Origin of the sequence: Cupriavidus sp. Met-2 (assembly GCF_049843575.1) — a bacterium.
Taxonomy (GTDB): Bacteria; Pseudomonadota; Gammaproteobacteria; order Burkholderiales; family Burkholderiaceae; genus Cupriavidus; species Cupriavidus metallidurans.
This window is the reverse complement of sequence record NZ_JBBHZL010000001.1, coordinates 509,989-567,659: the sequence shown is the minus strand read 5'-3', so window position 1 is coordinate 567,659 and position 57,671 is coordinate 509,989. Positions and strand designations below refer to the sequence as shown.

General features: G+C 65.1%; 45 protein-coding genes and 3 pseudogenes (2 of these 48 only partly in view). 32 read left to right on the top strand and 16 right to left on the bottom strand.

Annotation, left to right across the window (positions count from 1 at the left end):
• On the bottom strand, window positions 1-718 hold the 5' portion of the coding sequence (gene dapA / locus WD006_RS02625; RefSeq protein WP_286879671.1) for a 4-hydroxy-tetrahydrodipicolinate synthase. It extends 191 nt beyond the left edge of the window; only the first 718 of its 909 coding nucleotides appear in the window; the start codon lies at window positions 716-718; the stop codon falls past the left edge of the window.
• Between the two features lie 399 nt (window positions 719-1,117).
• On the opposite strand from dapA, the gene WD006_RS02620 reads away from it, so the two are divergent.
• The 3 genes from WD006_RS02620 to WD006_RS02610 are packed head-to-tail and all read left to right on the top strand — an operon-like array spanning window position 1,118 to window position 3,114.
• Complete coding sequence (locus WD006_RS02620; protein ID WP_008644868.1) at window positions 1,118-1,720, top strand: LemA family protein; 603 nt, start codon at window positions 1,118-1,120, stop codon at window positions 1,718-1,720.
• Between the two features lie 13 nt (window positions 1,721-1,733).
• A complete protein-coding gene (locus WD006_RS02615) occupies window positions 1,734-2,564 on the top strand; it encodes a TPM domain-containing protein (protein ID WP_008644866.1) in 831 nt (276 codons plus the stop codon).
• Window positions 2,565-2,577: 13 nt separating this feature from the next.
• A complete protein-coding gene (locus WD006_RS02610; RefSeq protein ID WP_011515520.1) occupies window positions 2,578-3,114 on the top strand; it encodes a TPM domain-containing protein in 537 nt (178 codons plus the stop codon).
• A 45-nt stretch (window positions 3,115-3,159) separates the two neighbouring features.
• Here WD006_RS02610 and WD006_RS02605 read toward each other — a convergent pair whose 3' ends face one another.
• Together WD006_RS02605 and WD006_RS02600 are read right to left on the bottom strand one after the other, a co-directional pair.
• Window positions 3,160-3,948 (bottom strand): MHYT domain-containing protein, encoded by a 789-nt coding sequence (locus WD006_RS02605; protein WP_008644862.1) that lies wholly within the window; start codon window positions 3,946-3,948, stop codon window positions 3,160-3,162.
• A gap of 322 nt (window positions 3,949-4,270) precedes the next feature.
• Complete coding sequence (locus WD006_RS02600; RefSeq protein ID WP_035881473.1) at window positions 4,271-5,527, bottom strand: MFS transporter; 1,257 nt, start codon at window positions 5,525-5,527, stop codon at window positions 4,271-4,273.
• A 77-nt stretch (window positions 5,528-5,604) separates the two neighbouring features.
• On the opposite strand from WD006_RS02600, the gene WD006_RS02595 reads away from it, so the two are divergent.
• The 4 genes from WD006_RS02595 to WD006_RS02580 all read left to right on the top strand — a co-directional run bounded on the left by WD006_RS02595 (window position 5,605) and on the right by WD006_RS02580 (window position 10,736).
• The gene (locus tag WD006_RS02595) at window positions 5,605-6,546 is read left to right on the top strand and encodes a LysR substrate-binding domain-containing protein (RefSeq protein WP_286879668.1); all 942 of its coding nucleotides are present in this window, start codon (window positions 5,605-5,607) and stop codon (window positions 6,544-6,546) included.
• A gap of 1,030 nt (window positions 6,547-7,576) precedes the next feature.
• Window positions 7,577-8,953 carry a sigma-54 dependent transcriptional regulator gene (locus WD006_RS02590; protein WP_008644856.1) on the top strand — a complete coding sequence of 459 codons (1,377 nt, stop codon included), beginning with the start codon at window positions 7,577-7,579 and terminating at the stop codon, window positions 8,951-8,953.
• A gap of 34 nt (window positions 8,954-8,987) precedes the next feature.
• Window positions 8,988-9,434: a GtrA family protein gene (locus WD006_RS02585; protein ID WP_186426337.1), complete on the top strand. Its 447-nt coding sequence runs from the start codon at window positions 8,988-8,990 to the stop codon at window positions 9,432-9,434.
• A gap of 75 nt (window positions 9,435-9,509) precedes the next feature.
• Complete coding sequence (locus WD006_RS02580) at window positions 9,510-10,736, top strand: glycosyltransferase family 87 protein (RefSeq protein ID WP_186426336.1); 1,227 nt, start codon at window positions 9,510-9,512, stop codon at window positions 10,734-10,736.
• A 24-nt stretch (window positions 10,737-10,760) separates the two neighbouring features.
• Here WD006_RS02580 and WD006_RS02575 read toward each other — a convergent pair whose 3' ends face one another.
• The 3 genes from WD006_RS02575 to WD006_RS02565 are packed head-to-tail and all read right to left on the bottom strand — an operon-like array spanning window position 10,761 to window position 14,315.
• Window positions 10,761-11,777 carry a glycosyltransferase family 2 protein gene (locus tag WD006_RS02575; RefSeq protein ID WP_024570737.1) on the bottom strand — a complete coding sequence of 339 codons (1,017 nt, stop codon included), beginning with the start codon at window positions 11,775-11,777 and terminating at the stop codon, window positions 10,761-10,763.
• Between the two features lie 41 nt (window positions 11,778-11,818).
• The gene (locus tag WD006_RS02570) at window positions 11,819-13,057 is read right to left on the bottom strand and encodes a glycosyltransferase family 87 protein (RefSeq protein ID WP_286879667.1); all 1,239 of its coding nucleotides are present in this window, start codon (window positions 13,055-13,057) and stop codon (window positions 11,819-11,821) included.
• Between the two features lies 1 nt (window position 13,058).
• Complete coding sequence (locus WD006_RS02565) at window positions 13,059-14,315, bottom strand: glycosyltransferase family 87 protein (protein WP_286879666.1); 1,257 nt, start codon at window positions 14,313-14,315, stop codon at window positions 13,059-13,061.
• Between the two features lie 1,093 nt (window positions 14,316-15,408).
• Between WD006_RS02565 and WD006_RS02560 the strand changes: the two genes are divergently transcribed.
• From WD006_RS02560 to WD006_RS02485, 16 genes are all read left to right on the top strand, one after another.
• Window positions 15,409-15,582 carry a Flp family type IVb pilin gene (locus WD006_RS02560; RefSeq protein ID WP_008644847.1) on the top strand — a complete coding sequence of 58 codons (174 nt, stop codon included), beginning with the start codon at window positions 15,409-15,411 and terminating at the stop codon, window positions 15,580-15,582.
• A gap of 91 nt (window positions 15,583-15,673) precedes the next feature.
• Window positions 15,674-15,847: a Flp family type IVb pilin gene (locus WD006_RS02555; protein WP_008644846.1), complete on the top strand. Its 174-nt coding sequence runs from the start codon at window positions 15,674-15,676 to the stop codon at window positions 15,845-15,847.
• A gap of 40 nt (window positions 15,848-15,887) precedes the next feature.
• The gene (locus WD006_RS02550) at window positions 15,888-16,061 is read left to right on the top strand and encodes a Flp family type IVb pilin (RefSeq protein WP_008644845.1); all 174 of its coding nucleotides are present in this window, start codon (window positions 15,888-15,890) and stop codon (window positions 16,059-16,061) included.
• A gap of 37 nt (window positions 16,062-16,098) precedes the next feature.
• Complete coding sequence (locus tag WD006_RS02545; protein ID WP_008644844.1) at window positions 16,099-16,602, top strand: A24 family peptidase; 504 nt, start codon at window positions 16,099-16,101, stop codon at window positions 16,600-16,602.
• Between the two features lie 43 nt (window positions 16,603-16,645).
• The gene (locus WD006_RS02540) at window positions 16,646-18,058 is read left to right on the top strand and encodes an ATP-binding protein (protein ID WP_286879665.1); all 1,413 of its coding nucleotides are present in this window, start codon (window positions 16,646-16,648) and stop codon (window positions 18,056-18,058) included.
• 49 nt (window positions 18,059-18,107) lie between these two features.
• Window positions 18,108-18,953, top strand: coding sequence for a Flp pilus assembly protein CpaB (gene cpaB / locus WD006_RS02535; protein ID WP_286879664.1), 846 nt, complete (start codon window positions 18,108-18,110; stop codon window positions 18,951-18,953).
• Between the two features lie 87 nt (window positions 18,954-19,040).
• Entirely contained in the window at window positions 19,041-20,909 is a 1,869-nt protein-coding gene (locus WD006_RS02530; protein WP_286879663.1) for a type II and III secretion system protein family protein, read from the top strand.
• 35 nt (window positions 20,910-20,944) lie between these two features.
• Complete coding sequence (locus tag WD006_RS02525) at window positions 20,945-21,292, top strand: hypothetical protein (protein ID WP_286879662.1); 348 nt, start codon at window positions 20,945-20,947, stop codon at window positions 21,290-21,292.
• Between the two features lie 46 nt (window positions 21,293-21,338).
• Complete coding sequence (locus tag WD006_RS02520; RefSeq protein ID WP_286962321.1) at window positions 21,339-22,619, top strand: pilus assembly protein TadG-related protein; 1,281 nt, start codon at window positions 21,339-21,341, stop codon at window positions 22,617-22,619.
• Window positions 22,620-22,640: 21 nt separating this feature from the next.
• Window positions 22,641-23,171, top strand: coding sequence for a TadE/TadG family type IV pilus assembly protein (locus tag WD006_RS02515; protein ID WP_008644461.1), 531 nt, complete (start codon window positions 22,641-22,643; stop codon window positions 23,169-23,171).
• Window positions 23,168-23,626, top strand: coding sequence for a TadE/TadG family type IV pilus assembly protein (locus WD006_RS02510; RefSeq protein WP_008644462.1), 459 nt, complete (start codon window positions 23,168-23,170; stop codon window positions 23,624-23,626). The genes WD006_RS02515 and WD006_RS02510 overlap by 4 nt, the downstream gene beginning before the upstream one ends.
• A gap of 50 nt (window positions 23,627-23,676) precedes the next feature.
• Window positions 23,677-24,870, top strand: a complete 1,194-nt coding sequence (locus WD006_RS02505) for an AAA family ATPase (protein ID WP_035881463.1) — start codon at window positions 23,677-23,679, stop codon at window positions 24,868-24,870.
• A gap of 89 nt (window positions 24,871-24,959) precedes the next feature.
• Entirely contained in the window at window positions 24,960-26,330 is a 1,371-nt protein-coding gene (locus tag WD006_RS02500; protein ID WP_186426333.1) for a CpaF family protein, read from the top strand.
• A gap of 42 nt (window positions 26,331-26,372) precedes the next feature.
• Window positions 26,373-27,350 carry a type II secretion system F family protein gene (locus tag WD006_RS02495; protein WP_008644465.1) on the top strand — a complete coding sequence of 326 codons (978 nt, stop codon included), beginning with the start codon at window positions 26,373-26,375 and terminating at the stop codon, window positions 27,348-27,350.
• A 51-nt stretch (window positions 27,351-27,401) separates the two neighbouring features.
• Complete coding sequence (locus tag WD006_RS02490) at window positions 27,402-28,373, top strand: type II secretion system F family protein (protein ID WP_008644466.1); 972 nt, start codon at window positions 27,402-27,404, stop codon at window positions 28,371-28,373.
• A gap of 232 nt (window positions 28,374-28,605) precedes the next feature.
• Window positions 28,606-29,394 (top strand): metallophosphoesterase, encoded by a 789-nt coding sequence (locus tag WD006_RS02485; protein ID WP_286879660.1) that lies wholly within the window; start codon window positions 28,606-28,608, stop codon window positions 29,392-29,394.
• 133 nt (window positions 29,395-29,527) lie between these two features.
• Here WD006_RS02485 and tssJ read toward each other — a convergent pair whose 3' ends face one another.
• From tssJ to tssA, 4 genes and pseudogenes are all read right to left on the bottom strand, one after another.
• Window positions 29,528-30,097, bottom strand: coding sequence for a type VI secretion system lipoprotein TssJ (gene tssJ / locus WD006_RS02480; protein WP_286879986.1), 570 nt, complete (start codon window positions 30,095-30,097; stop codon window positions 29,528-29,530).
• A 36-nt stretch (window positions 30,098-30,133) separates the two neighbouring features.
• On the bottom strand, window positions 30,134-31,216 hold the full coding sequence (gene tssG / locus WD006_RS02475) for a type VI secretion system baseplate subunit TssG (RefSeq protein ID WP_286879659.1): 1,083 nt from the start codon (window positions 31,214-31,216) through the stop codon (window positions 30,134-30,136).
• Window positions 31,217-31,233: 17 nt separating this feature from the next.
• Window positions 31,234-33,054 carry a type VI secretion system baseplate subunit TssF gene (tssF, locus tag WD006_RS02470; RefSeq protein ID WP_008644471.1) on the bottom strand — a complete coding sequence of 607 codons (1,821 nt, stop codon included), beginning with the start codon at window positions 33,052-33,054 and terminating at the stop codon, window positions 31,234-31,236.
• 21 nt (window positions 33,055-33,075) lie between these two features.
• Window positions 33,076-34,020: pseudogene (tssA, locus tag WD006_RS02465) on the bottom strand (type VI secretion system protein TssA); the annotation flags it as partial.
• A 50-nt stretch (window positions 34,021-34,070) separates the two neighbouring features.
• On the opposite strand from tssA, the pseudogene WD006_RS02460 reads away from it, so the two are divergent.
• Window positions 34,071-35,141: pseudogene (locus tag WD006_RS02460) on the top strand (AAA family ATPase); the annotation flags it as partial.
• On the top strand, window positions 35,138-35,572 hold the full coding sequence (gene tssE / locus WD006_RS02455) for a type VI secretion system baseplate subunit TssE (RefSeq protein WP_286879658.1): 435 nt from the start codon (window positions 35,138-35,140) through the stop codon (window positions 35,570-35,572). The pseudogene WD006_RS02460 and the gene tssE, both read left to right, overlap by 4 nt.
• A gap of 292 nt (window positions 35,573-35,864) precedes the next feature.
• Here the strand turns inward: tssE and groL are convergent, their stop codons facing one another.
• A complete protein-coding gene (gene groL, locus WD006_RS02450) occupies window positions 35,865-37,508 on the bottom strand; it encodes a chaperonin GroEL (RefSeq protein WP_008644493.1) in 1,644 nt (547 codons plus the stop codon).
• Window positions 37,509-37,592: 84 nt separating this feature from the next.
• The gene (groES, locus tag WD006_RS02445; RefSeq protein ID WP_008644494.1) at window positions 37,593-37,883 is read right to left on the bottom strand and encodes a co-chaperone GroES; all 291 of its coding nucleotides are present in this window, start codon (window positions 37,881-37,883) and stop codon (window positions 37,593-37,595) included.
• A 361-nt stretch (window positions 37,884-38,244) separates the two neighbouring features.
• Here groES and WD006_RS02440 point away from each other — a divergent pair, with 361 nt between their 5' ends.
• Window positions 38,245-42,855: an autotransporter outer membrane beta-barrel domain-containing protein gene (locus WD006_RS02440; RefSeq protein ID WP_375198926.1), complete on the top strand. Its 4,611-nt coding sequence runs from the start codon at window positions 38,245-38,247 to the stop codon at window positions 42,853-42,855.
• 27 nt (window positions 42,856-42,882) lie between these two features.
• Here WD006_RS02440 and WD006_RS02435 read toward each other — a convergent pair.
• The 3 genes and pseudogenes from WD006_RS02435 to WD006_RS02425 all read right to left on the bottom strand — a co-directional run.
• Window positions 42,883-44,388, bottom strand: a pseudogene (locus WD006_RS02435) (sensor histidine kinase); the annotation flags it as partial.
• Window positions 44,389-44,678: 290 nt separating this feature from the next.
• On the bottom strand, window positions 44,679-45,386 hold the full coding sequence (locus WD006_RS02430) for a response regulator (protein ID WP_008644506.1): 708 nt from the start codon (window positions 45,384-45,386) through the stop codon (window positions 44,679-44,681).
• 159 nt (window positions 45,387-45,545) lie between these two features.
• Complete coding sequence (locus tag WD006_RS02425) at window positions 45,546-46,292, bottom strand: TetR/AcrR family transcriptional regulator (protein WP_008644507.1); 747 nt, start codon at window positions 46,290-46,292, stop codon at window positions 45,546-45,548.
• Window positions 46,293-46,537: 245 nt separating this feature from the next.
• On the opposite strand from WD006_RS02425, the gene WD006_RS02420 reads away from it, so the two are divergent.
• The 6 genes from WD006_RS02420 (at window position 46,538) to WD006_RS02395 (ending at window position 57,342) form a co-directional block, all read left to right on the top strand.
• Window positions 46,538-48,250 carry an AMP-binding protein gene (locus WD006_RS02420; protein WP_286879654.1) on the top strand — a complete coding sequence of 571 codons (1,713 nt, stop codon included), beginning with the start codon at window positions 46,538-46,540 and terminating at the stop codon, window positions 48,248-48,250.
• Between the two features lie 4 nt (window positions 48,251-48,254).
• Entirely contained in the window at window positions 48,255-49,862 is a 1,608-nt protein-coding gene (locus tag WD006_RS02415) for a carboxyl transferase domain-containing protein (protein WP_186426018.1), read from the top strand.
• 13 nt (window positions 49,863-49,875) lie between these two features.
• Complete coding sequence (locus WD006_RS02410) at window positions 49,876-51,915, top strand: acetyl/propionyl/methylcrotonyl-CoA carboxylase subunit alpha (RefSeq protein WP_008644510.1); 2,040 nt, start codon at window positions 49,876-49,878, stop codon at window positions 51,913-51,915.
• A gap of 201 nt (window positions 51,916-52,116) precedes the next feature.
• Window positions 52,117-53,049 carry a hydroxymethylglutaryl-CoA lyase gene (locus tag WD006_RS02405; RefSeq protein ID WP_017512305.1) on the top strand — a complete coding sequence of 311 codons (933 nt, stop codon included), beginning with the start codon at window positions 52,117-52,119 and terminating at the stop codon, window positions 53,047-53,049.
• A gap of 83 nt (window positions 53,050-53,132) precedes the next feature.
• Window positions 53,133-54,920: a SulP family inorganic anion transporter gene (locus tag WD006_RS02400; RefSeq protein WP_186426016.1), complete on the top strand. Its 1,788-nt coding sequence runs from the start codon at window positions 53,133-53,135 to the stop codon at window positions 54,918-54,920.
• A gap of 118 nt (window positions 54,921-55,038) precedes the next feature.
• Window positions 55,039-57,342 (top strand): patatin-like phospholipase family protein, encoded by a 2,304-nt coding sequence (locus WD006_RS02395; protein WP_186426015.1) that lies wholly within the window; start codon window positions 55,039-55,041, stop codon window positions 57,340-57,342.
• Here the strand turns inward: WD006_RS02395 and WD006_RS02390 are convergent.
• Window positions 57,339-57,671, bottom strand: partial view of an alpha/beta fold hydrolase gene (locus WD006_RS02390; protein ID WP_286879653.1) — the 3' end only. 891 nt of this gene lie beyond the right edge of the window; 333 of the gene's 1,224 nt are visible here — the last part of the coding sequence; its start codon lies beyond the right edge, outside the window; the stop codon is at window positions 57,339-57,341. The two genes, WD006_RS02395 and WD006_RS02390, sit on opposite strands and share 4 nt — an antisense overlap.

Sequence of the window (57,671 nt, the reverse complement as noted above, 5' to 3'; positions counted from 1 at the left end):
ATGCGTAGAACAAGCGGCGCGCCTCGTCCAGCCGACCCTCGGACACGGCGCGCCAGATCGCCACGAACCGCTCCGGATGGAAGTGCGCGCAAGCGATGATCGCGCCCTGCCCGCCCAACGCCAGCGTGCCAAGAAGCTGGTGATCCTCTCCCGCCAACACCGCCAGCCTGCCATCGGCGATCAGCGCCTGCGTGTTCAGGGCATTGCCGCCGCAATCCTTGATCGCGCCGATATTGCCGTGATCAGCCAGCGTCAGCAGCGTCTCCAGCGTCAGCGTCGTGCCGGTTCGGTACGGAATGTCATAGAGCACGAGCGGGGCGCGCGAGGCATCTGCCAGTCGCCGGAAGTAGTCGCGCAATCCGTCCTGCGACGGACGGATGTAGTACGGCGCGGGGGCCAGCACGCCCGCCAGCGGCCGTTCGTTGCAGCGGCCCAGGCGTGCCAGCACATGGCCCAGATGGTTGCCAGCCAGACCCATGATCACCGGTAGCCCGTTGGCGCATTCGAGCACCGTGTCGAGCACAGCCAGTTGCTCGGGCTCCTCCAGCGCAGCCGCCTCGCCAGTGCTGCCGCATACGACGAAGCCGGTGATGCCCGTTACGCTGAAGTGGCCAACCAGACGCTGCAAGGCGTCGAAATCGACTTCGCCACGATGAAAAGGGGTCACGAGCGGCAGCCAGATGCCGCGAAAACCAGGATGGGACTGCGTGTTCTGCATGAAAGGACTCCGGATCGACCGATTCGGAAACCGTCAGAGCGCGACGCGGCAGGACACGGGGAATGCAAACGCGGGCAGATCGCCCCTTCGACCGGTACTGTTCCGTCGCCCATCTGACGGAACAGTGCGCTCCGGTCAGACGAGCGACTGTTTTTTGGCTTTGGCGCGCGCGGCCTGACCCACGCCCTGGAGGGCGATGCGAGTCGTGGAGGCATTGGATACGCGCGGCATGGGGGAGAATCTAGCCGGCACGGCGGGCGTGGTCAAGTGCCCGGATACCAATCCAGCGCCCTGCCCGCTTGCCGGAGCGTGGCGCCTTGACAGCTTTTGACAATGTACGGCAATCACCCTGCGCTACACTTCAACGTTATCGACCCCTGACATTTGCCGGAGCCCTAGATGCGCGCTGCCTCTTCCACCGCCCTGTTCCGCTGGCTGGCGATCGCCATGCTGGCAAGCCTGCTCTCCGCCTGTGGCTACAACGACTTCCAGGCCAAGGACGAAGCCGTCAAGGCGGCATGGGGCGAGGTCATTAACCAGTACCAGCGCCGCGCTGACCTGATTCCGAACCTGGTCGCCACGGTCAAGGGCTACGCCACACACGAACGCGAGACGCTTGAAGCCGTCACCAAGGCACGCGCCGAGGCCACCAGCATCAAGGTCACGCCCGAGACCCTCAACGATCCCGAGGCTTTCGCGCGGTTCCAGCAGGCCCAGGGACAACTGACCAGCGCGCTGTCGCGCCTGCTGGCCGTCTCCGAGAACTACCCGCAGCTGAAGGCCGACGCCTCGTTCCGCGACCTGCAATCGCAACTCGAAGGCACCGAGAACCGCATCACGGTGGCGCGCCAGCGCTACATCGCAGCCGTGCAGGATTACAACGTGCTGGCACGCAGCTTCCCGACCAACCTCACGGCGATGATCTTCAAGTACCCGGTCAAGCCGTCGTTCACCGTGGAGAACGAGAAGGCCATCTCCACGCCGCCCGCCGTGAAGTTCTGATACCACGACCATCATGATGCGCAAGGCCGTCGTTTTCTGGTTCCTGGCGCTGATGCTGGCGCTCCCGGCATGGGCAGCGGACGGCTTCGTCGCCGTCCCCGCGCTCACGCAACGCGTGACCGATCTGACCGGGACGCTGAGCGCCGATCAGCGCAGCTCGCTCGAAAACGTGCTGGCCGAATACGAGCAGCAGCGCGGCAGCCAGATCTTCGTGCTGATGGTGCCGACCACCGCGCCGGAGACGATCGACGCCTACAGCATCCGCGTGGCGGACGCTTGGCGCGCGGGCCGCAAGGGCGTCGACGATGGCGTGATCGTGCTGATCGCCAAGGACAATCCGCCCGGACTGCGGCGGATGCGCATCGAAGTGGGCCGTGGCGTGCAGGGGTCGCTGACCGATGCCATGTCGAATCGCGTCCTTCAGGACGTGATGGCTCCCCATTTCCGGCAAAACGATTTCTACGGCGGACTCTCCGCCGGCATTTCCGCCATCCAGGCATTGATCGACAAGGAAGGACTGGCCGCGCCCAACCGCGCGCGCCAGACGCCCACCGAGAACGTGGCCAACTGGCTGCCGGTGCTCTTCCCGCTGGCGATCATCGTGTTCTTCTTCCTGTCCGCCATCCTGCGCAGTAGCCGCGGCCCGCATGTCGTCACCGGCCGGCGCGGCTGGCCCGACGTCACCGCCGGCGGGCTCGGCGGCATGACCGGTTACGAAATCGGCCGCCGTTGGGGCGGTGGAGGTGGCGGTGGCGGTGGCTTCGGCGGAGGCGACTCCGGCGGTGGCTTCAGTGGCGGTGGCGGCGGCGGCTTCGACGGCGGCGGCTCATCCGGCAACTGGTAACGGAGAGACCATCATGAAAAAGGCCAGCCATCCGCGTCCGCCGTTTCATCAGTCGCTCAAGCGCGCGCTGCGGCATATCGGCACGGGTCACAGCGTCGCGCGCAGGGCGTTTCCCGACGAGGCACGGCACCAGCTCCAGGTGGCCGTGCACACGGGCGAGCAGCATCATCGCGGCGAGGTGCGCGTCGTCATCGAGGCCAATCTGCCCCTCTCGCTGGCCTGGCGCGGCGTGACGCCGCGCGCCCGCGCCCGCACGCTGTTCGGCGCACTCGAAGTGTGGAACACCGAGGACCATACCGGCGTGCTGCTGTACATCAACCTGGCCGACCATGCGGTGGAACTGCTGGCCGATCGCGGCATCGACGCACGCGTGAAGCCCGAGGCCTGGCATGACATCTGCGCCCATCTGGCGCAAGGCCTGGCGCGAAACGTGTCGGTGGAGCCGGTGCTCGAAGCCATCGCGCAGATTCACACGCTGCTGACGCGCCATTTCCCGGCCAGTGGTGGCAACAATCCCAACGAACTCGACGATCGACCGATCGTGCTCTGACCTGTCACGCAACCGGGCGGAGCCATGCCCCGCCCGCGTTGCGCATCAGCGGCGGCCGCTGGCCGACACCACCGAAACCGATTGCGACCCACTGCGCGTCGCCTCGATCACCAGAATGAAAATCAGCACCACAGCTGTCAGCGCGAAGACCGCATAACCCATGTTGTCGCCTTCCAGCGCGAGCAGCGTCGGCGAGTAGGTGCGGCCGGTGCAGATCATGGTGCCCGCCGTCATGCCCGTGTAGTGCATCCCGCAGACCGCCACGGCCATCACCAGCGCGGCGCCGATCTGCTGCGCCACGGTCTTCACGTTGGTGGCCAGCCACAGGCCGACCGCGGACACGACAATGGCGATCAAGGCGGACAGCGCCACGATGAACAGATCCCACTCGAACACGCTGTTGGTGTGAATCGCGGCCATGCCGGTGTAGTGCATCACCACCACGCCGGTGCCCGTCAGCACGCCGCCCTTGATCGTATTGGTCAGGGGATTACCCGTGGGACTCGATGCCTTCGCCAGACCGGCGGCGGCAAACACCATCACGGCCAACAGCGAAGCCAGCGTGACCAGCAGGCTAAATTCCATATGGGTCGGCGTCTGATACGCGACCATGCCGATAAAGTGCATCGCCCAGACCGCGCCACCGCCGAGCGCGACGCTCGCGCACATCAGGCGATCCACATCCAGGCGGCCGTTCGGTTTTCGGATACCCCGGCACCATCGCAACGCCACGTAGGCCCCGCACGCGGAGATCAGGAAGGACAGGCCCACCATGAGCCAGTTGTACGAATACGGCACGACTGCGCCGGGGACGGCTGCAAATCCGTTAAACATGTAGACCCCTCGTAGGACACCGACTGTTTTCCGCCTTCGGGCGAAGGCGTCGTTGTTACGGCAAAGACATCTTGGGAATGCAATGCGTCGACAGCAGGTGATGCGGCGGATGCGCGCGAGGATAAGGACTGCAGTGGCCCTTTCTTAATGATTTCTTACTGCGGATGCCCCCGCGCGGACGCTCCGTCCGGGGGAGTATGGCGGGCGTGCGGGAGCACGCCAATAACCCATTTCGAGTAATTCCGGACGCCAGAAAAACCGCTGCGGCCGGAGGTTTCGAGGCGCCAACGGGGCGTTAAGATCGGCGCCTCCCGGAGAACGCTCAGGAGCGTTTTTCCATCAAGTACCAGATGGCAGCAAGCACCTGGATCACCACCAGCCCGGCCCACACCATCAGGTGCGCCGACGCCGGGTAACGGTCGCCATTCAATGGGAAGAAATCGAGCACGAAGCCGATGCCCACCTGGAACACGAAGGTGGCCAGGAACACGGTCAGCGTCATGGCAGTGGTGGCCCGGCCAATCAGTGCGTCGGGAAAGCGTCGCGCCAGCAGCGCGTACGTCAGGATGCCGGTGGAGCCGAACACACCGTACAGCGCCCACAGCAGCCCCAGCGGCAGGAATGGCAGCCGGGCCATCAGCAGCAACTGGATCACGATGAAGCCGATCATGCCGGAGCCGGCCAGCGCATACAGGCTGATGCCACGGCGCTCCAGGTGACGCGCGGCCCAGCCCGCGCCGATGCAACCGGCCATCATCGCAAACCCGATCACCGACACCAGACGCGCGCTCTCGCCGGGCCCCAGATCCTGCACATCGCGCATGAACGCGGTGACCCAAAGCGTCTGCACCGCCAGGAAAATGCCCTGGTTCAGCAGCGTCAACGGCACCACGCGCCAGAAGCGCTCGCTGCTCAGGATCTGCCGCGTGCCACGCAACTGTTCGGCAAAGCTCTCCTTGCCCTGGCGCTTCACGTCGGGCACGCCAAACCAGAGCAGCGCGGCCATGCCGAACGATATGACGGCCATGCCGGCGCTGATGGTGCGCCAGTCGGTCCATGACAGCAGCCACGACAGCGGCGCACCCACGACCACCGCACCCAGCCCGCCGATGGCCATGACCAGCCCGTTCAGCAATGGCATGCGCGACAGCGGAAACCACATCGACAGCGCCTGGATCGCGGCGCCCAGGCAGACCGATACGCCCACGCCGATCATCGCCCGCCCGGCAGCAAGCCCCACCATCCCCGGCGCCCAGGCAAACACGAGCGAGCCCGCCACGGCCAACATCAGCATGACGGCCTCGGTACGGCGCGGGCCGAAGCGGTCGAGCAGGATGCCGGCCGGCAACTGGGCGCAGGCAAACCCGAGGAAATAGAAGCTCGTGAGCAGCCCGAGATCGCCTGCGGTAAGTCCCAGTTCGCGCGTCAGATAGGGCGCGAAACCGAGATTGACACCCCGGAACACATAAGAGACCAGGAAGCCGAGCGAGAAGAACGCCAGCACGCGCCAGCGCGCGCCAGACGCATGGTTAGGCTGGGAGGCCATGTCAGTGGCCGGATTGGTAGTGGATGCAGTCATGCATGCATTGTCGTCACCGGCATGGTGCAAGACCAGCGAAAGATACCTGCGGCAATTGTGAGTAGAATTTGACGACCATGACCGATTCGCGCCCCCCGCGTCACTCGCGCTCCCCCCATCTGCCCCCGCTTCAGGCGCTTCGCGCACTGGAGGCGGCCACGCGCCACCGCAGCTTCACCCGCGCAGCCGAGGAGTTGGCCCTGACGCATAGCGCCATCAGCCACCACATCCGCGCGCTCGAGAGCAACCTTGGCACCAAGCTATTCCAGCGCACTGGCCTCAACATGACGCCGACCAGCGCCGGCACGCGCCTGGCCGAACAGGTGCGCGGCGCGCTTGACCAGCTTGAATCGGCCCTGCGGGAAGCCGGCAGCGTGTCAGGCCCACCCGTGGTGCAACTGCAGGTCAGTGTGATGGCAGACCTTGCCAACGCCTGGCTGATCCGCCGGCTGCCGAGCCTGCACGCACAGGCGCCCGAGCTCGATCTGCATCTGCGGCTGCATGCGGAGATTTCGCCGCCCGACCCCTACGCGGTAGACGTCGGCATCTGGCACCAGCGCGTGGACCTTCCCGGCTTCGAATGCCACAACCTCCTCGAGGACTACGTGATCGCCGTGGCCAGCCCTGCGCTGCTGGCGCGGTATCCGGGCTTCACTGTGGCGGACCTGCCCAGGCTGCCGATGCTGCGTTTCGCGCTCCGGCCATGGCGCGACTGGCTGCTGCTGGCCGGCCTGCCGCCCGACGAACCCGTGCGGGGGCCGATCTTCCAGGATGCCGGCCTGATGCTGCAATCGGCCGTGGCCGGCCTGGGCGTGGCCACCGCTCGCGCGCAGCTCGCGCACGACTACATCGCCAGCGGACAACTCGTGCAGATCGGCACCACGCGGATTCCATCGAGCCTGCATTACTGGGTGACCTGGCGCGAAGGCAATCCGCGCGAAAAGGCGATCCTGCGCTTTCATGCCTGGCTCAAGGAGCAGATTGCCGGCATTGCGCCGGAAAATGACTCTCAATTGTGAAACAGGTTGCGCATTTAGTTGGATAGCCAGTTTCAGAATTGCAACCATCTGACTCCGAAACTGGCAAATGCGTCCCTTACCCCTCCGAACTCATCCGTAAAGGCGAGGGCAAGTGAGAAAAATAGACCAAACGATGGACTGGAGCCGATATTTTCCCGATGAAATGGGCTCGGCATCGAGAATGAGTTTCAGCAACTTCCGGATTCTCCCTGGCGCAGGTCCCAGGCCAAGACTTATCTCAAGGCAAGTCGTCCAGAAAAGTATCAGAAGAGAGACATCAGTCCCATGAAATTTTTCTACAGAATGACTTCCAGAGAAACGTGCTGATCGTATTAAACACCCCCGTCGAGGGGTAAAAACATGCAATGGCGAGCATATGGGCTAATCAATTATGGGGACTAGCCCCTGGGCGAACGCCGTGCGCCTGCCGATCATCAATCGCGCCAAGGTTTCATCAACGAAACACTTTTTGCGACGCCATCCTGCAATTTCCACGCACAAAAATGAAAATCCTTAAAAATCATGTGCTTAGCGAGATTGAGAGATCCACGACTATATTCCCGTCAAAGGGCTGATTCCAGGGACGGGTCAGTCGTGCGGCGCCGGAGTGCTCCCAGGCAATTCGATCCGCAAATAAGCGATGGACCGACGCAGTGATGCGCGGATCCAATCCGCGTGGTGGCATCTGGCGCAACAGCCGGGTGCCACCACGACGTCATAGTCCCGGGGTTTCTTTTCGTAGTTTGCGGCCTATTGGGGTAAGCAGTCAGTCCGGAAGGCCGGCCGGGAAAATGCTTGCGGGAAAACGGGAATCGGCGAATCCAACAGCCGGAATCCGGGGGTTAGTCACGATCACTACCAGGCGGCATGGGTTGCGCTTTGGTTCGTGACGTGCAGCCGGGCGCAGTCGCGCCGGGCAGGCTTGCCTCCAGCGTTCCAGCATCCCCCTTCTCCCTTGAGCAACGTGGCCGAAGGCGTCCATGGCGCCTCGCCGCGCAGCGGGAAAAACAAAAAAAGGCTGGGGGAAAAAATGAGTCACTATGTCAACCGCCCGTTGCTGTATGTCTCCAGGCATCACGACGCGTCGTTGTGCCGTTATCTATCGCAGCACGGCTGGAAGCTGGTGTTCGCGAACAGCCTCGAGGATCTGGCCGCGCTGCCGCTCGACGGACCATTCTCGGCGGGCCTGCTCGACTTCCAGAGCGGCTTCAGCGATGCCGATCTCGAACTGATGGAGCCTTGGCTGGCGACGCGCCAGATCGGCTGGATTGGCGCGATCAGCTGCGCCGACGAGCTGACGGACACCGCGCGCAAGCTGCTCGGCCTGTACTTCATTGACTACTACACGGCGCCGTTCGACATGGCCGAGCTGAGCCGGACGCTCGGACACGCGGTTGGCATGGCAGCCCTGCGGCCGGGCCGCGAGCAGCCAGCCGTGCCGCTGACGCGCCCGCACGGGATCATCGGCGAATGCAATGCCATGCAGGCGCTGTTCCGCAGCATCGAGAAGGTGTCGCGGTGGGACACGCCGGTACTGATCTCCGGTGAATCCGGCACCGGCAAGGAACTCGCCGCGCAGGCCATCCATCGCGCCTCGCGCCGGGCCAACCAGCCGTTCGTCGCAGTCAACTGTGCGGCCATCCCGCCCACCTTGCTGATGTCCGAACTGTTCGGCTACGAGCGTGGCGCCTTCACGGGCGCGACCAAGCGCAAGCCGGGCCGGATCGAGATCGCGCAAGGCGGCACGCTGTTCCTGGATGAAATCGGCGACATGCCGCTCGAGAGCCAGACCAGTCTGCTGCGCTTCCTGGAAACAGGCCGGATTGAACGGCTGGGTGGTACCGAATCCGTCGCCGTCGATGTCCGGGTCATCTCGGCCACGCACGTCGACCTCGAAGCCGCCGTGGCGACCGAACGGTTCCGTGGCGACCTCTTTCACCGCCTGTGCGTGCTGCGCGTCAAGCAGCCACCGCTGCGCGAACGCGGCTCCGATGTGCTGCTGCTGGCCGAACATATCCTGGATTCCGTCCGCAAGGACTCGCCCGAGCACATCCGTGGCTTTTCGCCCATGGCCCTGCGCGCCATCACCACCCATGTCTGGCCAGGCAACGTGCGCGAGCTGCTCAACCGGATCCGCCTTGCCGCGGCGATGTGCGAGAACGGGGTCATCCAGCCCTCCGACCTCGAACTCGACACACCCGTGGAAAGCAAGCCGCCGACGCTGGCCGCGATTCGCGAAGCGGCCGAGCAGGCCGCGATCCTCGAAGCCCTGCAACGCCACCACGAACGTCTGATCGACGTGGCGGCCGAGCTTGGCATCTCGCGAGTCACGTTGTTCCGGCTCATGCGCGACTACAAGCTGCAAGTGCGGAAGGGCAACGTGGGACTGGTCTGCGTGCAGAACTGAAGGCTGGTGTCGATCCACGACGCGGAGTTCGAACATGCTGCAAGTCCAGTCCCGCTCCCGAGACGAGCCAGGCGAGCCCGCCGGTCATGCCATCTGGCATCGCCTGCCCGCGCGGGACACACTGGTCCGGCTCTTTCGATTCGGTGTATCCGGCGTCATCGCCACCGGCATCCACGTGGCGGTGGCCACCCCGTTGATCTACCTGCTCCATGCCTCGCAGGTGGGCGCCAACGGCGTGGCGTTCGTCGTCGCCAATATCGCGTCGTATCTGCTCAATACGCTGTGGAGCTTCGGCGCTATCCCCACGCGTGACAGCTACGTGCGCTTTCTGATCGTATCGCTGCTGGGTCTGGGCCTGACGCTTGGTATCTCTGCCGGCGCGCAGGCGCTTGGCCTTGGCTATTGGGCCGGTCTCGCCGCGATCCTGTCGGTGGTGCCGGCGGTCACGTTCGTGCTGCACCGGACCTGGACGTATCGCTGACCGCGCAGCCACACCATGCCACCGGGCGGGCGTGCCTGGCCCGGCCGGCCATCCGCATCACCTCGAGGAGCCCCCATGCCAGCCGCCACCGACACGCCCAAGACGGCTTCGCTCGACAGCGCCACCCCTGTCCGCTGGCTCACGCCGGGACGCATCTGCCTGTATGCCGCCACCTTGCTGGTGCTCGAATGCGTCGTGGTCACGGCGTGGTGGTACGGCCACTCGGTCATTGCCAATCCGACTGTGCCGCGTCTGGGTTGGGATTTCGTCGTCTACTGGTGCGCCTCGGGACTCGCGCAGATGCATGGCGCGGTCGCTGCCTACGATTGGGAACTGCTGCGCGTGGCGAAGACACCGCTACTGCCGAACACATTCGGTCCGTTCGCCTATCCCCCCACGTTCCTGCTGATGATCTACCCGCTTGCCGCGCTGCCTTTCAGCATGGCGCTTGTCCTGTTCGCGCTGACGGGCATCGCGCTGTATCTGGGCTATCTGCGCGCCGTGGTCGGCCATCTGCACCGTTACTGGTTCGTTCCCGCGCTCGCATTCCCAGGAGTCTGGACCACGCTGATTTCGGGTCAGAACTCGCTGTACACCCTGGCAGCCGCGGGTGGCGCGCTTTGGCTCATGCGTCGTCACCCGGTGGCTGCGGGGGCCTGCATTGCGCTGCTTTGCGTCAAGCCGCAGCTCGGCGTGCTGTTTCCCCTGATGCTCCTCTGCGAGCGGCGCTGGACCACAATGGCTGCGGCGGCGGGATGCTCTGCGTTGTTCGTCGGCCTGACTGTCATGGCCTTCGGCGTCGACATCTACCCGGCGTTCCTGCACAGCCTGGCGATGTTCCGGGAAACAGTGGCCGTGAACATCGACACGTTGCGCGGCGCGCCGACGGTCTTTGGTGTGCTGTACGTGGCCGGTGCCAGCATTCCGCTGGCTAACAGCGTGCATGCCGCCGTGGCGCTCTGCGCGATCGCGGCATGCGTGTGGGTATGGTGCACCAGGCCTCGGCTCGCGCTGAGCGCTTCCACGCTCGTGGTTGGTACCCTGCTCACGCAGCCCTATCTGATCTACTACGACCTTGCGTGGCTGGCCATTCCCGTGGCCCTGCTCTGCGTCGACATGATCCGCTTTGGCAGCCGTGGATGGGAGCGCCTGCTGCTGATCGTCACCTGGTTCGCGCCGATGCAGGGCCTCAGCCCCTTCTTCATCGACCACGTCCCGCAACTCACGCCCCTCGTGCTGGTGTGCCTCCTTGGCCTGATCGTCCTGCGTCATCAAGCCGCGAGAAGCACCGCCCAATCCTGAACGGAAGGGCAGCTTCAAAAGCTCTCAGTGCCGCTTGGCCGCCGCCGCGATCGGGATGACGCGGCCATTGCCCACAGCGCGGCCTTGCGGACGGCGCTCCTGGTAGCGGCGCTTGACCAGATAGATCGGGCGGCCCTTCGATTCGTCGTAGATGCGGCCGATATACTCGCCCAGCACGCCCAGCCCGATGAGCTGGATGCCACCGAAGAACAGCAGCAGCGACAGCACGGAGGCATAACCCGGCACGTCGACCCCCAGGATCAGCGTGCGCGCCACGATGAACGTGCCGTAGCAGAAGGCGATCATGGCGATGAACGACCCGACGTACGTCCAGCTTCGCAGCGGCAACGTGCTGAAGCTGGTGATGCCTTCGAGCGCCAGGTTCCAGAGCCGCCAGCCTGAGAACTTCGATTCCCCGGCGCAGCGCGGCGCGCGCTCGTACTGGACGACTACCGTATTGAAGCCAACCCAGGCGAACAGCCCTTTCATGAAACGGTGCCGCTCGGGCAACTGCTTCAGCGCGTTGACAACGGCGCGGTCCATCAGCCGGAAATCCCCGACGTTCTCCGGAATCTTCAGGTCCGACAGCCAGTTATGCACGCGATAGTAGGCCGTCGCGGTGACACGCTTCAGGAACGAATCGCTGGCGCGGCTGGCACGCTGCGCCAGCACCACTTCGGCGCCCTGCCGCCATTTCTCGACGAGGGTGGGAATCAGCTCCGGCGGGTCCTGCAAATCGGCGTCGATCGGGATTACCGCGTCACCGAATGCTTCGTCGATGCCCGCGGTCAATGCCGCCTCCTTGCCGAAGTTGCGCGTAAGGTCGATCACACGGATGCGGCCATCGCGCCGCGAGATGTCGACGAGCCGCGCGAGCGTGTCGTCGGCACTGCCATCATTGACGCAGACGATCTCGAAACGCGTCGCTGGCACCGACTCAAGGATCGGCACCACGCGGTCGAAGAACGTCTGCAGCGCAGTGCCCTCGTTGTAGAACGGCACCACCAGCGACAGGAGCTGGATGTTGTCATAGTCGGCCATGATCTCTTTCCTCCCGGCACGCGTTGCCGCGCGCTCCGTCATCAGGCATTGAACGATGCCTTGTCCATCCTTTCCAGCCGGATTCGCCAGACGCCCAGCGCCAACGCGAGCATAAGCCCGAGCGGCAACGGCTGGAATCCGATCTCCGGACCTGTCACACGGCTCCACAGCGGCATCAGCCACAGCAGCACCAGCAACTCCCGCTCGCCCCGCAACCAGCCGGCGCGATGGCCGTGCGCGCCGAGCCAGGCAATTGCCAGCCCGAGGAACACGAGGTCGTAGTCATACAGGTAGGCCGGCACCAGCAACCCAGCCACCACAAGTACGGCGGCACGCAGCGCGAAGCTGCAGGGCCGGGACCACGCATACACCACCGACGCCAGCGCTGCCGCTGCCACCAGACCGTGTATCGCGTAAGGCAACAGCAAGCCGCCACTGATCAGCTTCATTGAGGCAAACACCGTTGGCATCCGCGCCATCAGTGCGGAGCCCTGCTCCACCGACTCGCGCGCCATGGCGGCGTTGCGCAGGAATGCGGCGAAGGGCTCCGAGCCGAACACCAGCAGCGACGCCACCGTCAGCACCAGCGTCGTGCAAGCCATGGCGCCCAGCGCACGCCAAGCGCGCGCGCAAAGCAGCGCCACCGGGACCATCAGCGCGAGCTGTGGCTTCATCGCCACCACGCCCAGCAGCACCCCGGCCAGCAACGGACGCGAGCGCAGGCACGTCAGTGCCAGGCCGGCGCAGCCCGCAAGCCACAGCGAGTTCTGTCCGGTGGCCAGCACCACCACGATGCCGGGAAACGCAATCGCCGCCAGCCGGGCATCGCGCCATGGCAACGTGCGACATAGCGCCCACGCAAACCAGGCAACGCCACCCACCAGAAACACGAACGTGGCCAGTCCATAGGGCACCAGCCCGAACGGCAGTACGAACCACAACGACATGGGCGGATACAGCCAGGGCAGCACACCATCGCCGATGGCAAGCCCGGGCACCGCGGAGAGTTCCACATGCCGCAGCGCGCCCAGATCGTAGGGCGCGGCCGCCCCACTGGATAGCGCCAGCTTCGCCGTGCTCCAGAACACGACGAAATCGCCACCCGGTGCGAATACGCCCGGTACCTTCAGCACGCAGGCGCGGAACAGCCAGATCCCGAAGTACAGCGCGTAACAAGCAATCGCCACGCACGAATAGAGCCGCAACCGGCTGGCATCGAGCCAATGCGAGCGTGACGCATCGTCCCGTGCCCGGCGCGCGGCAGCCTGCAGCGTGGCCATGTCAGGTTCCCACCGGCGCCGGCACCGACGCGGACGCAGTGCGGGCCATGGTCCGACGAACGGCCACGATCACAAGCAATGCCGAGATAACGGGGCCGATCTGCGGCATTCCGAGCTTGGGGTTCATCTGTTCGAAGATCGGCAACCACCACGCCACCAGGAACAAGAGGCGCTCGCGGTTGGACAGGCCATGACGAATGCCATCGCCGACGAGACCCGCGACCGCGATCCCCAGCCACGTCAGTTCGTAGTGACGGACATACGGCGTGGCCAGCAACGCGGCGGCGGCGAGCACGGCGGCGCACAGTGGCGCCTCGCGCGTGCGGGACCATACATAGACGACGGCGGCCGCGGCGGCGAGCGCTGCCAGCCCTTGCACGGCGTAGGCCGAAGCGCGGTTCAACCCTGACAGCTGCGCGGCGGCCAGCACCGATGGCATGCCGTACCACCCTTCCGGCGTGCCTTCCACAAGATTTGCGCGGGCCCACGCGACACTGTTCAGGAATGCCGGAATCGTCTCCCAGCCGCAGATCACGACGCTGACCGCCGCGAAGATCGCCGCCGTGGCGGCGGCGCTCGCCAAAGTACGAAAATGGCGACCCGCGATCAGCGCCACCGGAATCAGCAATGCCAGCTGCGGCTTGATGGCCAGCAGCCCGATCAGGACGCCGGCCAGAACCGGCCGCTTGCCCAGCAGGCAGATCGCCCCACCGACCAGCGACGCCGTCAGCAGCGAGTTCTGCCCGAGGATGACCGAGACCAGGACGGCCGGCGACGCCACCACCGGCAGCCACAAGCCGCGCCGCAGCATGGAGCCGGCTCCGACCAGCCCGCCAATCGCGCACAGGTAGGCATAGGCGCTTGCGGCGATGAACAGCACGTAACTGAACGCGAACGGCAATGTGGCCAGCGGCAGGACCACCAGCAGGAACGTTGGCGGATACAGCCACGGCAGGACGGCAGTGTTGCCGATGTCGAGCGGCCCGTAGGTCGCCATCACCTCCAGGTGCCTGGCCACGTCGTAGGCCCGCACTGCCCCCTCGCTCAGCGCCAGATACGATGCGCTCCAGAACACGGCGAAATCTGTACCCGGACGACTGACGTGGCTATCGGTGAAGCCCTCGGTGTACCAGGCCCACGTCACCATCAACACCATGAACAGGAACAGCACGGCCGCGCTGTAGACGCGGGCGCGATCCAGATCCAGCCACGCCCCGCCTTGCCTCCCCGTGTCCGCCCGCACTGCTTCCTGACTCATGACTCACCCCGTTCCCTTGTGTTCTTGCCTTATGTTCTTGCAGGTGCCATGCCGCGGTCTTGTCCGAACGTCGGCAACGCCTGGTGTTGCCTAAGTCTTGTCACGCGAGCGCGTTAGCGCAAGGCGCCCCAAGGGGTCGAGAACGAGCCGGCGCCCCGGAAAACGCGATCCGTGCGCGCGATGTTTCCTTCCTGAATCACGCGCGGATTAGAGGTGGAGAATGGCGTCGCACAAGCGATTGCGGGCGACGCGCGATGCCAGCGCACGTGCCGCCCCGCAACGCAGGCAACCACGCGCGTTTCCATTCGGAAACGTTGCCCTCCGCAGGGTCCGCTTCATCCATCAGTCGGGCCGGCGCAGGCATCGCGCAGTCATGCATCCACGGTTGTCATCCTCCAGGGCGAACGGTCTGCGTAATGCGCCGCACCTGACTACTTCTTTTGGATGAGCGACACATCCGCCCGACCTAGTGATGTCGGCGATCCATTCATACTGGGGCTGACCCGCCGGTGGGCTCATCCAAAATAAATCAGGGCCCAGCGTTTCCGGCTGGCAACGACGCGGGCCCGAAACGCGGCATTCCGCCCACATCGCCGCAGCACCCGCCAGGCGGGCCTCCCCGCAAAGCCTTGTGGGACAACGAATTCATCAGGGCTGGCCCACGGATTGCCTATGTCAGCCTGCGGCACCGTCACTCACGGTAAGCCGCAACTGCCAGCGAGCTGTTCGCCGCCGGCAGAAGAACAAAGATTCGGGGAGCAACACCATGCCAGCTATCGGTCAGCTCGTGAGAATGCATCGGACCATGGGTCGCATCTCCGCCGCTCGCAGCGGCGGCAGCGTGCCCTACCGTTGCATGGTTCGCGCAAGCCACGCCCAACACGCGGCACGGTGCATCCATGCCTCCGCCGAGCGACGGCTGCAGGCGCGTTGCCCTCACGGCGCAAGCGTCGGCGCTGGCCGTTGGCCATTTCATTGCTGCGCGATCTGCGCGCCACCGTCCTGCCGCTTCCTCCCGCTCTGAAATCACAGATGTCTGTTCGAAGTTTCTGTCCGTAGTCGCAAGCGTGCTTTTCAACCCAAGGAGTCCACCATGCAACGTCTGACCCAAAACCTGAAGCGTTTCGTACGTGACGAAGACGGCGTTACCGCCATCGAATATGGCCTGATCGCCGCACTGATCGCCGTAGTGATCATCGCCTCGGTGCAACTCGTCGGCACGAACCTGAGCAAGGTCTTCAGCCTCATCGGCGCCGAACTGGCCTGACGGCTCGACGGTTCGCGGCGTGGCCGGTTCATGTGCCACGCCGCGAACCGTTGATACCGGCCATCACGGATCACCTCCCAAGGAGAGCCACATGTCCAACCACTTCGTCAGCTTGAAGGCGTTCCTCCGCGACGACGACGGCGTCACCGCCATCGAGTACGGCCTGATCGCCGCCTTGATCGCGGTCGTGATCATCGCCTCGGTGCAGCTCGTCGGTACGAACCTGAGCAGCATCTTCAGCACGATCGCCTCGGAACTGTCCTGAGCCTAGTCACCCGACACGACACGCCATCGAGGAGACCACCATGTCCAGTCTCAAGATCATGTGCAGCACCTTCCGACGTGACACGCGCGGCGTGACGTCCATCGAGTACGCGTTGCTGGGAGCGCTGATTGCCATGGTCATCATCGGCGCGGTGAGCCTCCTCGGCACCAATCTCAAGGCGCTCTACGACATGGTCGCCGCGGAGGTGCCCTGATAAGGGCCGCACCATTCCAGAACGAGCCGAGCACGCCATGACCACCATCCCGACGCTCTCACCCTATATCGGTCCCACCGTTATCGCGGTGGTACTAACCGCCGCCGCCACGGATCTGCAGCGGCGCCGCATTCCGAACTGGCTGACGTTTGGCGCATGGCTGGTGGCGTTGCCCGTCCAGATGACGATCCACGGCCTGGCCGCCGGCGCGTCCACATGGGCACTGGGCTGGCTGACGGGCCTTGGCATCTTCCTGCCCATTTACCTGCTGCGCGGCATGGCCGCCGGCGACGTCAAGCTGATGGCCGCCGTGGGTGCGTGGCTCGGCGCAAGCCTTGCCGCATCGATCGCGCTGGCGTCGTTCGTCATTGGGGGCGTGTGGGCCCTGACCCTTGTGCTGGCATCCGGCAAGGGCCGCCAGGTCGTGCGCAACCTCGGCGGGATCGCACTCACTGGACAAGGTGGCGCATCCGTCGGCTCCCTGCCCTATGGGGTGGCGATCGCGGCCGGCACGCTGACCATGCTGTTCGCCAGCACGTGATGGACCAACCGGACCACAAGGGACAAACACAAGGGGAACGGCAATGTTAGAGCACCATGAAGCAGGCCAGGCAACAAGACTCCCCGAGGCAGTCGCCTCGATGGTGCGGCATGCCCAGGCTGATCACGACGCGCTGCCGGCCTGGCACGTTCCGCCGCGATCCATCGCGGATACCGGTCTGGAGATCTCGCTGCTGCTTGGGCTGTTGCTGAAGGCCGCCTACCTGCACCGCAGCGTCTCCCTGACGATCCTGACGGACACGCTCAAGCTGCCTGCCTCTGTGGTGAACGAGATCGCGGCGGTCGCCGTTCGCGAGCGGCTGCTGGAAGTGGCCCATCGCGGCGCCAGCGACATCGACGTGCGATTTCGCCTGACCGACGCCGGCTACGCCCGCGCCGCGGAGACCTCGGCCCGCTGCAGCTACGCCGGTGCCGCGCCGGTCACGCTTCAGGCTTACCTCGATGCGATCCAGCATCACTCGATCCATCACACATCGGTCACGAAGGCGGATGTCACCGCGGCATTCCACAACCTGGTGGCGCCGGTCCATCTGCTCGACAGCATCGGCATGGCACTGAACACCGCCCGCGCGCTGATGATCTACGGCCCGCCGGGCAGCGGCAAGACCTACCTGGCGCAGCGACTCGGTGCGCTGTTGCCCGGCGCGGTGCCCGTGCCCCATGCGATCACCGTGGCGGGCGAGATCATCCAGATCATGGACCCGCTCGTGCACACGCCCATCGACGACAGCGAGGCTTCGTCCGCCCGCCGGTCAATAGACCGCCGCTGGGTCGTCTGCCATCGTCCCGTCGTGCTGACCGGCGGCGAACTGACGCTGTCGATGCTCGACCTGCGCTACGACAGCAACTCGGGCTTCTATCAGGCACCCCCGCACATGAAGGCCAACAACGGCATCTACATCGTGGATGACCTTGGCCGGCAGATGGTCGGTGTCGAACAGTTACTGAATCGCTGGATCGTGCCGCTGGACCGCGGCATCGACATGTTCACGCTTCATAGCGGCGTGCGGTTCTCGGTGCCCTTCGACGTATGGCCGGTGTTCTCGACCAACCTATCGCCCACGGACCTCAGCGACGATGCGTTCCTGCGCCGGCTTGGCAGCAAGCTCTACGTGGGGCCGCTGCCGATCGACGACTACCGCGAAGTCTGCCTGCGCACGGCCACCGAACTCGGTCTGACGTGGCCGGAGTCCGCCTTCGATTTCCTGCTGGAGAGCCTGCATTTCTCCAGCGACACCCCCCTGCTCGCGTGCATCCCGCGCGACCTGTTGCGGCTTGTGGCATCGCACGTGCGCTACCACGGCCACGCACCGCAAGTCACGGAAGAGAGCCTGTGCCGCGCCTGGCAGGGCTACTACGGATTGCAGGGCAAACCGGAAGCACCACCGCCGGACAACGAACACCGCTGGCCCGCCGGCCATCGTGCAGCGGGCTGAGTCAGCCCAACCAGGAAGGAAGCAAGTACATACGTAGGGGAGAGTCATCATGAAGAACACGCGAGCAATCCTGATGCTGCTGATTGCGCTGGTGGCCGGCGCGGCGGCGGTGGTTTCCGCATCCCGCTGGCTGCTGCAGCAGTCGTCCAGCTCGGTCAAGCAGGTGGTGGTGGCCGCGAACGATCTCGATCTCGGCCAGCCGCTCAACGGCAGCCAGCTCAAGCTCGTCAGCTGGCCCGCCGGCAGCGTGCCGCCCGGAGCGTTCGAAGATCCCAAGACGCTGGACGGACGCGTGGTCCGCACCAGCCTGCAACGCGGCGAACCCATCATCGACGCGAAGCTGGCGCCGGTGGGCACCAAGGGCGGCCTCTCCGCCGTCATCAACGACGGCAAGCGCGCCATCACGGTTCGCGTCAACGATGTGGTGGGCGTGGCTGGCTTCGCGCTGCCAGGCAATTACGTCGATGTGATCGTCAACACCAACGAGGACTCCAAGAGCGCGCAGAACGGCAGCATCTCGAAGATCGTGCTCGAGAAGATTCTGGTGCTGGCCGTGGCGCAACAGGTCAGCCGCGATGACACGCAGCCGAAGGTGGTCAACGCCGTGACGCTGGAAGTCTCGCCGGATCAGGCCGAGAAGCTCGACGTGGCGCGCAGCGTGGGAACGCTGTCGCTGGTGCTGCGCAATCAGATGGACGTGGCCGACATCAACACTGGCGGCGCCACCAAGCACACGCTGCTCGGCAAGGCCGAACTGCCCGCGCCGGCTCCGCTCGCTGCGCCGGCTCCCGTTACGCGCACGGTGGTCAAGACCCGCACGGTCGCCGCCGCACCGCGCGCTGGCAACTGTGTCGGCGTGCTCGCAGGCATCCAGGGCAGCCTGGAGTGCTTCTGACCGCAATGGATGAAACAGCCGAAGCACCGAGACACCCAGACGCTTAGCGCATCCAGATCCGCTTCACTCTCCGGGGGGAGATCAAAAATGAACCAGAAGACAACTGAAGCAGCACGCGGCACACGCCACTTCGTCCTGGCTGCCATCCTCTGCACACCACTCGCCGCCGCGGCACAGGTCGCGGTAGAAGCCGGCAACGTCGCCAGGTCGACCACGCCGGCGGCGGCCTCGCCAGCCGTCAAGGTCCCGGGAGGCCCGGTGCAGATGACCATCAGCATGGCGCCCGTGCCCGCCGCCCCCTCGATTGCCGCTGACGCCCGTGGCCCGAACTGCTCCGGCGCGATCCGCAACGAATCGAGCGTGATCGTGCCGATCGGCAAGTCGCAGCTGATTCCGCTGCCTGAGCCAGTGCGCAACCGTACCCTGGGCAACCCGAACGTCGTGCAGGCCACGATGGTGTCGCCGCAGACGCTCTATGTCCTCGGGCGCACCGTGGGCACCACCAACATGATCGTGCAGGGCCGCAGTGGCGGTTGCAGCATCATCAACGTGGTGGTCAACGCGGACGCTAACGGATTGCAGACCTCGCTGGCCCAGTTGCTGCCGGGTGAATCGGGCATCCGCGTGATGACCGCCGCGGACAATCTGGTGCTGACCGGCAGCGTCTCCAGCTCACAGGCGGCGCTGCAGGCCATGGATATCGCCCAGGCGTACGCCAACGCGGCACAGGGCGACGGCGCCAACGGCAAGAAGGGCGGCGTGCTCAACATGATGTCCGTCGACACCCCGCAGCAGGTGATGCTGGAGGTGAAGGTTGCCGAAGTCTCCAAGACGCTGCTCAACCAGCTCGGTTCGGCAGTCAATATCCAGGGCGGCTTCGGATCGTGGACCGGTGGCGTGATCTCGAACTTGCTCACGGGCGCGGCGGCCGGCATCTTCGGTAGCAAGGCCAATAACAAGCCGTTCAATCTCGCGATCGACGCGCAGAAGAACGACAGCCTGGTAAAGGTCCTGGCCGAACCGAATCTCGTCACCATCAGTGGTCAGGAAGCCAGCTTCCTCGCTGGCGGCAAGATCTACATCCCGGTCGCGCAGAGCAACGCGCTCGGTGGCGCCTCCACCATCACGCTGCAGGAAGAAGAGTTCGGCGTGGGGCTGAAGTTCACCCCGACCGTGCTGGCCAACGGACGGATCCACCTGAAGGTGTCGCCGGAAGTCTCGGAACTGTCGCCCACTGGCGCAACAGTCAGCGGCAGCACGCTGACCGGACAGACGATCCTGCCGCTCATCACGACACGCCGCGCCTCCACCACCGTGCAGATGCGCGATGGCGAGAGCTTCGCGATCGGTGGCCTGCTGCAGGACAGCGCACGTGGCTCGCTGAAGGCACTGCCTGGTGCCGGCGAGGTTCCGGTGCTTGGCACGCTGTTCCGCAGCACGCAGTTCCAGCAAGACCTGACCGAGCTGGTGTTCATCATCACACCGCACCTGGTCAAGCCGATGCAGACGCAGAACTACCCGCTGCCGACCGACGGCTTCACCACGCCTGACCCGCTGTCGCTCTACTTCATGGGCAACATGGAAGGCAAGGGCAGGCCTGCTCCGCAGCCGGCACCGGCGCCTTCGCAACCCGCCGCGCCCGCCACGGCACCTGCTCCCGTGCCTTCGACCCCGCGCAGCGAAACCGGCCCGACCACGTCGGTTCCCACCAGCCCCACTCCGATCGGCAAGCTCCTGGACGAGCCGGCGCCGTCGGCCCCCGCGGCTTCGCCAGCACCAGTGGCAACCGTGGGGCCACGGCCGCCCCAGGGGCCCGCGCGTGACCTCGTAGCCGCCACCCCTCCCGAGGACAACAGTGCGCGTGTCGCGCGCATCGAGGCCACCGCGCTCCGCCTGGCCCAGGCAAGGGCCGGGGCTGGGGCCGCGACCACCTCCGGCACCACGGGCAGCAACTGATCCGCCACGCGCAAGGGAAACCAAGGAGAACGATCATGAACAAGACACTCAAGCTTTCGCGTGGCGCCACAGTGCTGGCGTTTGGCACCCTGGCCTGCATCGGACTGTCCGGCTGCATGACCTCGACGCCGTCGTGGGACCAGCATCGCGGCGAGGCCCTCGCCGCGGTCAAGCAGCAGCAGATCATCAACCCGGATGCGCCGGCCGGATTGCCGACCATGGACGGCACCGACGGCAAGACCGCCGTAGCCGCCATGCGTAACTTCGACCGCTCGCTGATCCGCTTCCAGACCGGCACGGGCAGCCCCGTCGGTGGTTTCGGCATCGACTTCGGCGCGGGCGGGTATGGCGGCGTGGGTATGGGCGGCGGCAGCCAACGCTAAGCAAACCGCGGGGAGCACCATCATGTCCACAACCAGGTCTCGCGGCATGTCACTGCCTCGCATTCACGAGAGGCAGCGCGGCGCCGTTGCCATCATCGTCGGCCTCATGATCGTGGTGCTGGTCGGCTTCATCGGCCTGGCACTCGATCTCGGCAAACTGTATGTGAGCAAGAGCGAGTTGCAGAACCGCGCGGATTCGTGCGCGCTGGCCGCAGCGCGCGACCTGACCGGTGCTACCCCGCTAACGGTTTCCGAAGCCGCCGGCCTGACCGCGGCGGCCCGCAACCTGGTGCTGTTCCAGGGCAATCTGGAAAAGCAGCCGAACATCACGTCGGCCGAAACCGTGACCTACAGCGATTCGTTGGCGGATCCCTTTCTGGACAAGAACTCTGTCACCTACGCGCTGAACACGATCAAGTACGTCAAATGCGACGTCTCGCGCGGCAACATCGCGAACTGGTTCGCGCAGGTGCTGAATGCAATTCCTGGCATCCACATCGGAGCGAACACGGTTGGGGCCTTCGCTGTCGCAACGACGACCTCGGCGCAGACCACCTGCGCGATTCCTGTGTACATCTGCAGACCCGACACCGCTACGCCGGCGGTGCCCGGCGGATACACGATCGGTCAATGGCTGACAGCCAAGATAGGGACCTCGGGCGGGGGCGTCTACGGAGGCGGGAATTTCGGCTGGGCCGACCTGAGCGGTGGCAAGGGCAACACACCTGCTCTGGACACCCAGCTTCAGGGAGCGGGGCAATGCAATCTGCCCGCCTTGAACACCCAGATCGGGACAACCGGCAACAAGGCCTCGCTCGCGGACGCGTGGAACAGCCGCTTCGGCATCACCACGAACAAGACCACCGGCGTGACCGACTTTACGGGTTTCGCCTACACGAGCACAACGTGGACGGCGCAGAGCAACGCTTACAACGGCACATCGACGGACAGCAAGGGTACCTCCCAGCCGAACTTCCTGGCTGCCCGCAAGGCTTATCAGCCCTATCAGGGGGACTCCGTTACCGGCCTGAGCACGAAAGGCACAGCCGCGTCGCAGGCCACCTATCAGGCTGGCGCTGACCGGCGCCTGGTGCTGGCGCCGATCGTTGACTGCTCGACGTTCAGCACGCCGGGCACCCATCAGGCCAACGTCACGGGCTGGGCCTGCGTGTTGATGGTCGACCCCATGCAGCAGGGCGGCAACATCGACACGGTACATCTCGAGTATCGCGGCGACTCGAGCCTGCCAGGCAGCCCCTGCGCCACGCAGGGCATGCCGGGTGCGAGTACCGGCGTCGGCCCGCTCGTCCCAGTGCTGGTGCAATAGGCGTCAAAACGGGAGTCGATCATGAAACGACTGACCAACGCACACAGGCAATCACGCAGGCGCCAGCGCGGCGTCGCCGCAGTCGAGTTCGGCATCATGCTCGTGCCGATGCTGCTGATGGCGTGCGGCGTGGCCGAGTTCGGCCGCGCGATCTACCAGTACGACACGCTGACCAAGGCCACCCGCTCGGCAGCGCGCTACCTGTCGCAATACTCGCCCGATGACGTCGCCTACCCGACGGCGGCCACCAAGTGTCTGGCGGCCTATGGGAACACCGCCTGCTCGGGCCAGCCTCTGGCACCCGGGTTGACCACCGCCATGGTGATCATCTGCGATCGCGTCGATTCGTCCGGCTGCCCCGGCGCCACCCAAACGTTCAGCAACGTCGCAACCTACGACAGCACCAGTGGTGGCAGCGGCACGCAGGCCGGCACCGTGAACCTGATCGCCGTCAGGATCAGCGGCTACACCTACACGCCGCTGCAGTCGTTCATCAACGTGTCCGGCCTGACTTTCGGCGACATCACCACCGTCATGAGGCAAGTGCTATGAAACATCGCGCCCATCCGCTCCGCGTCGCACGCCAGCGCGGCCTGGCCGCCGTGGAGTTCGCCCTTATCGCCGGCATGTTCTTCACGCTGCTGATCGGCATCATGGAGTTCTCGCGCGTGCTGTTCTACTGGAACACTGCGGCCGAAGTCACGCGCATGGCCGCGCGATCGGCCGTGGTCTGCGACTCCGGCGCCAGCATCATCAAGACCAGGATGGAGAACATGCTGCCGCTGCTGCAGGACTCGAACATCAGCGTGGTCTACGCCCCGACGGGCTGCGACAGCGATCCCGCCACGGCGCGCTCCACCTGTCAGACAGTAACCGTGAGCGTGTCCAACGTGACCATCGCCACCATGATCCCCGTGACGCGGTTGCGCATCGGCATGCCGCCGTTCACGACCACCATGACACGCGAGAGCATGCAGACATCGACCGGCGGGTCGGTTTGTAGCTGACATCCAATACACCCATTCCATCCATCCGACCCGAACATCGCGAGGACACCATGCTGAAGATCCTGATTGCATCCGATGACACCGCACGGCTGGCGGAGATCAATCGGCTCGCTACCATCGCCGGAAACTTCCAGACCACGTCGCTGCAGGAAGGTCTGGCTCGGCTGCCGTTCCAGGCGAGCCGGCTGCGCATGGCCGATCTGCTGGTGCTCGACCTGCCCGAAATCGGACCTGCGCAGATGTTCGGGGTGGAAACCCTGCGCCAGCAGCACCCCGAACTTCCCTGCATCCTGATCACGCAATCCCAGGACTCCAGCGTGCTGATCCAGGCGATGCGCGCCGGCGTGCGCGATGTGTTGCCCTGGCCGCTGGACAAAGGCCAGCTTGTCGAGGCGCTGAAGCGCGTGGAAGCCACACACGTGCCGCGCATGCAGGAGGTAGCGCAGGTCATATCGATGATCTCCTGCAAGGGTGGCGCGGGCACCAGCTTCGTGGCCGCAAACCTTGGCGACGCCCTCGCCCGCCACTTCGGCAAGCGCGTGCTCGTCGTCGACCTGAACCGCCATTTCGGGGATCTCACGTACATCGTCTCGGACAAGGCGCCGCCCAGCACGTTGTCGGAGATCTGCAGCCAGATCGATCGCATGGACGCGGCGTTCCTGGAAGCCTGTCTCGTTCACGTGGACAACGGATTCGACATGCTGGCGGGCGCGGCCGACCCGGTGCGTGCCAGCCAGATCCAGAAGGAAAAGCTCGAGTGGATCCTGTCGGTCATGCAGCCGAACTACGACTACGTGATCTTCGATGTCGGGCAGAGCATCGACCCGCTGTCGATCAGCATGCTCGACCACAGCGACCGCATTTGCGTAGTGACCGAGCCGAGCATCGCATTCGGCCGCCCCAGCCGACGGTTGCTCGACATCCTGCGCGCGCTGCACTACCCCGACGACAAGATTCGCGTGGTGCTGAACCGCGTAGGCCGCAAGAACGAAGTGCCCCGAACCACGATGGAGGAGATCTTCGGCATGAAGGTGTCCTTCACCCTGCCAGACGATCCGGCGGCCGTGGACGAAGCCGTCAGCCACGGCGAGCCGGTTGCGAAGCTGAGCAAGCGCAGCAGCATCGCCCGGGCGCTGCAGGCGATGGCCATGCAGTTGGCGCCCTCGCATGAAGCCGAGCGCCGCAGCCGGCAGGAGGGCGTGTCGCCGTTGCGCAAGCTGATGCTGCGCGCCCGTAGCACCTGAATCCGCAGGCCATCGATCCGTCAGAGCCATCAGAGTCGTCAGTGCCATCCGTGCCACCCGAACCGAATACGCTTAGCAAGGAGTCCATCATGTCAATCCGCGAACAGCTCGCCAGCGCCGGGACACCCTACACGGCAAATGGTCACGCCGCGATCCATTTCTCGATGGCCACCAACACGACATCGCCCGGGTACCACGCGCTGAAGCGCGACGTGCACGAGACCGTGCTGGACCGCGTGGAGCTGGAACGCCTGGCGCACTTCCCGCAGGAACAGGTGCGCCAGGAGATTGCCTCGCTGGTAAGCCTGATCATCGAGGAACATAAGGTGCTGCTCAATGACAACGAGCGGCGACAACTCACCGTCGAGATCTATGACGAGATGTTCGGCTTCGGGCCGCTGGAACCACTGTTGAAGGACCCTTCGGTCTCGGACATCCTGGTCAACACGGCACGGCAAACCTACGTGGAGCGGCGCGGCAAGCTCGAGCTGACGAATGTGGTGTTCTATGACGACGCTCATCTGATGAAAGTCATCGAGAAAATCGTGTCGCGCGTCGGGCGCCGCATCGACGAAACCAGCCCGATGGTGGATGCGCGCCTGCCGGACGGCTCTCGCGTCAACGCCATCATCCCGCCGTCTGCCATCGATGGTCCGCTGCTGTCGATTCGTCGCTTCTCGGTGAACCCGTTGCAAGTGTCCGACCTGGTCGAGCTGAAGAGCCTCACGCAGCCGATGGCGCAAATGCTGCAGGCGCTGGCGCATGCCAAGATCAACGTGCTGGTCTCGGGCGGCACGGGCAGCGGGAAAACCACGCTGCTGAACATCCTGTCCGGTTTCATCCCGGAAGACGAACGCGTGGTGACCATCGAGGATGCCGCCGAACTCCAACTGCGCCAGCCTCATGTCCTGCGCCTGGAAACCCGGCCGCCCAATATCGAGGGCAAGGGAGAAATCACCCAGCGCGCGCTAGTGCGCAACGCCCTGCGGATGCGCCCTGACCGCATCATCCTCGGCGAAATCCGTGGCGGCGAGGCCCTGGACATGCTCAACGCCATGAACACCGGCCACGAGGGCTCGCTCACGACGATTCACGCCAACACCCCGCGCGATGCGCTGACGCGGCTCGAGAACATGGTCAGCATGGCAGGCCTGACCATGCCGGCCAAGGCCATGCGCCAGCAGATCGCCTCGGCGATCACCGTGATCGTGCAGGCGGCGCGTCTGACAGACGGCCGGCGCAAGATCATCAGCATCCAGGAAATCACCGGCATGGAAGGCGACATCATCAACACGCAGGAGATCTTCACGTTCCAGCGCACAGGTGTGGCCGAGGATGGCGCGGTCCGCGGCCACTTCAAGGCCACGGGCGTGTATCCGAAGTTCGCGGAGCGGCTGCGCGTCTTTGGCGTCGGGCTGCCGGACGAGACCTACGATCCCGCGCGGCGCTACGAAGTCTGAGCCCACGCACTGATCAACGACAACATATCCGGGGGGTAACACATGAGCACGATCTTCTATGCCTTCGGCATCCTGCTGTTCGTCGCCGTGGTGCTCAGTGTCGAAGCCATCTATCTGTGGTGGAACAATGCCCACGGCCCCGCGGCCAAGCGCATCGAAGCGCGGCTGAGAGCGCTTTCGGCCGGCGGACACGTCAGCGCCGAACGGCTGTCCATTCTCAAGAAGCGCCTTCTCAGCGATTCGCCGCGGATGCAGCGCTGGCTAATGAGCGTGCCGCGTATCGGCGCGCTGGACCGCTGGCTCGAGCAGTCCGGCAGCACATGGTCCGTGGCACAGCTGTTCGGCTACTGCGGCCTGGTGGTGCTGTGCGCGGTGGCGCTGATTCCGTTGGTGCCGGTGCCGCTGCCGATCATACTGGGCTGCGTGGCATTCGTCTGGTTGCTGCCGTTCCTGCATGTCATGCGGCTGCGCACCAAGCGGCTCAAGCAAATGGAAGTGCAGCTGCCAGACGCCGTCGACATGATCAGCCGCGCGCTGCGTGCGGGCCACTCGTTCGCCGGGGCGCTCGGCATGGTCGGCCAGGAAATCAAGGCGCCGCTGGGTCCCGAGTTCCGCACCACGTTCGAAGAGATCAACTATGGCGTGGCGCTCGACGAGGCCATGACGAACCTCGCCATGCGTGTGCCTGTTGGCGACCTCCGCTACTTCGTCATCGCCGTGCTAATCCAGCGCGAGAGTGGCGGCAACCTGGCGGAGATCCTCGACACGATCGCCACGATGGTGCGCGAGCGGCTGAAGCTCTTCGACAAGATCCGCGTGCTCTCGGCCGAAGGGCGACTCTCCGCGTGGATTCTCGGCCTGCTGCCGTTCGGCACGGCGGGCCTGATCATGGTGGTCAACCCGGGATTCATGCGGGTGCTGTGGGAAGACCCGATTGGATGGCGAATGGTGGGTACCGCCATGACGTCGATGATCTTCGGCGTGCTGTGGATGCGCAAGATCATCCGCATCCGGGTATGAGTCAGATAACAACAGGCAGGCTTGAGCGCGCATCCTGAGGGGGAGTCGATCATGCAAGACATCATGCAGGGGTTTCGGGCAGACCAGTTGATCGTGCTGGCGCTGGTCTTCGTTGCGGCATTCGGCACGGTACTTGGCGTGCTCTATGTGTTCTCGCCAGACCGCATGCGCGGCAGGATGGAACAGATCGCCAACGAGACTGGCACTGTCCCGGGCAACGCCGGGCAGCAGCAGGCCTGGGTCGAGAAGCTCGTGAAATGGGCGCAGCCGGTCTCGCGGCTCTCGTTGCCCAAGGAGGGTTGGGAGAATTCGCAGCTGCGCGTGCGCTTCATGAACGCCGGATGGCGCGATGCGAGCGCCGCCCCGCTGTACTTCGCCGCCAAGACGCTGCTGGCGGTGGCGCTCCCGATGATCGGACTGATCGCGACAAGCAGTGTCCCGGCATTCCAGGAACAGAGCATGATGTTCGCGGTGCTGGCAGTGCTGGCCGCGATCGGTTACTACATTCCGAATATCGTGCTGTCCCGGAAAGTGACGGCACGCCAGAGAACGGTGTTCGAGGAGTTCCCCGACGTCATCGACCTGCTGACGGTCTGCGTGGAAGCCGGCCTCGGCCTTGATGCCGCACTGATGCGCGTGGCCGACGAACTTGCGCTGCGCTGCCCGGTGCTGGCCGACGAACTGCAACTGATGCTGCTGGAGCTCCGCTCCGGCTTCTCGAAGGAGAAAGCGTTGAGCAATCTGTCGCTGCGCACCGGCGTCGAGGACGTCGACAAATTCGCGTCCATGCTGATCCAGGCGGACCGTTTCGGTACCAGCCTTGGCGAATCCTTGCGGGTGCTGTCCGACATGCTTCGCACCAAGCGCCGGATGCGCGCGGAGGAGCAGGCGGCGAAGATTGCGCTGAAGCTGCTGTTTCCGCTGATTTTCACGATCTTCCCCACACTCCTGCTGGTGTTGCTAGGGCCCGCGTTCATCCAGATCTACCGCGTGTTGCTGCCAACCATGACCGGCACCAACTGACGGTCGCACAAGCGGCGCCTTGCCATAGCGGTTCCCCCGGCTGTCTCGCCCTGGTGCAACACCAGGTGGACAGTCTTGCCCGGACAGTGTCCGGGCTTTTCTGCTTTCTGCGGCGACGACGCGTCAGTGACCCGGTCGTGGCTGGCGGCTTGACCCGCGCGCCAGTCTTCTGAAAAATACTGGGCAAACCCATCCCCCACCCCTGTCCGTACAGTCATCCGGGAGCCGCCGCATGAAGATCCGCATCCTGAGCGATCTGCACATCGAACACAACATGCCCGAGGACGTCCCCGCCTGTGGCGCGGACCTCACGATCCTGGCCGGAGACATCGCCAACGGCCGCGACGGCATCGACTGGGCGGCGCGCGTGTTCGAGGGGCCCGTGCTCTACGTGCCGGGTAATCACGAGTACTACGAAAGCACGTTCGACGCAGTGGATCGGCAGATGGCCGACGCGGCCGGGGAGTCGGGGAATGTCACGCTGCTCAGCGACGGCATCGCCGAGTTCGAGGACGCCGCAGGCCAGCGCGTGCGCGTGATCGGCACCACGTGGTGGACCGACTACTGCCTCTATGGCGTCGATCGTGTCGACGAAGCCATGCAGGCGTGCTCGCGCGTGATGTTTGATCATCGCCTGATCGCTACCGCCGATGCCGACGGCCAGCACCGCCCATTCACGCCCGCCGATGCGCTGGCTCGCCATCACGCGGCCACGGCGTGGCTGGCCGGTGCGCTGGCGCAACCGTTCGAGGGCAAGACCGTGGTGGTGACCCATCACGGCCCCGATCTCGGTAGCCTCGATGCACGCTATGCGCACGACATCGTCTCGGCCGGCTTCATCTCCCGCCGACCCGATCTGGTGGCCCAGGCCGACCTCTGGATCCATGGCCATACCCATACGAGCTTCGACTACTGGATCGACAGTTCACGCGTGGTGTGCAACCCGCGCGGCTATATCTCCCGACGCAGTGGCGAGCCGGAGAACCCGGCGTTCGACTGGAGCAAGGCTGTGGCGCTTTGAAGCGGCTTATGAATACGAATCTTGATTTGTGTTCATAAGAGACATACTGCCTACGCCGTACTCCGGCAAGCGCGGGCCGGTCTCGTTACTGCCGCGCATCTCGCCGCATCAAGGCGACAGGCGCCGACGGTCGTCACGTATCGCTCGTTGCGCCAAGCTGTGACGCCTGCGACTTGAGTGCACCTGACGGCACCCCGATACGTTCGAGGACATTCCCACGCGCCTCGATCTTCACGGGATCGGTCTTCTTCCACTGCTTCTTCGGGATGACCAGCTTCCACACCGCGTTGTTGCCCACGTCGCGGAACAACGCTGCGACGCCAACGTACTCGCAGTCCTCTCGTATCGGTTCTGCAAGACTCACGCTCGCCGCCGGGCGCAGCACCACATCGTTGCTTGCGAGCAGATCCGCCTTCAGCGACTCCAGGTCATTTGTCTGCAACTGCACGTAGCTCAGCTGTTCGAAAGCCTGCGGCGTTTTCAACTGATAGATCCGCACCACTGTCGACAACGATTCGCCTGCGCTGTTTGTATTCAACGACGACCGGCTGACGAGATCGAGGTTCATGGTCTTGACCTGCGTCGTGAAGGCCCACTTCGCTGCTTCCACTGTGCTGTTCTTCACGGCTTGTGCGGCCCCGCATCCGGCAACGGTAAGGGTGGCGACTAAGGCTATGCCCCCGTTTCGCAGCGCTTGCTTCATCGTGTTCATCCCTTTGTTCTAGTGTGCGGCTTGATTTCATTGACTGCGATGGCTTGGCGGCGCGGATGCACCGGCGCTGAGTCCATTCCATGTTCCCAACTGCACGCGCGTGATCGCGTCTTTCCGGGTCGCGTTGGCGGTGGCCACGGAGTACTGGAGTTGCGTGCTATATCCAAGGTTCACTTCATTCGAGTTCAGGACCGGAGCCGGCATCAGCGCTGGCCTCACCTGCATTTCCAGATGCGCGTGCGCGGCATGGCCGAGATAGAAACGCAACAGCGCCATCAGCTCCCGGTGCATGGCCCGACCCGGCATCAGCCCAAGCACCGATTCGGGCGTCTGGGGCGTGATCACCACACTCACGGTGTTCGCCCGGTCGTAGAAGCCGCGTCCCAGCACGCAGTTCTCGCCGAGTGGCATGCGCTCGGTGGCATCGAGGCGCACCCACACGGGGTAGAACTCCTCCACCAGGATCTGCGCATCCGGCACGGCGTGCTGCAATACGCCAGCAAGACCCTCGGCAGTCCGCGTGCGCTGGCTGGCCAGTCCCAGCATCGACAACAGCTTGCGCGGGCTGACGGTACCTTCGACGTGTTCGCCCTGTGCAACGCTTGGCTGCCCGGCTCCCGGCTCGCGCAGCCCCAGCCCGAGCAGACTGAGCAGGTAGCGTGAAACCTCGTCTTGTCCGCCCGGCAGGAAACCCATCGGATAGCGATACTTGCGCGCGACCCGGTAGAACTGCGTGACAACGCGGTGGTGAAACAGGTCCAGGAAGGCCGCCAGCGGCTCCGCGCCATCGCGACGCTGGGCAATCTCGTCCACGAAATAGGACGGCATACGCGCGTCGACGCCGTACAGGCCAAGGAAGGCCGTGCGGATGACTGGTGGCCGGTCGGGGTCGTCATCGTCGTACTCAACCGCATCGATCTCACGTCCCGGAAATCCAAGCCCCCCACTGGAGCGGAAGCGCACCGGTTCGTCGGCCAGGGAATCCGTGGTGCCCAACGGCGGGCGATGCGGCGCGGACAGCTCGATCAGTTCACAAAGCCGGAAGAAATTCATCCGGTGTGCATTGGCGAGCAACGCTCGCAACAAGGGGCCTTCCTTCGGGGGTGACATGGTCTGACTCGGTGCGCTCAAAACGGAGCCCCCTCCCCTTTGCTGTCGGGCCACACCTGGCGCTTGCCGCTAGGCTGCGACACGATCACCAAGCGCGTATAGAGATTGACGGTTGCGTATAGCGACAGGAAGCGGTTAAGCATCTCGCCAAACAATTCCACATCGCCTTCGCCGGCAAAGCGCGTGCTATCCAGCACCACTTCGATCTCCACGCCGCGCAACAGGCCGCCTTTGACGAGCTTCTGGAGCGGGCGGTGCCGCACGTCTGTGATGGCCTCGATACGCCGACGGTTCAGTTCCCCATCGGTCCAGTCGTACAGCGCCAGGCTGCCGCGCAAAACCTCGGCGTCGAGCAGCGACAGGTAGTTGGGCGCCAGGTGCGACAGCACGCGCCAATGGAAGCGATCGGCGGTAGGTGGATACACCGGCAGCGTCGGCGCGGTCAGGTTGCGCACGGTGCCAATGTGCGTAAATCCCCCGCTCGTGCGGGTGATGCCTGCCTCGCGCAGGCCCTTGCGCGGCAGCATGCCATTGGTGCCGATGACCGACAGTGACAGCGTCTCCTCGGGCAGGGACTGTTGATGATCCCAGGCGTGCCCTCCCAGCACCACCCAGGTGTCGAACCTCCCCGAAGGACCGCGGCGCACGCGGGTGTGGAAATAGCGCTCCGGCATCTCGTGGCGCAGCATGCCACCCCGGTGGCGGAACGCGGCGAACGGCGCGTACTCGAAGCGCTTGCCACTGCCCGCCTCGAAGCCCCGTACGGTTTCCACCGAATAGGGCTCCACATGTTGACCATGCTGTTCCATGGCCCGCACCCGGTACTCGGTCTCGAAGTGGGTGATGGTGATCGGGTCGGCTTCCAGCTCGAACAAGTTGATGATCGGCGTGCAAAAGAGGCGCACGTTATCGGCCGAGAAGCGCATGTCATCCGGGAACGGCCGATTGAGTATCACCTCCACATCAAAGTGCTCGATGCCTTCCGGGATGGCGTCCAGATCGAGCCCCACGAGATCTACGAACATGAACTTCTCGGGGAAGGTGAAGTACTCCAGCAACAGTTGGTAGCCCCCGAAGGCGTTGTCAGCCTTCGGCCACAGGCGTTCCTCGGTCGCGAATCCGGCTGGCTCCAGCCGCACCCCCGTCATCGGCTGCGGTGCGCCGGGCCGGTCGGCCGGATAGCCCGGTACCCGCACTTGTATGGCCAATGGCTCAGCGGTGAGCGCCGAATAGAGCGCCAGCGCCAGCGGACGATCGGCATGCAGGTAGAGCCGCAGGCGCGGCACCGCCAACTGCTCGCGGCGCCCCTGAGTTTGTAGTGCCAGCCGCAGCCGGATGACCGAGCGGCCATCCTCGCGCGCATAGGCGTTGGCTTCAGTGAGCCGCAACGGGTATAGATCGACCGGTTGCGTGGTCCGGTAAGTGCATTCGACACTGCCCTCACTCCCGCCTTGTATCGCGAGCGCGATGGGGTCGGAGACCACCTCCAGCCCGGCCGGCAGCGTTTCATGGCGCTGCAGCGTTCCGCCGTTCGGGGTCAGTTCCAGGATCGACAATGACGGGATCATGCGCAGGTAATGCGGCCATAGCATGCTGACCAGGCCCTCGGTCAGTTCCGGCAACTCGTCGTCCAGCTTATGGCGCAGCCGCCCCATCAGGAAGGCGAAGCCCTCGAACAGCCGTTCGACGTGGGGGTCCCGCTCGCCGATACGGTCGATGTTGAGCATGCGGGCGCGGTCAGGGAACGCCTGTGCGAACTCCTTTCCGGCTTCGCGCAGGTAGCGCATCTCCGCTTCGTAGTAACGCAGGATCTCGTTGTCTTGGGTGGGATGGTTCATGCAGTACAGGATGGGTACGCTTTAGGCGGCGGCGGCGGCGACGGCCACGGCCACGGCGCGGGCAGGATCGATGGCGATCAGGTCGCCCACCAGCGCCTCGATGCGCGCGCTCAGGGCTGCCTTGTCCGCGTCCTTGCGGGTGAGGCGCACTTTCAGCAGGCGCAGCAGTTGCTGCTTGACCTCGAACGCGAGGGCGGGCTCCCAGTTGGCCAGCTGATAGCGCTGGGTGCCAGATTCGAGCGCGGACAGCAGGTGCAAGGCAGTATCGGCCCGGTCGGCGCGCTCGGCCACTCGCGCCATCACCAGTTGCCGCACAAAGCGATCGCGCTCGCCAGCCGGTGCCGGCAACCCCTGCAGCCAGGCAAAGGCAGCCTCCAGGCTCTGCTGTGCGGCGAGGTCGGCCGCCTGCGCTTCCGTTTCCGCCAAGTCGGTACTCACAGAGGCCACCGCAACCGGCGTCACAGGTTCGCCGCGCTCGATATCCCGCACGGTGGCGTAGCGCGCAATCCATTCGAGCGTGGCGTCGTCAGCAAACGGCGTGCCGTCCGAGAAGGCAAGCTGGTCCAGGCCCGGCAGACGTTCCAGCATCAGGGCGCAGTCGGTGGCCAGCAGGTCGCGCACGCGTGCGTAGGCGCCACCCGCCTGGTCCTGCGCCATGAACGCGTAGTACTGCAAGTCCAGCCAGAAATGATTGGCGCCCTCGGCGAAGGCCGGCTCGATCCGGTCGAGCAATTCCGGCCACTGCTTTTGCAACGCCAATCGCTTGATTTGCGCGCGTAGTTCGGCGCGTGGGGCTATCAGACGGGTCCTGCCGCTAGCTTCATGCGGCGGCGCCTCGGTAAGGGTGTCCCAACGCACGCAGCGCATCAGCCGGTAGGCGGCGAGATAGCCGTCGGGCTGCTGGCGCAGGAACAGCGCCATCTGGCGCGCCCGATCCACCAGGTCGCGCGTGGAGGCCACCTCTCCGTCCAAGAGCGACGCCGTGGCGAGGGCTTTCGGAGCAGCGATGTTCCCCTCAGGCGACACTTCTACATGCAGAAGTTGCTGAGACTGTCGTAGCACAGGTAATCGCCGACTGGACCGGCGTGCCGGTTGACAACCTGTTGTCGAATGAACTGGCCACCCTGCTGGAACTGGAGGCACGCCTCGGACGGGTCGTGGTCGGGCAGGACGAGGCTCTTGCCGCGCTCGGCAAGAGCCTGCGCGCCGCCAAGGCGGGCTTGAAGTCCGAGGAGGCACCGCTGGGCGTCTTTCTCCTCGTGGGGCCTTCTGGGGTCGGCAAGACCGAAACGGCGCGGGCACTGGCCGATCTCATGTTCGGCGGTGAACGCTCGCTCATCACGATCAACCTGTCGGAGTATCAGGAAGCCCACACCGTATCGCAATTGAAGGGGGCGCCGCCGGGCTATGTCGGCTATGGCGAGGGCGGCATCCTGACTCAGGCTGTCCGTCAGCGACCCTACAGCGTGGTCCTCCTGGACGAGGTGGAGAAAGCCCATCGGGACGTGGTCAACCTGTTCTACCAGGTCTTCGATCGCGGCTTCATGCGCGATGGCGAAGGCCGGGTCATTGATTTCCGCAACACCGTCATCCTGATGACGTCGAATCTCGGCAGCGAGCAAATCCTGGCGGCCACCGACGCCGCAACGGAGGCTGGCGGGGAAATCCCCGCCAGCGCGCTGATGGAGACCATCCGGCCGCTCCTGATCGACCGCTTCCAGCCCGCGCTGCTGGCGCGCTTCCAGACCATTGTGTACCGGCCGCTCGCCGCCGAGGCCATGGCCACGATCGTACGGATGAAGCTAGCCAAGGTGGCCGAGCGCATCGAACGCCGGTTCGGCGTGCCGCTGTGCTGTGACGACGCCCTGGTGGCCGAACTGGTGCGCGCCTGTCTGTTGCCCGATTCCGGCGCACGCAATATCGACAACCTGCTCGACCAGCAGATCTTGCCCGTGCTGTCGCGTGAGTTACTGGTACGCATGACCAGCAAGCGGGCACCTGCATCTATCCGCCTTTCGTTCTCTGAGGACGACGGCATTGGGCTGGACTTCGATGATGCGGCAACCACCACAGAGGAACACGCGTGACGCGCGGCGGGCCAGGTCTCTTCGAAGCGGTTACCGGGTTCTTTGCGAATGGCGTTGCCGTTGACGAGTTAGATGCCTCGACCCAGACCTTCCTGTCGGTCCAGGACAACATCCAGCGCATCCTTAACAGTCGGCGCGGTGGCCTTGCGCATCTGCCTGACTACGGACTGGGAGATCTGTCCCGCATCTACCGCCACCTGCCTGCCTCGGCGCACACGCTCAAGCGGGAAATCGAGACGACGCTCCTGCGCTACGAGCCGAGATTGAAGGCCCTCGACCTCGAGATCGAGGAGCCCGAACCGGGCATGCTGTTGAGCTTCACGATGACCTGCCATTTGCATCAGTCTGGACTGGTGCGATTCGGTACGCATTTCATGCCGGACGGCAAGACACGGCTCAAGCTGCTGAGGTCGGCGCACGATCATGACTAACCACCAATCCCCCCTGAGCGCTGCCAGGGATCTCAGCGGCACATGCCGCCGCACACTACTAAAGCACCGAACGCGCCGGCGGCAGCACCAACGACATTGCCGAACAACTGGCCAAACTGCTGCCCGAGGTGATTTGCAGCCCCGAGCGCATTCTGGATAGGCTGACCGCCGCTGCGGACGCGCTTGGAAAGGCGTTGTCCGCGATCTGAACGGCCAATGAAAAACCCCCGAGGGCTCGCGCTCTCGGGGGTTTTTCTCAGACAGGCTGATTGGCTCAGCAGTCCGGCATGAATTACATCATGCCTTCCATGCCGCCCATGCCGCCCATGCCGCCCGGCATTGCCGGAGCCGACTCTTCCTTCGGCGATTCGGCCACTGCGCAGTCGGTCGTCAGCATCAGCGAAGCCACCGAAGCGGCGTTCTGCAGCGCGGTGCGGGTCACCTTGGTCGGATCCAGCACGCCCATTTCCACCAGGTCGCCGTACTCGCCCGAAGCCGCGTTGTAACCGTAGTTACCCTTGCCTTCGATAACCTTGGCCACCACGACCGAAGCTTCTTCACCAGCGTTCAGCACGATCTGGCGCAGCGGCTCTTCCATGGCGCGCAGCACGATCTTGATACCGGCGTTCTGGTCGGGGTTCTCGCCGTGCAGGCCAGCGATCGCAGCACGAGCACGCAGCAGGGCCACACCACCGCCCGGGACGATGCCTTCTTCCACGGCAGCACGGGTAGCGTGCAGTGCATCTTCCACGCGTGCCTTCTTTTCCTTCATTTCGACTTCGGTGGCTGCGCCAACCTTGATCACGGCAACACCGCCGGCCAGCTTGGCCACGCGCTCTTGCAGCTTCTCACGGTCGTAGTCCGAGGTCGCCTCTTCGATCTGGGCGCGGATTTGCTTCACGCGGCCTTCGATCGCCGATGCGTCGCCGGCGCCGTCGATGATGATGGTGTTTTCCTTGCCGATCTCGATGCGCTTGGCCTGGCCCAGGTCCTGCAGCGTGGCCTTTTCCAGCGTCAGACCGATTTCCTCGGCGATCACGGTACCGCCGGTCAGGATGGCGATGTCTTCCAGCATGGCCTTGCGGCGGTCGCCGAAGCCCGGAGCCTTCACGGCGGCGGTCTTCAGGATGCCACGGATGTTGTTCACCACCAGCGTGGCCAGGGCTTCGCCTTCCACGTCTTCAGCGATGATCAGCAGCGGGCGGCCAGCCTTGGCCACTTGCTCCAGCACCGGCAGCAGGTCACGGATGTTCGAGACCTTCTTGTCGAACAGCAGAACGAACGGGCTGTCCAGTTGAACAACCTGCTTTTCCGGGTTGTTGATGAAGTACGGCGACAGGTAGCCACGGTCGAACTGCATACCTTCCACGACTTCCAGCTCGTCGGCCAGCGACTTGCCGTCTTCGACGGTGATCACGCCTTCCTTGCCAACCTTGTCCATGGCTTCGGCGATGCGCTCGCCGATCGAGGCGTCGCTGTTGGCCGAGATCGCGCCAACCTGGGCGATTTCCTTGCTGGTGGTCGTCGGCTTGCTCAGCTTCTTCAGCTCTTCGACTGCGGCGCCAACGGCCTTGTCGATGCCGCGCTTCAGGTCCATCGGGTTCATGCCGGCGGCAACGAACTTCATGCCTTCGCGCACGATCGACTGGGCCAGCACGGTTGCGGTGGTGGTACCGTCACCGGCGTTGTCGCTGGTCTTGGAAGCCACTTCCTTGACCATCTGCGCGCCCATGTTCTGCAGCTTGTCCTTCAGTTCGATTTCCTTGGCCACGGACACGCCGTCCTTGGTCACGGTCGGGCCGCCGAAGCTGCGCTCCAGCACCACGTTGCGGCCCTTCGGGCCCAGGGTCACCTTCACTGCGTTGGCGAGGATGTTCACGCCTTCGACCATCTTGGCACGGGCGGCGTCGCCGAACACTACGTCTTTTGCTGCCATGTTCTGAATCTCCGAATCTGGATGGATGCGTCCCGCTGGATTGTCAGGGGGACGATCGGGAATTGGGTGGCTTGTGGGCGTCGATTACTTGTTGACGACAGCCATGATGTCTTCTTCGCGCATGACCAGCAGTTCCTGGCCATCCACCTTCACGCCCTGGCCGGCGTACTTGCCGAACAGCACGCGGTCACCCACCTTGACGTCGAGGGCGATGTTGTTGCCCTTGTCATCCTTCTTGCCAGGGCCAATCGCCAGCACTTCGCCTTGATCGGGCTTCTCGGCAGCATTGTCGGGAATCACGATGCCGGATGCGGTCTTGGTTTCATTGTCCAGACGCTTCACGATCACGCGGTCGTGCAGAGGACGCAGGTTCATACGGACTCCTAGATACAAAAGTGAGTGTTAAATCACAAAATGGTCGTCTGATAGCGACGACCATCGGGTTTCGGGTACCGCGGGGGCGACTGTTAGCACTCTCCCCCAGCGAGTGCTAATTATAGGGACGGGGTATTTCGTTTTCAAGACGCGGGCTGAATGGGGGTTTTCCCGTACAGATCACAAGAATGCGCCGAGGGAAACAGTCCCAGCCGATGAATACGCCCCATAGATCACACAAAAATCTGGTCCTCCCACCCCGAATTCCCTAGTTCTTGGGATTCCCTGTAGTTGTTGCAATTTGTAACTTCGAGGCTTTGCCGCCCTCTGGGGCATTCGCAGCCACCGGGGAGGCCGCACCTTGAACCACATCTATCGACTTGTCTGGAATCGCACACTGTGCGCATTGAAGGTGGCGCCGGAAACGGCCGGAAGCCAGGGCTCGGAAGGCACGGGCACCGCAACCATCGCCCCAACGGCTTCCCGGCGGCGTGCCGGCTGGAGCGTCGGCTTGCCGGCACTGTCGGCGCTTTCCGCGGGCCTGCTCCCCGCCATTGCGATGGCTGCCACACCGATTGCCGGAACGCTGCCAACCGGCTCGGTCTGGATCAGCGGGAGCGGGACTGTCAACTCGACAGGGACCACCACGACGGTCAATCAATATTCGTCATCGGGCACGATCAACTGGTCCTCTTTCGATGTCGCTTCGAACAGTACGGTCAATTTCACGCCGAATACGGGTGCGAGCGCCGTCACCCTCAACAACATTTCTGGCACTACGGCCAGCCAGATCTACGGAACCGTGTCGGCAGCCGGGCAGACGATCCTTGCCAATGCAAACGGCCTGGTTTTCGGTGGCACGACATCAGCCGGCGGACTTCTCGCCACCTCGCTCGGTGTTTCCGCCCCTGCCACGACGGGAGGCAGCTACAGCCTTGATGCAGCGGCCATGCGCGGCACCGTAGCGTTTGCTGGCGGTGCAACGTTCATTGGCAACTCCGCGGCACTCGTCGGCGCCGGCGTGTCGAACAATGGCGTGCTGACGGCCAATGGCGGGCGAATCAGCCTGGTGGCCGCGGACCACGCAACGATGACGTTCGACGACAAGGGTCTGATGAATGTTGCCATTGCCGGCGCACTGAGCACCGCGCAGGGCGGCACCGCGGTCGTCAATACCGGAACCCTCCAGGCAACCGGCGGCACGATCATCATGGCGGCAGCAGCCCAGCCGGGGTTGTACGGCACGCTAGTCAACAACAGCGGCGTCATCATCGCGAATGGTGGAAACGTCAGCCTCAGCGCAATAGGGGGCGCCGTAGTCAACAACGGCAGCATCGACGTCTCGCAGGGTGGCCAGTCCCAAGCTGGGCAGGTTCAGATCACGTCAGACGCCGCCGTGATCCTGGGGGGCAACATCGACGCGTCGGGCACGACGACGGGCGGCTCGATTGCCATCTCGGGTGGTAGTGTCCAGCTCGGTGGCACGCTGACCGCCGGGACAGGCCAGATCAGCCTGCAATCGTTGGGGGACGTCCTCCAGACCTGGGGCAGCCTGACAGCGGGAACCCTGACAGGCAGCGCCGTCGGCAGCATGAAGCTCGACCAGAGCAGCAACAGCATCGCCGCGCTCGGGCCGATCAGCACGGGCAGCGACTTCGCGTTGACCACGACCCGTTCGCTTGGACAATCCGGCCCGTTGTCGATCGGCGGCGATACCACGATCAACGCAGGCACGAACGCCATTACGCTGACCAACGCCAGCAATTCGTTCGGTGGCGCGGTAAACCTGACCGGTGGCACCACGCAGATCACCAGTGCCGCGGGACTGAACTTGGGCACCGTCAACGCCGGCACATTGACCGCCACAAGCACGGGTGCGTTGGTCTTCGGCACCACCGCCGTGACCGGCAGCCTGTCGGCAACGAGCAACCGCGGCTTCATCATGCAAAACGGTGCGCTCACCATTGCGGGCAACAGCACCTTCAATGCCGGCACGGGTGCTATCTCGCTAACCAACATGGGAAACTGGTTTGGTGGCACCGTGAACCTGACCGGTGGCGCCACGATAATCAGCAGCGCCTCGGCCCTGACCTTCGGTAACGTCAATACGGATACATTGCTTGCCACGAGCCTGGGTCCAATGAACCTTGGCACCGGCACGGTGCGTGGCTACCTGTCGGCATCCACCAACGACAATGCCATCACCCAAAGCGGAGCGCTCAACGTTGCCGGTAGCACCACCATCAGCGCCGGCACTGGCGCCATCACGTTGACCGACGCGAGCAACAGCTTTCAGGGCCCGATCGCTGCAACGGGGTCCAGCGTGGCATTGCGCGCGGCTGGCGATCTGCGCGTCTCGGCGCTAAACAACAGCACGAACGGCGCGGTCAGCCTGACCGCTGGCGGGGCGTTGACGCTACCGGTATCGGCAATCAACACCGGCACGAGCAATCTGCAACTCGCGGCCAACGGCGGCACGTTGCTAGCCAATGCCGCGTTGAGCGGCAGCAATATCACGATCTCTGCCCGCGACAGCATCGCGCTGTACGGGCCAGTGACGGCCAGCGGACAACTCGCGCTCAGTACAAGCACCGGCCAGTGGATCTTCGCGCTGGGGGACGTGCAGGCCGCCACCACGCAAATCGGCAGCGGCACACTGCGCATCGGCAACGGCACCACCACCGGCAGCATTGGCGGCAACGTGGTCAACAGCGGCACACTGATGTTCAACCGGACCGACAGCATCGGCTATGCCGACGTCATCAGTGGCACCGGGAATCTCGTCCAGCAAGGCACCGGCACCTTGACCCTGACTGGCGTCAACACCTATACCGGCGCGACACAGGTCGCCGGCGGCACGCTTGCCCTGTCCGGCGCGGGCAGCATCGCAAACTCCAGCGGTGTGCAAGTCGATGCGGCAGGCATCCTCGACATCTCCGGCATCACCGCCGCACAGGCCAGCTTCCGAAGCCTGAGTGGCGCTGGCCAGATCAAGCTGGGCACCAGAACGCTGGCAACGGGCGGTGACAACAGCAGCGGCACCTTGTCGGGCGCCATCTCGGGCACGGGCGGCTTGCTCAAGAACGGCAGCGGCACGCTGACGCTTGGCGGCGACAACAGCTTCAGTGGCGGCACCGCGCTCAAGCAAGGACGCATCGACCTTGGCAGCAACGGCGCGCTGGGGACCGGCACACTCTCGATGGATGACGGCACCACGCTCGGCATTGCCACCGATGGGCTGCGCATCGCCAATGCGATCCGCCTGACGGGCAGCAACGATCCTGTGATCGACACTGGCGCCTTCAATGCCACGCTCGCCGGGGCCATCAGTGGTTCGGGCTTTCTCACCAAGAACGGCAGTGGCGCCTTGACGCTTGCCGGCGCCAACGACTACACCGGGGCCACCAACGTTGCGGCCGGCACGCTGCGGGCGGGAGCGGCCAACACCTTCAGCGCGGCATCCGTTCACACGGTGGCCAGCGGCGCCACGCTGGATCTCGCCGGTTTCAGCCAGAGCGTCGCGGGACTGAACAACGGGGGCGTGGTCTCGCTGATGGGCACGACACCCGGCGCGACCTTGACGGTGACGGGCCCCTACACGGGCAACAACGGCACGCTGCGCATGGGCACTGCGCTCGGCGACAGCACCGGCGTGAGTGACCGGCTGATCCTCAGCGGCCCCGCCGCCGTCGCCAGCGGTCAGACCACGCTGCAGATCTCCAACCTGAATGGGCTTGGCGCGCTGACCGCGGGCAACGGCATCGAGGTGATCAGCGCCGTCAATGGCGCCAGCACCACGGCGCAGACCAGCAAGAGCGCGTTCGTGCTCGCAGGTGGCCATGTAGATGCCGGCGCCTACCAGTACCGCCTGTACGCTGCCGACGCCAAGGGATCGGGCGAGAACTGGTATCTGCGCTCCAATGGCGAGACCACCGAAACCACCCCGACCACCGAACCTGCGGACCCGCCCGTCACGACCTACCGTGCCGAAGCCGCGTTGTACGCGGCGCTGCCGAGTCAACTGCGCCAGAGCAACCTTGCCATGATCGGCAACCTGCACCAGCGCGTGGGCGATGACGACCCGAGGTCCGCCACATCGGGCACCCTATCCGGCACCCCATCGGGCACCCCTGCCGGTCGCGATCGCCGGGCATGGGCCCGCGTGCTGACCACCGATGTCGACGTCAGCCAGGACGGCACGGTGGCGCCCAAGAGCAAGGGCCGGTTGACCGGCTTCCAGGCCGGCACGGATTTGCTGGCCACGCAGGACTGGCGCGCTGGCCTCTACGTCGGCCAGCTGGATGGCAACGTAAGCGTCAATGGCTTCATCGGCGGCATCGACAATGCTGGCGCCGGCCGCAACGATCTGCACAACCAGTATCTGGGCTTCTACGGCACATATGCCGGGAACAGCGGCATCTACGCCGACGCGGTGCTGCAGTTGGGCCGTCACCGCTACACGGTGACGCCAGCGTCCAGCTCCGGGGTCGAGACCAAGGGAGACAGCCTGCTGGCATCGCTGGAACTGGGACGCGCCTTTCCACTTGGCGGCAGCGCCTGGAGCATCGAACCCCAGTTGCAGGTGATTCACCAACGCATTCACCTCGACAACGCGCAGATCCCCGGAGCAATGGTCCAGACCGACGTGAACAGCAGCTGGCTCGCGCGCGTCGGCGCGCGGGTGAAGGGTGAAATGGAGGCAGGCTCCGCCGCGTTGCGGCCATATGGCCGCGTCAACCTCTACATGGCATCGAACGGTAGCGACGTCGCCCGCTTCACAAACCCGGCCGCCACCACCGACATCGTGGCAGCGACCGGCGGCACGAGCATCGAGGTGGCCGCGGGCCTAACCGCGGCCCTGAACCGGCGCTTCAGCCTGTACGGCGAGGTCGGCAGGATCTGGGCCGCCGGCGGCAATGCCAAGGTCAGAAACTCGATCCTTGGCTCCGCCGGGTTGCAGGTCAAGTGGTAGGCCAGTGCCACCAGCATCGAGCGGGATATGAACGGCCAGCACGGTCCCCTCTCCCGTTGATCGCACGCTGAACGTGCCGCCAAGGCGCTCGGTACGCGCCCGCATGCTGCGCATGCCCGCACCGGCGTGCCGCCCGGCGGCGGCCGGATCGAAGCCAACGCCGTTATCGCTGACCAACAGCTCCAGCCCGCGCGTGCCGACGCGTACCGCGACGTCCGCGCGGCTGGCCTTGCTGTGCTTCATCACGTTGGTCAGTGCTTCCTGCAAGGTCCGCATGACATCGAGAATCCGCGAATTCGGCAGATGGCATTGCTCAAGGCCATCGAGCTGCCAATGACACGCGATGTCATGGCTCTCCAGCAACCGGCTAAGGCGGTGGCGCAGCGGCACGATCTGCCCCGCCAGCGCCGGCTCGCCGAACTGCTGGCTGGCGGTCGTATCGACGATGATGCGCAGGTCATCGCGCAACGCCCGGAGCATCGACAGCACCTGCCCGGGCGGGATGTCATGCGGGCTGCGCTCCAGCGTGGCGATGCCGCTGACGAGTGTGCCGCCGAGCCCGTCGTGCAGGTCGTGCGCCAGATTGAGCCTCTCGTTGAGCCGCGCGTTGGCAACCTCGTACTCGCGTTGGCGCCCCAGGTTGACGACGAGTTCGGCCTTGGCTTCGGAAACCTTGCCGTGCAACTCGTCGTTGAACCGTTCGATCCGACGCAGGTTGGCCACGAAGCGCCATGCCAGCACCAGCGCCATAGCGATCATCTGGACCTGCGAAGTCAGCGCCGCGTAGTAGGCGTTGTCCGTCAGGATGCCGAGAAAGGACAGCAGGTCGTGCACCGCCGCGACGAGGAAGATGGCGATGCAAACCGACAGGATGCGATGATCGGTGCGGCCATGACGCCAGGCGAAGCCCAGGAACACAATGCACGTCGCGAAGAAGACGCACGCTGCCCACAGCGTGAGCACATTGCGCACCGTGGACAGGGATTCGGTCGGCGCCCAGATCACCGCCGCCGCTCCCACCGCGGCAAGCAGCCAGAGTCCGCCTTCGACACGCGGCAGACGCCGCTCGCAGAATCGCGCCATGGATAACATGTACGCGACGCTGTAGACCAGCAGCGCGACGGTGTTCGCACGCTCCCAGGCGTCGGTACTCGCGAACGGCCAGGTGGTAGTCGCCACCTGGTTCAGCGCCACGCACCACCAGGCCAGCGACATCAGGCTGAACCATCCGTAAGCCGCTTCCTGCCGACGCATCACCCAGAGCGAAAAGAAGAGGCAGCCAAGCGCGACGGTGACGGCAAGGCTGATCAGTTGCAGATCGTGCCGCAGCCAGTACGCGCGATCGTATGCGGGCCGCAGGTGTTCAGGGGCGGCGATCGATACGGGCCCGAGGCCAGGCTGGTAGGCCGACAACCCCGAGACGCGAACCAGCAGCGTGTTGGCGCCCTCTCGCAGCAGCGCGGCAGGCAGCAACTGGTAGCGCGGGGTATTCCAGGCACGCGTGAGCGGTTCGACCAGGCTCGTGTCGCGCATCAACAGGCTGCCATTGAGATAGACCGCGCCAGCCATGTTCAGGTAGTCGAGCAGCAGCGCCACGGGCTGGCGCGGGTCAGAGCCCTGCCAGCTCAGGCGATACCAGACCACACCGTCGAAGCCGGGCCAGCGCGTGGACCAGATGTCCGGCAACGACACGGGCACCCAGCCCGTGGCGGGCGGGCCATCGTCCTGCCAGGTCGACTGTGCGGCTTCGATTCGGGTAAAGGTGACGGCCTCCGATTGCGCCCGGGCGCTGGCTGCGCCGGCAAGCAGCATGACGCCGCAGATCAGCGCAATAAGCCAGAGGCACGCGCCTCGAAGACTGCCTGGGTGCGGGAGTGAACTGCCAGTTTCTTGTATGTGTTTCTGATATGGCATTCGACCGTCAACTTTGATAAGGACAGCACCTCCGCAATTTCCCGATTGGTCAGACCCTTGCTTACCAGCGAGAGGATTTCTATTTCTCGCGCGCTCAGTGGCGACGCACCGACCATTGGCTCGGCCTGGACTTCCGCGCCGCCAGCCAGCGGCGCCATCTTGCCAGCCAGATCGAGAATGCGCCTGGCCACGAAGGGGTCGATCGGCGCACCACCCCGCAGCGCGCTGCGAATCGACAGGATGATCTCGACGTCGTCGCGCTCCTTGAGCAGGTAGCCGGTAGCACCGGCCTGCAGCGCGCTTACGATGACCCGTTCCGTATTCCACGTGGAGATTACCAAAATTGGCAAGGCCGGGTCTTGCTCGTGCATCACCCGAATGAGGTCGATACCGTTGCCGTCGGGCAACCCCACGTCAACCAGCGCCATGGCGAACGGCTGCGTGGCCAGCAACGTGTTGGCAGCCTCGAGGCTGCCGGCAAACCATATGGCGTCGTCGCTATAACCCAGTGCGGCCAGGATCGTGCGTAGCCTGGACTGCATCGGCGGCTCGTCTTCAACGACCAGCAGGGGCGCTGGCAATACCGATTCAGCCGTGTCGGGCAAGGGTTGGATCATGGGGTGACAGTGGTGGGGGCGCGGCCTGAGTGTAGCCGTACTACCGCCGGGCTTGGCGAACGCCCGGACGATTCCGGACGAGGTCATGCCAGCCTGCCAGAAACGGGCCGTATGTGGCATCCCCGATTACAGGTAGCCGGGGATACCGGCGATGCGGCGTCAAGAGGCTTCGGAACCCTCGGCGGGGCCTTCAGCGGAGCCCGCCGCCCCGCCCGCCGCCTGCACCCGCGCCAGCGCCGCGCTGACCTCGCCATAGAACTGCCCCAGCGCGGCGGCATGCAGGTTCTGCGGCTGCAGCGCGGGCCACAGCAGGGCGATCATGTCTTGCGTGGTGCGGTCAATGTCGACCGGGCGGCCGCTCACGATGGCATCCCAGAGAATGTGCTCCATCGGGCCCAGGATGGCCGAACGCATCAGCCGCAACGGCATGTCGGCCCGGATCTCCCCACCCGCCTGCGCGGCAGCCAGCAGCGCCATCAGCGGCGCCGTGTAGCGCCGTTGCAACGGCACGAACACCTCGTCGAGCCCCTGCCCCTTGGCGCGCCCTTCCGACAGCACCAGCGCGCACAGGCCGGTGCCATGGATCAGGAACAGCCGCAGGTGCGTGCCGATAAAGAACTCCAGTTGCGCCCGGGCGGTGCCCTCGCGCGGCATGCCGCCCTCCATCGCCGCGATGATCTCGTCGTACCAGTCCTGGATCACGCGGACACACAGGTCCCGCTTGCTGTGGAAGTACGTGAAGATCGTGCCCTCGGAAATCCCCAGGCGCTGCGCGATCTCGGTCGTGGTCGCCCGCTCGTAGCCAAGCGCCGAGAACACTTCGCGGCCCACGCGCAGGATGTCGCGAATACGCTGCTCCGCCTTGGCGCCTGCCGGGATACGACGCTGATTCACGATCTGCTGCATTTGCGGTCCCTGTTGCGTAACCTGAACGGTGATGGCCCGGAATTATAGGGCGCGAGCGGCGCTCGGCACGCCTGTCCGACCGCGTTCGCCCGAAAGTTGAATACCACTCAAATTTCGTTTGCCCTTTGACTCAGCAGAGTATACAGTCTCCGCATCGTATTCCTAATATAACGCTCAATAGGCTTGATTTCCTGAGATTGAGTATTACTCAATTCACGGCGATCCGGCCGCGACAGGAGACAGGTATGGCGATGCAACCGGGAACCTCCCTGCCCATTGGGGGGCTGTCTTACGTGAAAGGGGCCGACACCCCACCACTCAGCGAACTGACGGTGCCTGCGCTGCTGGCGAACACTGCTGCGCTCCATGGCAGCCGGCCGGCGGTGGTATTCCGGGAGCAGAACATCCGCTGGACCTGGAATGAATTCAGCGCCGAAGTGGACAGGATGGCCGCCGGCCTCCACGCGCTGGGCCTGCGCAAGGGCGACCGGGTCGGCATCTGGTCCCCTAACCGCTTCGAGTGGCTGCTGACGCAGTTTGCAACGGCCCGGGTTGGCCTGGTCATGGTCAACATCAACCCGGCGTACCGCCTTGCGGAACTCGAATACGCGCTGAACAAGGTTGGCTGCAAGGCGATCATCGCGCCGGAAGCATTCAAGACCTCGCGCTACCTGGACATGCTGGCAACACTGGCCCCCGAGTTGGCCAAAGCCGAACCGGGCGCGCTGTACGCCGCCCGGCTGCCGCTGCTGCGCTGGGTTATCCGCATGGAAGACGTGCCGACGCCCGGCATGCTGACCTTCCGCGAATTGCTGGCGCGCGGCGCAAACGTGCCAAAGACTGCGCTCGACGAGATCACCGCCGGACTCGACGCGCGCGACCCCATCAATATCCAGTTCACCAGCGGCACCACCGGCGCGCCCAAGGGCGCCACGCTCACGCACCGCAACATCGTCAACAACGGCCGTTCGATCGCGGGCGCGATGCGCTTTTCCGAACAGGACAAGCTCTGCATTCCGGTGCCGTTCTACCACTGCTTCGGCATGGTGCTGGGCGTGCTGGCCTGCGTGTCCACCGGGGCCAGCATGGTGTTCCCGGGCGAGGCATTCCACCCGGGCGCCACGATGGCCGCCGTCAGCGAGGAACGCTGCACGGCCCTGCATGGCGTGCCGACCATGTTCATCGCGCAACTCGACGACCCCGACTTCTCGAAGTACGACTTTTCCAGCCTGCGCACCGGCATCATGGCCGGCGCGCCCTGCCCGGTGGAAGTCATGAAGCGCGTCATGGCGGACATGCACCTGGCCGAGATCACCATCGCCTATGGCATGACCGAAACCAGCCCGGTGTCGTTCCAGAGCGCCACCGACGATCCGATCGACAAGCGGGTGTCGACGGTCGGCCGCGTGCAGCCTCACCTCGAATGCAAGGTAGTCGACGTGGATGGCCAGACGCTGCCCATCGGCGCCACCGGTGAACTCTGCACGCGCGGCTACTCGGTGATGCTTGGCTACTGGGACGACGAGGAACGCACGCGCGAGGCAATCCGCGACGGCTGGATGCACACCGGCGACCTGGCCACGATCGACGAAGAGGGCTACTGCAACATCGTCGGCCGCGTGAAGGACATGCTGATCCGTGGCGGCGAGAACGTCTACCCGCGCGAGATCGAGGAATTCCTGTTCCGGCACCCGAAAGTCCAGTCCGTGCAGGTCTTCGGTGTGCCCGACGAGAAGTACGGCGAGGAAGTCTGCGCCTGGATCGTCCTGAAGCCGGGTCAGAGCGCCACCGACGAGGAAATCCGGAATTACTGCCGCGACCAGATTGCCCACTACAAGATCCCCCGTTACATTCGCTTTGTAGACGAGATGCCCATGACGATCACCGGCAAGGTGCAGAAGTTCGTCATGCGGGACCAGATGACCCAGGAACTCGGAATCAGCCCCAAGGCCAAGTGAAGCCATGCCAACCATAGAAACCAAACTCAACGCCCGCTCGGAGTCCTTCAAGGCCAATGCGGAGACGATGCAGGCGCTCGTGGCCGATCTCCGGCAGAAGATCACGAAGCTGGCCGAAGGCGGTGGCGAGGCCGCGCGCGACAAGCACCTGTCGCGCGGCAAGCTGCTGCCGCGCGACCGGGTGCAGCAACTGCTCGACCCGGGCACGCCGTTCCTGGAACTGTCGCAACTGGCCGCGTACGGCATGTACGACGATGCGGCGCCCGGCGCGGGCATCATCACCGGCATCGGTCGCGTGGCAGGCCAGGAATGCGTGATCGTCTGCAACGACGCCACGGTCAAGGGCGGCACGTACTACCCGATGACGGTCAAGAAACACGTACGCGCGCAGGAGATCGCCGAGCAGAACAACCTGCCATGCATCTACCTGGTGGATTCCGGCGGCGCGAACCTGCCGAACCAGGACGAGGTGTTCCCCGACCGCGACCACTTTGGCCGCATCTTCTACAACCAGGCCAACCTGTCGGCGCAAGGCATTCCGCAGATCGCCGTGGTGATGGGCTCGTGCACGGCCGGCGGCGCGTATGTGCCGGCGATGAGCGACGAGTCGATCATCGTCAAGAACCAGGGCACGATCTTCCTGGGCGGCCCGCCGCTGGTGAAGGCAGCCACCGGCGAGGAAGTGACCGCCGAGGACCTGGGCGGCGCCGACGTGCATACCCGCCTCTCGGGCGTGGCGGACTACTTCGCGCAGAACGATCATCACGCGCTCTCGCTGGCGCGCAATATCGTGCAGCACCTGAACCGCCGCAAGCCGGATCAGATCCGCCTGCACGAGCCGGCCGAGCCGCTGTATCCGCCCGAAGAACTGTACGGCGTGATCCCGACCGACACGCGCAAGCCGTACGACGTGCGCGAGGTCATCGCCCGCATTGTCGACGGCTCCGAGTTTGACGAATTCAAGGCCCGCTACGGCACCACGCTGGTCTGCGGCTTCGCGCGGATCTGGGGCTACCCGGTCGGCATCGTCGCCAACAACGGCATCCTGTTCTCGGAGTCGGCGCTGAAGGGTTCACACTTCATCGAGCTGTGCTGCCAGCGCAAGATCCCGCTGGTGTTCCTGCAGAACATCACCGGCTTCATGGTCGGCCGCAAGTACGAGAACGAGGGCATCGCGCGCAATGGCGCCAAGATGGTGACGGCGGTGGCCACGGCACAAGTGCCGAAGTTCACGGTGATCATCGGCGGCTCGTTCGGTGCGGGCAACTACGGCATGTGCGGACGCGCGTATTCGCCGCGCTTCCTGTGGATGTGGCCGAACGCGCGGATCTCCGTGATGGGCGGCGAGCAGGCCGCCAGTGTGCTGGCGACGGTGCGCCGCGATGGCATCGAGACCAAGGGCGGCCAGTGGAGCCCGCAGGAGGAAGAAGCCTTCAAGGCACCGATCCGCGACCAGTACGAACTGCAGGGACATCCGTACTACGCCAGCGCGCGGCTCTGGGACGATGGCGTCATCGATCCCGCGCAGACGCGCACCGTGCTCGGCCTGGGCCTGTCCGCCAGCCTCAACGCCCCGATTGGCGACATGAAGTTCGGCGTGTTCCGCATGTAAGGGGAAAACAATAATGTTCACGAAGATCCTGATTGCGAACCGTGGCGAGATCGCCTGCCGTGTGGCGGCCACCTGCCGCCGCCTCGGCATCCGCACCGTGGCCGTCTACTCCGACGCCGACGCCAACGCGCGACACGTCGCCTTCTGCGACGAGGCCGTGCATATTGGTGGCGCCGCCGCGCGGGACAGCTACCTGCGCGCGGACCACATCATCGAAATGGCGAAGGAGACCGGCGCCCAGGCGATCCACCCTGGCTACGGCTTCCTGTCCGAGAACGAGGACTTCGCGCGCGCCTGCGCCGAAGCCGGCCTCGTGTTCATCGGCCCGCCGGCCTCTGCAATCCACGCGATGGGCAGCAAGAGCGCCGCCAAGCAACTGATGGAAAAGGCCGCGGTACCGCTGGTGCCCGGCTATCACGGCGAAGACCAGGACGCCGCCCTGCTGCGGCGCGAGGCCGACCGTATCGGCTACCCGGTGCTGCTCAAGGCCAGCGCGGGCGGTGGCGGCAAGGGCATGCGCGTGGTGGAAGCTGGTGATGGCTTCGACGCCGCGCTGGCCTCGGTGAAGCGCGAGGCGTCGGCCAGCTTTGGCGACGACAAGGTGCTGGTGGAGAAATACCTGACCCGGCCGCGCCATATCGAGATCCAGGTCTTTGCCGATTCGCACGGCAACTGCGTCTACCTGTTCGAGCGTGACTGCTCGGTGCAACGTCGCCACCAGAAGGTGCTGGAAGAAGCGCCAGCGCCAGGCATGACCGAGGAACGCCGCCGCGCGATGGGCGAGGCGGCGGTGGCCGCGGCGCGCGCGGTGGGTTACGTGGGTGCGGGCACCGTCGAGTTCATCGCCAACCAGGACGGCTCGTTCTACTTCATGGAGATGAACACGCGCCTGCAGGTGGAGCATCCGGTCACCGAGATGATCACCGGCCAGGATCTGGTGGAGTGGCAACTGCGCGTCGCGGCCGGCGAGGCGCTGCCGCTGGCGCAGGAGCAACTGGCCATCCACGGTCATTCGCTGGAAGCGCGCATCTACGCCGAGAACCCAGACAAGCAGTTCCTGCCGTCCACGGGCACGCTGCGCTTCCTGCGCACGCCGCCCGCGGTGCAGTTCATGCGCGGCGGCGATGCCAACGCACCGGCTGCGGTCCGCATCGACGCGGGAGTGCGCGAAGGCGACACGATCAGCCCGTACTACGACCCGATGATCGCCAAGCTGATCGTCTGGGGCCGCGACCGCGACCAGGCACTGGCGCGCATGGCCCAGGCACTGGCCGGGTATCACGTGGTGGGGCTGTCGACCAACGTCGCCTTCCTGCAGCGGCTGGTGAAATCGGAGGCTTTCCGTACCGCCGACCTCGACACCGGCCTGATCGAACGCAACCAGACAGTACTGTTCCCGCCGCAGAAGACGGCTGGCATCGAAGCGATCGCGCTGGCGATGGCGGCACTGCTCGAACGCGAGACGCGCACACGCCGCATCGACGAGGCGGACCGCCACTCGCCGTGGACCCACGCGGGCGGCTGGCGACTGAACGGCCGCGACGTGCGCACGTTGCACTTCCACGGCGGCGGCCACAAGCTCGAGGCCGTGCTGAAGGGCAACGCCAGCGACACCAGCAAGAACACACTGATCTACGCCGACCAGGCCGCGCCGTTCGCGTACACGTTCAATGCCGACGATATCCGCGTCGACCTTGGCACGCGCCGCACGCACGGCCAGGTGCACGTGGAAGGCGACACGTTCCACGTCTTCCACGACGGCCGCCATACGGTGCTGGAGTGGCTCGACCCGCTTGCGCACGCCAGCGAGAGTGAAGGCGAAGGCGGCAAGCTGACCGCGCCGATGCCGGGCAAGGTGATCGCCGTGATGGTCGAGGCCGGCAGCAAGGTCACGCGCGGCACGCCGCTGCTGGTGATGGAAGCGATGAAGATGGAACACACGATCACCGCGCCGGCCGATGGCGTGGTGAGCGAGGTGCTCTACGGCGTGGGCGAACAGGTGAGCGAGGGCGCGCAACTGCTGGCATTCGCCTTGGCGGAGGCAGCGGCCTAAGACGCTGTTTCAACATGAAGCGAAGCGGTTCTGGCTAGACGCGGGGCCGCAGACAGTACAAGTCGTACCGCAAGGCCCTGCAACGACGCCAGAATCGTTTTGAAATGGCTTATAACTGTTTTGGCTCCCCTCCCCCGCTGTGCGGGAGAGGGGCAGCGCATCACATCGGCCTGGCGTGACAAACAGGCTCTGGAGACCCCCATGACAATCCCCCAATACGTAAAGATCGTCGAAGTCGGCCCGCGCGACGGGCTGCAGAACGAAAAGGCGATGGTGCCCACCGACGTCAAGGTGGCGCTGATCAACCGGCTGACCGACGCGGGCTTCGTCAACATCGAGGCCGCATCGTTCGTCTCGCCGAAGTGGGTGCCGCAGATGGCTGACGGCGCCGACGTGATGGCCCGCATTACGCGGCGCCCCGGCACGCTGTACTCGGTGCTGACGCCGAACATGAAGGGCTTCGAGGGCGCCGTCGCCGCCGGTGCCGACGAGGTGGTGATCTTCGGCGCGGCCAGCGAGGCCTTCTCGCAGAAGAACATCAACTGCTCGATCGCCGAGTCGATCGCCCGCTTCGAACCGGTGGCTGCTGCCGCGAAGGAAGCCGGCGTGCGGCTGCGCGGCAGCATCTCGTGCGCGCTCGGCTGCCCGTACCAGGGCGAGGTATCGGTGCATGCCGTGGTGGACGTCGTGCGCCGCCTGCGCGAACTCGGCTGCGACGAGATCGACATCGCCGACACGATCGGTGTGGGCACGCCTACCCGGGTGCAGGAAGTCATGCGCGCCGCAGCGGCCGAGTTTTCGATCGACCGCCTGTCCGGCCATTTCCATGACACCTACGGCCAGGCGCTGTCGAACATCCTGGCCAGTCTGGAGGTCGGCATCGCCATCTTCCACGCGTCCGTGGCCGGCCTGGGTGGCTGCCCCTACGCGAAAGGCGCCACCGGCAACGTGGCCACCGAAGACGTGCTGTACATGCTGCACGGCATGGGCCTGCACACCGGCATCGAACTCGATGACGTGGTGCGTGCCGGCGATTTCATCTCGCAGGCCATCGGCCGCGCCAACAGCTCGCGCGTTGGCCGGGCGTTGCTGACGAAGTGGGCCTCTCAGGCGGGCGAGGCGACCTGCGCGTAACCTGACCACTGACACGCCGTCCTTGCGGCGGCCGTGATCGCGCCTAGACTCAGGTTCTGTGAAGTCCGCTCGGAAACAGAACCATGAGACGACAACGGCGGCCGCACCCCTGCCCCCTGCTGTCCAGGCGCCAGTCATCTGGCGCCGCCACGCTGCCCATCCCCGGGTGGCTGCTGACGTACCGGAAGGAATGGCTGGCGCCCGACGTCATTGCCGGGCTGACCGCCGCCGCCGTGGTCATCCCCAAGGCCCTGGCCTACGCCACCATCGCGGGCCTGCCTGTCGAGGTCGGCCTGTACACCGTGTTCGCCCCGATGCTGATCTACGCGCTGCTCGGCAGTTCGCGCACGCTTAGCGTCAGCACCACCACGACACTGGCAATCCTCGTGGCCGCCGCATTCCGGCATGTGGGCCCATCGCCCAGCGCCGAAACGCTGATCACGGCCTCGGCCACGCTGACCTTCCTGGTCGGCGCCGTGCTGCTGGTGGCCCGGCTGTTGAGGCTGGGCTTCGTGGCCGACTTCATCTCCGAGCCGGTACTGATCGGCTTCAAGGCGGGCATCGGGCTGGTCATCGTGGTGGACCAGATCCCGAAACTGCTCGGGATGCATTTCCCGAAAGGCCCGTTTTTCCACAACGTGCTGGCGATCATCCAGAACATTCCGCACGCATCCGTCGCCACGGCCGCGGTCGGCATCCTTATGGTCCTGCTGCTGTTGGGCATGGAGCACCGGTTTCCACGTGCCCCGGCGCCATTGATCGCGGTGGCCGTGGGCATCATCGGCGTATGGCTGCTGAATCTGACCGCGCATGGGGTAGCCATCGTCGGCGCGGTGCCAACCGGCCTGCCGCCGGTCACCGTGCCTGACCCGACGATGATGGAACGGCTGTGGCCCGAAGCGCTGGGTATCGCGCTGATGAGCTTCACGGAAACCATCGCCGCGGGGCGCGCGTTCACCCAGGTTGGCGAGCACGCGCCTGCCGCGAACCGCGAGTTGACGGCCACCGGACTGGCCAACCTCGGCGGCGCGTTCCTCGGCGCGATGGCCGCCGGCGGCGGCACAACGCAGACCGCCGTCAACCGGCTCTCGGGGGCGCGCTCGCAACTGGCCGGCCTGGTCACCGCGCTGGCCTCGCTTGGCACGATGCTGCTGCTCGCCCCGCTGGTCGGCCGTTTGCCGGAAGCCACGCTGGCCGCGGTGGTCATCGTCTACTCCGTCTCTCTGATCAAACCCGCCGAATTTCTGGCGATCCTCGGCATCCGCCGCACCGAGTTCATCTGGGCGCTGGTCGCCCTGGCTGGCGTGGTGGCCCTGGGCACGCTGCAAGGCATCGTCGTGGCGATCGTCGTATCGATGCTGGCCCTGGCCTATCAGACCTCCGATCCGCCGGTCTACAAGCTGGCGCGCAAGCCCGGCACCAACGTATTCCGTCCGCAATCGGACGCACACCCGCACGACGAGACCGTGCCCGGCCTGCTGATGCTGCGGCCCGAGGGGCGCGTCTACTTCGTCAACGCGCGGCGTATCGGTCACAAACTTCGGCCAATGATCCTGCACGACAAGCCGAAGGTGGTCGCGCTCGACCTGACCGCGGTCTCTGACATGGAGTACACGGCACTGCACATGCTGACCGATGCCGAACGAGTGCTGCGCGAGGAGGATGGCGTCATGCTCTGGCTGATCGGGATGAATCCCGACGTCCTAGACATGGTCCGGCGCTCGGCGCTGGGCCAGACCCTGACGCATGAGCGGATGTTCTTCACGATGGACCTGGCCGCGGTCCGGTTCCAGACGGAACACGCCGATGCCGTGTGGGGGCCCGTGACACAGCCAGGCACGCCGCCGCCCGAGTCCCGCCCACCCGGTTAAACTCCTGCCTGGTGGATTTCCCCGTCCGCCCTGTCGGCGCCAGACGGAGGCATCGCGACGTATTCGCGGCCTACCTCCGCCCGGCGCTGCCGATCGTTCCCCTCCCGGCACCGCCATCATGTCGAGACTCGTTTCCGGGCCGCGCTGCGCACCGCTGCGCTGGCTGCCCTTGTTTTGCCTGCTCATTGCGGGCCTGTTCCAGCAGGCTTACGCCGAGTGCAGCGCCAGCCACACCTCCGCCGCCGATGCCGCACGACCGCGCATCGGCCTGGTGCTGTCCGGCGGCGGCGCGCGCGGTTATGCCCACATTGGCGTGCTCAAGGCACTGGAACAGATGCACGTGCCAATCGATTGCATTGCGGCGACCAGCATGGGGGCGGTGGTCGGCGGACTGTATGCGAGCGGGATTCCGGCAAACGAACTCGACACCCGGCTGTCGCAGATCAACCTGAGCGACATCGTCTTCGACCGTAACGAACGCGCGCACCTGCCGCAGACGCTGCGCGAGGACAGTTTCGAATACCCGATCGGCCTCTCGGTCGGCTATGGCGACGGCAAGGTCAAGCTGCCCGGCGGGCTGGTGCAGGGCAACCGGCTGCTGGCACTGCTGCAGGACTGGACGGCGCCGTGGCCCGGCGATATCGATTTCGACAAACTGCCCATTCCATTCCGCACCATCGCCACGGACCTCAGCTCGGGTGCGCCCGTGGTGCTCGAGAAAGGGTCGTTGCCGCGTGCGATCCGCGCCAGCGCGGCCGTGCCGGGCCTGTTCGCGCCGTTCAAGGTGGATGGGCGCACGCTGGTGGACGGTGGCCTGGTCAGCAACCTGCCTGTGCAGATGGCGCGCGACATGGGCGCCGATATCGTCATCGCGGTCAATGTGGCCTCGCCACTCGACGACCCCTCCAACCTCGATTCGCCAGCGGCCGTCACCCAGCAGATGGTGACGATCCTGATGAACCAGAACCTCGCCGCGCAAAAGGCATTGCTGGGGCAGCGGGATGTGCTGCTGGAACCCGATCTCGGCGATCTGTCGTTCACCGACTTCTCCAATGCGCGCCGTGGCGTGCAGCTTGGCTACACGGCGGCTGAAGGCATCGCGCCACGGCTTGCCGCGCTGGCCTTGCCGCCCGACGCTTGGGACCAGTACATCGCCGCCCGGGAGACGCATAGCGCGCGATTCGAGCCCAAGCGCATCGACGCGATCGAGATCCATGCCTCGGGGCGCATTCCGCCCGCCTACATCAAGCAGTATCTGCGAACGCGCGAAGGCGACACCTATGACGCCGAAGCGATCAACCGCGACCTCTCGCAGCTCTCCACCACCGGCAACTTCGAAAGCGTGACGCAGGATGTGGTTACCGAGAACGGCCGGTCCGTGCTCAAGATCGACGCGCAGGAGAAATCATGGGGGCCGCAGTTCCTGCTGTTCGGCTTCGGCATGTCCACGACGTTCGACGGCAAGGGCGCGTTCAACCTGCAACTGGGTCACCGCTATCCGTGGCTGACGCAAAGCGGTCTGGAATGGCGCAACGACATCGTGCTGGGCAGCACCCAGGCCAAGTGGCACACGGAGCTTCGCCAACCGGTGCTGGACCGGCTGGGCTTCTATATCGCGCCATACCTCGAATACGGCCGCAAGCACGTCGACATCTACCCCGACAGCAGCCCCACCCGCAGCACCACGCCGCTCACCGCCGTGCGCGTGGACACGGCGCTGGCAGGCGTCGACCTCGGGTTGCCGATCGGCAGGCTGGGCGAGTTCCGGGTCGGCGCGAACTATCAGCAGGTCCGCTATTACTCTGACTATCTGATTGGCGCGGCAAGCAACGGCAAGTTCAGTGCCTCGGTGCAGCAGCCGGTGGTGCGGGCGGAACTGACGATCGACCAGCTCGATGACCCGCTCTTTCCGCGCAAGGGCTACTACTTCAATGCGGTGAACCAGCTATCGTTCGGCGGCACGGACAACAGCTTCGACGACGTCCACGGCAAGGCCCTGTGGGCGGGCAGCTACGGGCGCCATACGCTGAACCTGGCGGCCGAGGGGGCGATGACCTACAACGACCACCGCACCTCCGGCAGCGTCAGTGGCGGGCTGGGATTCACGCTGGGTGGATTCCAGCGCCTGTCAGCCTATGCGCCGGACCAGTTCTCGGGCAACTACCTGCTCTACGGCCGCATCACGTACCTGAACGATCTGCGTGAATTCGTGCTGCCGGGGCTGCGCACAACGGTGTTCGGCTCCAGCCTCGAAGTGGGCGACGTCTGGCTCAGGCGCCGCAACTTCGGCAGCGGACCCTACAAGTCCAGCGCCAGCCTGTTCATCGGCGGCAACAGCGTGATCGGCCCGCTCTACTTTGGCGTCGCGGCGGCGCCGCAGGGTGTGTGGAATATCTACCTGCAGCTGGGCCGCGTGTTCTAGCCCGCCTGGCGGACCAGCGGCGCATCGCTGTCCGCCGCCGATTCGGGACGATATTCGACCGCGCGGATGCGGCCGTTGGCCAGCCGTAGCGTCTGCGTGCCACGGCCATCCATTGGCTGACCGTCGAACCGGTACGACGCCGCGATGTCGATTTCCACCGTCTGGCCGTCGATGCGCGGCGCGCCGGCCACCTCGATCCGCACGGTATCGCCGGCCAGTTGCGCCACGCGCTGGAACAAGCCAATCACGGCATCCCGGTCTGCATAGACCCCTGCCAGCGGGTGCTCACCCAGATGGCGCCATTCGATGACCGGATCGAGCAGCGGATA

Bases quoted from the DNA above. Each gene is read 5' to 3' on its own strand.
- WD006_RS02620 (WP_008644868.1), top strand. From the start codon at position 1,118: ATGCGCGCTGCCTCTTCCACCGCCCTGTTCCGCTGGCTGGCGATCGCC.
- WD006_RS02615 (WP_008644866.1), top strand. From the start codon at position 1,734: ATGATGCGCAAGGCCGTCGTTTTCTGGTTCCTGGCGCTGATGCTGGCG.
- WD006_RS02610 (WP_011515520.1), top strand. From the start codon at position 2,578: ATGAAAAAGGCCAGCCATCCGCGTCCGCCGTTTCATCAGTCGCTCAAG.
- WD006_RS02605 (WP_008644862.1), bottom strand. From the start codon at position 3,948: ATGTTTAACGGATTTGCAGCCGTCCCCGGCGCAGTCGTGCCGTATTCG.
- WD006_RS02600 (WP_035881473.1), bottom strand. From the start codon at position 5,527: ATGACTGCATCCACTACCAATCCGGCCACTGACATGGCCTCCCAGCCT.
- WD006_RS02595 (WP_286879668.1), top strand. From the start codon at position 5,605: ATGACCGATTCGCGCCCCCCGCGTCACTCGCGCTCCCCCCATCTGCCC.
- WD006_RS02590 (WP_008644856.1), top strand. From the start codon at position 7,577: ATGAGTCACTATGTCAACCGCCCGTTGCTGTATGTCTCCAGGCATCAC.
- WD006_RS02585 (WP_186426337.1), top strand. From the start codon at position 8,988: ATGCTGCAAGTCCAGTCCCGCTCCCGAGACGAGCCAGGCGAGCCCGCC.
- WD006_RS02580 (WP_186426336.1), top strand. From the start codon at position 9,510: ATGCCAGCCGCCACCGACACGCCCAAGACGGCTTCGCTCGACAGCGCC.
- WD006_RS02575 (WP_024570737.1), bottom strand. From the start codon at position 11,777: ATGGCCGACTATGACAACATCCAGCTCCTGTCGCTGGTGGTGCCGTTC.
- WD006_RS02570 (WP_286879667.1), bottom strand. From the start codon at position 13,057: ATGGCCACGCTGCAGGCTGCCGCGCGCCGGGCACGGGACGATGCGTCA.
- WD006_RS02565 (WP_286879666.1), bottom strand. From the start codon at position 14,315: ATGAGTCAGGAAGCAGTGCGGGCGGACACGGGGAGGCAAGGCGGGGCG.
- WD006_RS02560 (WP_008644847.1), top strand. From the start codon at position 15,409: ATGCAACGTCTGACCCAAAACCTGAAGCGTTTCGTACGTGACGAAGAC.
- WD006_RS02555 (WP_008644846.1), top strand. From the start codon at position 15,674: ATGTCCAACCACTTCGTCAGCTTGAAGGCGTTCCTCCGCGACGACGAC.
- WD006_RS02550 (WP_008644845.1), top strand. From the start codon at position 15,888: ATGTCCAGTCTCAAGATCATGTGCAGCACCTTCCGACGTGACACGCGC.
- WD006_RS02545 (WP_008644844.1), top strand. From the start codon at position 16,099: ATGACCACCATCCCGACGCTCTCACCCTATATCGGTCCCACCGTTATC.
- WD006_RS02540 (WP_286879665.1), top strand. From the start codon at position 16,646: ATGTTAGAGCACCATGAAGCAGGCCAGGCAACAAGACTCCCCGAGGCA.
- cpaB (WP_286879664.1), top strand. From the start codon at position 18,108: ATGAAGAACACGCGAGCAATCCTGATGCTGCTGATTGCGCTGGTGGCC.
- WD006_RS02530 (WP_286879663.1), top strand. From the start codon at position 19,041: ATGAACCAGAAGACAACTGAAGCAGCACGCGGCACACGCCACTTCGTC.
- WD006_RS02525 (WP_286879662.1), top strand. From the start codon at position 20,945: ATGAACAAGACACTCAAGCTTTCGCGTGGCGCCACAGTGCTGGCGTTT.
- WD006_RS02520 (WP_286962321.1), top strand. From the start codon at position 21,339: ATGTCACTGCCTCGCATTCACGAGAGGCAGCGCGGCGCCGTTGCCATC.
- WD006_RS02515 (WP_008644461.1), top strand. From the start codon at position 22,641: ATGAAACGACTGACCAACGCACACAGGCAATCACGCAGGCGCCAGCGC.
- WD006_RS02510 (WP_008644462.1), top strand. From the start codon at position 23,168: ATGAAACATCGCGCCCATCCGCTCCGCGTCGCACGCCAGCGCGGCCTG.
- WD006_RS02505 (WP_035881463.1), top strand. From the start codon at position 23,677: ATGCTGAAGATCCTGATTGCATCCGATGACACCGCACGGCTGGCGGAG.
- WD006_RS02500 (WP_186426333.1), top strand. From the start codon at position 24,960: ATGTCAATCCGCGAACAGCTCGCCAGCGCCGGGACACCCTACACGGCA.
- WD006_RS02495 (WP_008644465.1), top strand. From the start codon at position 26,373: ATGAGCACGATCTTCTATGCCTTCGGCATCCTGCTGTTCGTCGCCGTG.
- WD006_RS02490 (WP_008644466.1), top strand. From the start codon at position 27,402: ATGCAAGACATCATGCAGGGGTTTCGGGCAGACCAGTTGATCGTGCTG.
- WD006_RS02485 (WP_286879660.1), top strand. From the start codon at position 28,606: ATGAAGATCCGCATCCTGAGCGATCTGCACATCGAACACAACATGCCC.
- tssJ (WP_286879986.1), bottom strand. From the start codon at position 30,097: ATGAAGCAAGCGCTGCGAAACGGGGGCATAGCCTTAGTCGCCACCCTT.
- tssG (WP_286879659.1), bottom strand. From the start codon at position 31,216: ATGTCACCCCCGAAGGAAGGCCCCTTGTTGCGAGCGTTGCTCGCCAAT.
- tssF (WP_008644471.1), bottom strand. From the start codon at position 33,054: ATGAACCATCCCACCCAAGACAACGAGATCCTGCGTTACTACGAAGCG.
- groL (WP_008644493.1), bottom strand. From the start codon at position 37,508: ATGGCAGCAAAAGACGTAGTGTTCGGCGACGCCGCCCGTGCCAAGATG.
- groES (WP_008644494.1), bottom strand. From the start codon at position 37,883: ATGAACCTGCGTCCTCTGCACGACCGCGTGATCGTGAAGCGTCTGGAC.
- WD006_RS02430 (WP_008644506.1), bottom strand. From the start codon at position 45,386: ATGATCCAACCCTTGCCCGACACGGCTGAATCGGTATTGCCAGCGCCC.
- WD006_RS02425 (WP_008644507.1), bottom strand. From the start codon at position 46,292: ATGCAGCAGATCGTGAATCAGCGTCGTATCCCGGCAGGCGCCAAGGCG.
- WD006_RS02420 (WP_286879654.1), top strand. From the start codon at position 46,538: ATGGCGATGCAACCGGGAACCTCCCTGCCCATTGGGGGGCTGTCTTAC.
- WD006_RS02415 (WP_186426018.1), top strand. From the start codon at position 48,255: ATGCCAACCATAGAAACCAAACTCAACGCCCGCTCGGAGTCCTTCAAG.
- WD006_RS02410 (WP_008644510.1), top strand. From the start codon at position 49,876: ATGTTCACGAAGATCCTGATTGCGAACCGTGGCGAGATCGCCTGCCGT.
- WD006_RS02405 (WP_017512305.1), top strand. From the start codon at position 52,117: ATGACAATCCCCCAATACGTAAAGATCGTCGAAGTCGGCCCGCGCGAC.
- WD006_RS02400 (WP_186426016.1), top strand. From the start codon at position 53,133: ATGAGACGACAACGGCGGCCGCACCCCTGCCCCCTGCTGTCCAGGCGC.
- WD006_RS02395 (WP_186426015.1), top strand. From the start codon at position 55,039: ATGTCGAGACTCGTTTCCGGGCCGCGCTGCGCACCGCTGCGCTGGCTG.